This window comes from Streptomyces spiroverticillatus (genome assembly GCA_014650415.1).
Taxonomy (GTDB): domain Bacteria; phylum Actinomycetota; class Actinomycetes; order Streptomycetales; family Streptomycetaceae; genus Streptomyces; species Streptomyces spiroverticillatus.
In genome coordinates this window covers 1-50,980 of the sequence record BMUX01000032.1, presented here as the reverse complement: position 1 = coordinate 50,980, position 50,980 = coordinate 1, and the positions used below count along the sequence as shown (strand labels likewise).

44 protein-coding genes, 4 pseudogenes and 1 riboswitch are annotated in these 50,980 nt (G+C 70.9%); of the genes and pseudogenes, 18 read left to right on the top strand and 30 right to left on the bottom strand.

Going from position 1 to position 50,980, the window contains the following annotated elements; translation table 11 throughout:
* Positions 1-287 precede the first annotated feature (287 nt).
* Positions 288-500 (bottom strand): annotated as a pseudogene (locus IE269_RS43940) (transposase family protein); the annotation flags it as partial.
* Between the two features lie 357 nt (positions 501-857).
* Here IE269_RS43940 and IE269_RS40600 point away from each other — a divergent pair.
* Positions 858-1,226, top strand: a complete 369-nt coding sequence (locus IE269_RS40600) for a peptidase inhibitor family I36 protein (RefSeq protein WP_189828373.1) — start codon at positions 858-860, stop codon at positions 1,224-1,226.
* 512 nt (positions 1,227-1,738) lie between these two features.
* On the opposite strand, the gene IE269_RS40595 is transcribed toward IE269_RS40600, so the two are convergent.
* Entirely contained in the window at positions 1,739-2,431 is a 693-nt protein-coding gene (locus IE269_RS40595; protein ID WP_189828372.1) for an NAD(P)H oxidoreductase, read from the bottom strand.
* Between the two features lie 182 nt (positions 2,432-2,613).
* Here IE269_RS40595 and IE269_RS43935 point away from each other — a divergent pair.
* A pseudogene (locus tag IE269_RS43935) lies at positions 2,614-3,564 on the top strand (AraC family transcriptional regulator).
* Between the two features lie 746 nt (positions 3,565-4,310).
* Here IE269_RS43935 and IE269_RS40585 read toward each other — a convergent pair.
* Complete coding sequence (locus IE269_RS40585) at positions 4,311-5,891, bottom strand: aspartate:alanine exchanger family transporter (RefSeq protein WP_189828371.1); 1,581 nt, start codon at positions 5,889-5,891, stop codon at positions 4,311-4,313.
* A 535-nt stretch (positions 5,892-6,426) separates the two neighbouring features.
* On the opposite strand from IE269_RS40585, the gene IE269_RS40580 reads away from it, so the two are divergent.
* The 3 genes from IE269_RS40580 (at position 6,427) to IE269_RS40570 (ending at position 10,126) form a co-directional block, all read left to right on the top strand.
* Positions 6,427-6,687 carry a hypothetical protein gene (locus IE269_RS40580; protein ID WP_189828370.1) on the top strand — a complete coding sequence of 87 codons (261 nt, stop codon included), beginning with the start codon at positions 6,427-6,429 and terminating at the stop codon, positions 6,685-6,687.
* Positions 6,684-8,306 carry a carboxylesterase/lipase family protein gene (locus tag IE269_RS40575; RefSeq protein ID WP_189828369.1) on the top strand — a complete coding sequence of 541 codons (1,623 nt, stop codon included), beginning with the start codon at positions 6,684-6,686 and terminating at the stop codon, positions 8,304-8,306. Before IE269_RS40580 ends, IE269_RS40575 begins: the two co-directional genes overlap by 4 nt.
* A 296-nt stretch (positions 8,307-8,602) precedes the next feature.
* Entirely contained in the window at positions 8,603-10,126 is a 1,524-nt protein-coding gene (locus IE269_RS40570) for an FAD-dependent monooxygenase (protein ID WP_189828368.1), read from the top strand.
* Between the two features lie 195 nt (positions 10,127-10,321).
* Here the strand turns inward: IE269_RS40570 and IE269_RS43605 are convergent, their stop codons facing one another.
* The 11 genes and pseudogenes from IE269_RS43605 to IE269_RS40520 all read right to left on the bottom strand — a co-directional run bounded on the left by IE269_RS43605 (position 10,322) and on the right by IE269_RS40520 (position 21,438).
* Positions 10,322-11,047, bottom strand: a complete 726-nt coding sequence (locus IE269_RS43605) for an MFS transporter (protein ID WP_229898594.1) — start codon at positions 11,045-11,047, stop codon at positions 10,322-10,324.
* A 76-nt stretch (positions 11,048-11,123) separates the two neighbouring features.
* Positions 11,124-11,849, bottom strand: a pseudogene (locus IE269_RS43600) (MFS transporter); the annotation flags it as partial.
* A gap of 126 nt (positions 11,850-11,975) precedes the next feature.
* On the bottom strand, positions 11,976-12,383 hold the full coding sequence (locus IE269_RS40560) for a winged helix-turn-helix transcriptional regulator (RefSeq protein ID WP_189828367.1): 408 nt from the start codon (positions 12,381-12,383) through the stop codon (positions 11,976-11,978).
* A gap of 49 nt (positions 12,384-12,432) precedes the next feature.
* A complete protein-coding gene (locus tag IE269_RS40555; RefSeq protein ID WP_189828366.1) occupies positions 12,433-13,074 on the bottom strand; it encodes an SGNH/GDSL hydrolase family protein in 642 nt (213 codons plus the stop codon).
* Between the two features lie 16 nt (positions 13,075-13,090).
* Positions 13,091-13,921, bottom strand: coding sequence for a sugar phosphate isomerase/epimerase family protein (locus tag IE269_RS40550; RefSeq protein ID WP_189828365.1), 831 nt, complete (start codon positions 13,919-13,921; stop codon positions 13,091-13,093).
* A gap of 90 nt (positions 13,922-14,011) precedes the next feature.
* Positions 14,012-15,448: a polysaccharide lyase 6 family protein gene (locus tag IE269_RS40545; protein WP_189828364.1), complete on the bottom strand. Its 1,437-nt coding sequence runs from the start codon at positions 15,446-15,448 to the stop codon at positions 14,012-14,014.
* Between the two features lie 66 nt (positions 15,449-15,514).
* Complete coding sequence (locus tag IE269_RS40540; RefSeq protein WP_189828363.1) at positions 15,515-16,942, bottom strand: polysaccharide lyase 6 family protein; 1,428 nt, start codon at positions 16,940-16,942, stop codon at positions 15,515-15,517.
* A gap of 34 nt (positions 16,943-16,976) precedes the next feature.
* Positions 16,977-18,266 carry an alpha-L-fucosidase gene (locus IE269_RS40535; RefSeq protein ID WP_189828362.1) on the bottom strand — a complete coding sequence of 430 codons (1,290 nt, stop codon included), beginning with the start codon at positions 18,264-18,266 and terminating at the stop codon, positions 16,977-16,979.
* Between the two features lie 48 nt (positions 18,267-18,314).
* Complete coding sequence (locus IE269_RS40530) at positions 18,315-19,241, bottom strand: carbohydrate ABC transporter permease (RefSeq protein WP_189828361.1); 927 nt, start codon at positions 19,239-19,241, stop codon at positions 18,315-18,317.
* Positions 19,238-20,194, bottom strand: a complete 957-nt coding sequence (locus IE269_RS40525) for a carbohydrate ABC transporter permease (RefSeq protein ID WP_189828360.1) — start codon at positions 20,192-20,194, stop codon at positions 19,238-19,240. The genes IE269_RS40530 and IE269_RS40525 overlap by 4 nt, the downstream gene beginning before the upstream one ends.
* Positions 20,191-21,438, bottom strand: coding sequence for a sugar ABC transporter substrate-binding protein (locus tag IE269_RS40520; RefSeq protein ID WP_229898587.1), 1,248 nt, complete (start codon positions 21,436-21,438; stop codon positions 20,191-20,193). Before IE269_RS40520 ends, IE269_RS40525 begins: the two co-directional genes overlap by 4 nt.
* 394 nt (positions 21,439-21,832) lie before the next feature.
* On the opposite strand from IE269_RS40520, the gene IE269_RS40515 reads away from it, so the two are divergent.
* Entirely contained in the window at positions 21,833-22,843 is a 1,011-nt protein-coding gene (locus IE269_RS40515) for a hydroxyacid dehydrogenase (RefSeq protein WP_189828358.1), read from the top strand.
* On the opposite strand, the gene IE269_RS40510 is transcribed toward IE269_RS40515, so the two are convergent.
* From IE269_RS40510 to IE269_RS40500, 3 genes are read right to left on the bottom strand one after another with little or no spacing between them, the layout of a single operon-like run.
* Positions 22,782-24,005 carry a hypothetical protein gene (locus IE269_RS40510; protein ID WP_229898588.1) on the bottom strand — a complete coding sequence of 408 codons (1,224 nt, stop codon included), beginning with the start codon at positions 24,003-24,005 and terminating at the stop codon, positions 22,782-22,784. The two genes, IE269_RS40515 and IE269_RS40510, sit on opposite strands and share 62 nt — an antisense overlap.
* Positions 24,006-24,009: 4 nt before the next feature.
* Positions 24,010-25,266, bottom strand: a complete 1,257-nt coding sequence (locus tag IE269_RS40505; protein WP_189828357.1) for a glucarate dehydratase family protein — start codon at positions 25,264-25,266, stop codon at positions 24,010-24,012.
* Positions 25,263-26,210 carry a 5-dehydro-4-deoxyglucarate dehydratase gene (locus IE269_RS40500; protein WP_189828356.1) on the bottom strand — a complete coding sequence of 316 codons (948 nt, stop codon included), beginning with the start codon at positions 26,208-26,210 and terminating at the stop codon, positions 25,263-25,265. The genes IE269_RS40505 and IE269_RS40500 overlap by 4 nt, the downstream gene beginning before the upstream one ends.
* Positions 26,211-26,433: 223 nt before the next feature.
* On the opposite strand from IE269_RS40500, the gene IE269_RS40495 reads away from it, so the two are divergent.
* The 4 genes from IE269_RS40495 to IE269_RS40480 all read left to right on the top strand — a co-directional run bounded on the left by IE269_RS40495 (position 26,434) and on the right by IE269_RS40480 (position 29,458).
* Complete coding sequence (locus IE269_RS40495; protein WP_189828355.1) at positions 26,434-27,237, top strand: IclR family transcriptional regulator; 804 nt, start codon at positions 26,434-26,436, stop codon at positions 27,235-27,237.
* Between the two features lie 56 nt (positions 27,238-27,293).
* On the top strand, positions 27,294-28,115 hold the full coding sequence (locus IE269_RS40490) for an NAD-dependent epimerase/dehydratase family protein (protein WP_189828354.1): 822 nt from the start codon (positions 27,294-27,296) through the stop codon (positions 28,113-28,115).
* Between the two features lie 108 nt (positions 28,116-28,223).
* Positions 28,224-28,643, top strand: coding sequence for a hypothetical protein (locus tag IE269_RS40485; protein ID WP_189828353.1), 420 nt, complete (start codon positions 28,224-28,226; stop codon positions 28,641-28,643).
* Between the two features lie 44 nt (positions 28,644-28,687).
* Entirely contained in the window at positions 28,688-29,458 is a 771-nt protein-coding gene (locus IE269_RS40480; RefSeq protein ID WP_189828352.1) for an isocitrate lyase/PEP mutase family protein, read from the top strand.
* Positions 29,459-29,562: 104 nt separating this feature from the next.
* Here the strand turns inward: IE269_RS40480 and IE269_RS40475 are convergent, their stop codons facing one another.
* Positions 29,563-30,336, bottom strand: a complete 774-nt coding sequence (locus IE269_RS40475) for a glycosyltransferase family 2 protein (protein ID WP_189828351.1) — start codon at positions 30,334-30,336, stop codon at positions 29,563-29,565.
* 151 nt (positions 30,337-30,487) lie between these two features.
* Positions 30,488-30,616, top strand: a riboswitch (TPP riboswitch).
* Here IE269_RS40475 and thiM point away from each other — a divergent pair.
* The 5 genes from thiM to IE269_RS40450 all read left to right on the top strand — a co-directional run bounded on the left by thiM (position 30,610) and on the right by IE269_RS40450 (position 35,100).
* Positions 30,610-31,440: a hydroxyethylthiazole kinase gene (gene thiM / locus IE269_RS40470; RefSeq protein WP_189828350.1), complete on the top strand. Its 831-nt coding sequence runs from the start codon at positions 30,610-30,612 to the stop codon at positions 31,438-31,440. Its footprint overlaps the riboswitch before it by 7 nt.
* A 171-nt stretch (positions 31,441-31,611) precedes the next feature.
* Entirely contained in the window at positions 31,612-32,217 is a 606-nt protein-coding gene (thiE, locus tag IE269_RS40465; protein WP_229898589.1) for a thiamine phosphate synthase, read from the top strand.
* Positions 32,214-33,026 (top strand): bifunctional hydroxymethylpyrimidine kinase/phosphomethylpyrimidine kinase, encoded by an 813-nt coding sequence (gene thiD, locus IE269_RS40460; RefSeq protein WP_189828348.1) that lies wholly within the window; start codon positions 32,214-32,216, stop codon positions 33,024-33,026. Before thiE ends, thiD begins: the two co-directional genes overlap by 4 nt.
* 5 nt (positions 33,027-33,031) lie before the next feature.
* Positions 33,032-33,745 (top strand): thiaminase II, encoded by a 714-nt coding sequence (tenA, locus tag IE269_RS40455; protein ID WP_229898590.1) that lies wholly within the window; start codon positions 33,032-33,034, stop codon positions 33,743-33,745.
* Positions 33,742-35,100, top strand: a complete 1,359-nt coding sequence (locus IE269_RS40450; protein WP_189828347.1) for a purine-cytosine permease family protein — start codon at positions 33,742-33,744, stop codon at positions 35,098-35,100. The genes tenA and IE269_RS40450 overlap by 4 nt, the downstream gene beginning before the upstream one ends.
* On the opposite strand, the gene IE269_RS40445 is transcribed toward IE269_RS40450, so the two are convergent.
* The 3 genes from IE269_RS40445 to IE269_RS40435 form a co-directional block, all read right to left on the bottom strand.
* A complete protein-coding gene (locus IE269_RS40445; RefSeq protein WP_189828346.1) occupies positions 35,097-36,314 on the bottom strand; it encodes an MFS transporter in 1,218 nt (405 codons plus the stop codon). The genes IE269_RS40450 and IE269_RS40445 overlap by 4 nt on opposite strands.
* A gap of 292 nt (positions 36,315-36,606) precedes the next feature.
* Complete coding sequence (locus IE269_RS40440) at positions 36,607-36,933, bottom strand: hypothetical protein (protein ID WP_189828345.1); 327 nt, start codon at positions 36,931-36,933, stop codon at positions 36,607-36,609.
* A 243-nt stretch (positions 36,934-37,176) separates the two neighbouring features.
* Entirely contained in the window at positions 37,177-38,295 is a 1,119-nt protein-coding gene (locus IE269_RS40435; protein WP_189828344.1) for a serine hydrolase domain-containing protein, read from the bottom strand.
* 212 nt (positions 38,296-38,507) lie between these two features.
* On the opposite strand from IE269_RS40435, the gene IE269_RS40430 reads away from it, so the two are divergent.
* Positions 38,508-39,173, top strand: a complete 666-nt coding sequence (locus IE269_RS40430) for a TetR/AcrR family transcriptional regulator (protein ID WP_189828343.1) — start codon at positions 38,508-38,510, stop codon at positions 39,171-39,173.
* 13 nt (positions 39,174-39,186) lie between these two features.
* Here IE269_RS40430 and IE269_RS40425 read toward each other — a convergent pair whose 3' ends face one another.
* The 9 genes from IE269_RS40425 to IE269_RS40385 all read right to left on the bottom strand — a co-directional run bounded on the left by IE269_RS40425 (position 39,187) and on the right by IE269_RS40385 (position 49,704).
* On the bottom strand, positions 39,187-40,035 hold the full coding sequence (locus IE269_RS40425; protein ID WP_189828342.1) for an alpha/beta fold hydrolase: 849 nt from the start codon (positions 40,033-40,035) through the stop codon (positions 39,187-39,189).
* Entirely contained in the window at positions 40,032-41,573 is a 1,542-nt protein-coding gene (locus tag IE269_RS40420; protein ID WP_229898591.1) for a flavin-containing monooxygenase, read from the bottom strand. Before IE269_RS40420 ends, IE269_RS40425 begins: the two co-directional genes overlap by 4 nt.
* A complete protein-coding gene (locus IE269_RS40415) occupies positions 41,570-42,079 on the bottom strand; it encodes a nitroreductase family deazaflavin-dependent oxidoreductase (RefSeq protein ID WP_189828341.1) in 510 nt (169 codons plus the stop codon). Before IE269_RS40415 ends, IE269_RS40420 begins: the two co-directional genes overlap by 4 nt.
* Positions 42,076-43,506: a carotenoid oxygenase family protein gene (locus IE269_RS40410; RefSeq protein WP_189828340.1), complete on the bottom strand. Its 1,431-nt coding sequence runs from the start codon at positions 43,504-43,506 to the stop codon at positions 42,076-42,078. The genes IE269_RS40415 and IE269_RS40410 overlap by 4 nt, the downstream gene beginning before the upstream one ends.
* A complete protein-coding gene (locus IE269_RS40405) occupies positions 43,503-44,282 on the bottom strand; it encodes a lycopene cyclase domain-containing protein (RefSeq protein ID WP_189828339.1) in 780 nt (259 codons plus the stop codon). The genes IE269_RS40410 and IE269_RS40405 overlap by 4 nt, the downstream gene beginning before the upstream one ends.
* Complete coding sequence (locus IE269_RS40400; protein ID WP_229898592.1) at positions 44,279-45,265, bottom strand: phytoene/squalene synthase family protein; 987 nt, start codon at positions 45,263-45,265, stop codon at positions 44,279-44,281. Before IE269_RS40400 ends, IE269_RS40405 begins: the two co-directional genes overlap by 4 nt.
* Positions 45,262-46,788 carry a phytoene desaturase family protein gene (crtI, locus tag IE269_RS40395; protein ID WP_189828338.1) on the bottom strand — a complete coding sequence of 509 codons (1,527 nt, stop codon included), beginning with the start codon at positions 46,786-46,788 and terminating at the stop codon, positions 45,262-45,264. The genes IE269_RS40400 and crtI overlap by 4 nt, the downstream gene beginning before the upstream one ends.
* Positions 46,789-46,840: 52 nt before the next feature.
* Positions 46,841-47,935 carry a polyprenyl synthetase family protein gene (locus tag IE269_RS40390; RefSeq protein ID WP_189828337.1) on the bottom strand — a complete coding sequence of 365 codons (1,095 nt, stop codon included), beginning with the start codon at positions 47,933-47,935 and terminating at the stop codon, positions 46,841-46,843.
* Positions 47,936-48,492: 557 nt separating this feature from the next.
* Entirely contained in the window at positions 48,493-49,704 is a 1,212-nt protein-coding gene (locus IE269_RS40385; protein WP_189828336.1) for a pyridoxal phosphate-dependent aminotransferase, read from the bottom strand.
* Positions 49,705-49,831: 127 nt separating this feature from the next.
* On the opposite strand from IE269_RS40385, the gene IE269_RS40380 reads away from it, so the two are divergent.
* Entirely contained in the window at positions 49,832-50,473 is a 642-nt protein-coding gene (locus tag IE269_RS40380; RefSeq protein ID WP_189828335.1) for a winged helix-turn-helix transcriptional regulator, read from the top strand.
* 257 nt (positions 50,474-50,730) lie between these two features.
* Positions 50,731-50,980: pseudogene (locus IE269_RS40375) on the top strand (DUF4097 family beta strand repeat-containing protein); the annotation flags it as partial.

The following is a 50,980-nucleotide window of genomic DNA, read 5'->3' as shown; positions in this document are numbered from 1 at the left end:
GTTCAAGTGGACCAAGACCGCCGACCAGATCATCGACCGTATCTGCCGCTACTGCACACGCATCTCCGGACCGGCTCACTAGCTCACCCCACCCAGGCGTTGTTCATCAGCCCAGTTCGGCGCAGTGAACAATCCCTGTGCCGGAATGGGTGGATATTGCCGCAAGGGTGCCTGCCGAACGGGTCGATGAGGAACCGCAGTTCATACCGTGGCGCTTGTGTTTCCCGGAGTGCAGTGGGGTGTCGGTGGCGATGCGGTCCATCGACAGCAGAGTCCTCGCGCACGCAGCGGGAGACAGCCGCGAGGCCGATGCCGAAGCCAGAGGCGAGCTGGGCGTAGGTGTCACCGCACCACAGGTAGGCCAGGGCGAATAGAGCCTGCCGGTCGGCGGGCAGGCGTCGCCATCGGGTACCGAACATCCGCCTGCGGAGGCTGAGTTGGCCCGTCGGATGCCGCAGGGTACGGCTCGACAGGTCGGTCGTGGGCGGGTAGACGGGCACACGAAACTCCTGGCGGCACAGTGAATCTTGGCCATGACACCGCCCACCAGGAGCCTCACCGATCTGCAGAGTCGTCCAACTCACAGCCGGACCGGCCGGGTTGGACATGGCTCACCTCACCCGACCGAACAACCTCCTCCGCACACACGAACAGCCCCACCACCGCGCACCACTCGAACCTCACCAGCTCGGTGGGCGTGGGGGTGGTGGCGGCGAAGCCCGGCCGGAAGGGTGCCCGCGTGGCCCGGCACCCGGGGGCGGTCGGCTGCTCTGCCGCCCGTTAATCACGCTAGGTATGCAGACGGTTACTCCTGGGCATTGATGCTGCTGCACGTCCCACTGGAAGAGGAGCTATCCATGTTTCGTCGTTCGCTCGCTCTCGCTTCGGTCGCCATGACCGTCGCCCTCGGCCTGGCCCCGTCCGCCGCGGCTGAAGCCCCCGCCGCACGGGCCTATTCGTGCTCGCCCGGGTACTTCTGCATCTACAGCGACTGGAACGGCGGCGGGACGCGCTGTCAATGGTCGCAGGAGAGCAAGACCAACACAGCCGACGACTGCTCGTTCATCCAGCGCGGACAGAACGTGCGCTCGGTGCGCAACAACACCGACCACCGCGTGCAGTACTACACCCGCACCAACCACAAGTCGCGGGTCGGCTCCACCCTTTCCGGGCACGAGGGGAACCTTCAGGGCGACTACCAGATCCGCTCGTTCAAGAAGCAGTAGCCACACGTCTGCGGCCGGGGAGCGACGGTCCCCGGCCGCAGGCCCCCCGGCGACGGGGGCGCCCCGCTTGCGTAGAGCGTCCGCGTCCGGCGGCGGCTGCTTCTCCCGCCCCGCAGGCGCAGCGACGAGAAGTACCGCATGACGTGCACGACGCTACGAAGGATCGCGAGGGCCGGGGCGGTGCGGGCGGGCATCCCCAGCGCCACCGCGCAGGTGCGCGATGCGCACGGCGTAGGGGCGAAGCCCGCAAACGGCGTCCGCACCCCCGCCCCAGCAGCCGCGCCGACTCGAAGCTGTGCACGCGCAGCCCGACCTGGTCGCGACGTCACCGGGATGAACGGCCCGCAGGGATAAGCCTGATGACGATGCGTACGGGCTGCGGCACCACCCTCCGGGGCGGGCCCCCGGGGGCAACGAGGCGGAGTAGCCGAAGCGGGGGGCACGGGGGCTTCTCCCGGTCGTGGCCGATCCCGGTTCGTGGCCGCCTTCCCGACCGCCTCTGCCCCCGGCGGTCAGGCCACCACGAGTTCTTCGGCGGCGAACTTCTCCACGAACTCCCGCGTGCGCCGGTCGAGATCGGCGTACTGCGCCTCCCGCTCGGCACCCGAGACCGCCGCACCGACCAAGAGGTTGCCCTCGGCGTCGACGCGCTGCGGGCGCTCCTCCACGTCGGTGAGCAGGGCGACGGCGGACCGGGCGAAGCCGCAGTAATAGGCGATGCCCTCGCTCAGGTTGGTTTCGAGGGTGGCCTGCATGTCCGGCACGAGGGGATCGTCGCCGGTGGCTCCGGCCAGCCCCAGCCACAGGATGCGCTTGCCGGCGAGGCGGGGCGTGCTGCGACCGTAGGCGAACCCGTAGTTCCACACGCGGTCGATCCAGCCCTTGAGGAGGGCGGGCACGCTCTGCCAGTACACCGGGAACACGGCGACGACGACGTCGGCGTCGAGGAGGCGCCGCATATGGGCCTGCACTTCGTCCGAGTACGGCTTCTCCCTGTTGCCCCAGTCCGGCTGGTCCGTCGTGTTCATCCGCGGGTCGAACCCCTCGGCGTGCAGATCCAGCAGGTCGATGCGGTAGCCGGCGGCTTCGAGGCGCGCGGCGGCACGGCGGGCCGTGTGGGCGGTGAGGGAATCGGGGCGGTGGTGTGCGACCACCACGAGGGCTGTTCTGGTGGGGGTGCGGGGGTGGGCGGCGGGCTGCGTCATGGTGTCTCCCGGTGGGTCTCGTTCGGTCTCAGTGGGTCTCGGTCGGCTCGGCCGGTCTTGGTGGGGCCCGGTCCGTCTTGGTGGGGCCCGGCCGGTGCGGTGAGACCAGTACAGCCGCAGCGACGTGGATGATCCATGGGAGAAACCCTCCCGAACATAGGAGATCGTCTACGATCCCTGGTGTGGATCCTTTGAGTTCGCTCCTGAGCGGCATCCGGGCCGAGGGTTCGGTGGTCAGCCACGCCGTCCTGTCCGCACCCTGGGCCATCCGCTTCGCCGACGCCGCGCCGCTCACCATGATCAGCGTGCTGCGCGGCGGGGGTACCCTGCTGCTGCCCGACGGCACCGAACGCGCAGTCGGCGCGGGCGACACGGCGATCGTGAACGGTTCCGCGCCGTTCCACCTCGCGGACCGGCCCGCCTCCGTGCACGGCACGCATGACGCGTACGAGATCGCCTGCTTCGGCACGGATGCCGAGTGCGCCGTCCAGGATCTCGGCGGAATCCACTGGGGCGCCGACTCCGAGGAGGCAACCGCGCTGATCGTGGGCGCCTACCGCGCCTCGGGCCACCGCCACGAACGGCTCCTGCGTTCCCTGCCGCCCGTCCTCGTGGTCCAGGAGGACGTCGAGGTCTGCCGCTGGCTGGAGACGGCCGCCGCCGATGCCGCCCAACTCTAGGCCGGTTCCCAGGCATTGATGGACCGTCTCCTGGACTGGGCCCTGGTGTGCTCCCTGCGCAGTTGGTTCGACCGGGCGGGCGCCGACGCGCCCCACTGGTACCGGGGCCTGGCCGACCCCGTCCTGGGTCCCGCGCTCCAGGCCTTCCACGACCGGCCCGCAGAGGCGTGGACGGTGGCGTCGCTCGCCTCCCGGTCCGGCGTGTCCCGGGCGCTGTTCGCCAAGCGCTTCACCCGTCTGATGGGCCGCCCGCCCCTCGCCTACCTCACCGAGCACCGCATGGACGAGGCCCAGAGTCTGCTGACCGACACCAACCTCAGCATCGCCCAGGTCGGCAGGTCGGCCGGCTATGCGGACGCCTTCGGCTTCAGCGCCGCGTTCAAGCGCCACAAGGGGCTGAGTCCCAGTTCGTACCGTGCCATGACGGCCCGAGCAGCCGCCCCGGGATCGTAGTCCGGTCGTCCCGCCGCCCCCTGATGAGGGAGTCGTGGGACGGCTGGGCGGGCGGCGTTGGGGGTGGTGTGGGAGGTTCCCGTACGCGGCGGTGCACGGGGAGGCCTCTTCGGCCGCCCTCACGGACGTGAGGGTGTTGCGTCGGATTCCTGCGCGGTGGGTGACCAGTTCGGGGTCCGTCAACTTCGGCGTCCTGCCCAGCCACCGGGTATCTGCGCGCGCCAGGAGGTACCGGCTCCGGTGAGGCGAAGAAACCGGCAGTGGTCCGCGGCAGGCCGCCGAAGATCTCCCGTACGACGGCCAGGGCTGCCTTGGCAAGATCGGGGACGAGGTCGCGCGGCTGTCCGGCGGCCTGGGCCAAGTCCCATCCGTGGACCAGCATCTCGATCACCAGATGCTCGACCAGGCGCCACCCCGGCGCGGGCCCGTACCGCTGGTCGAGCATGCCGGGCACACTGAAGGCTGCCGGCGCAGCTATGGAAGCGGTTCGGAACGCCTCGACGTGACTCCTGCCGAAGTGGTCGGCGGCCGTGTCGGAACGAGGCTCCCTCGGCCAAGTCTGTCCACAGCAGGTTCTCCCAGACCAGGTGGTTGAGCAGGATGCGGAGATCCCCGTCGGCAGTGGAACAGTGGGGCGGATCCCATCCGTCGGACCCTGCCCCTCACCCCGGCGGGCAAACGGCAGCTCCCTGCGCGATAAGACCAATCACTCGACGCCTGATCCACCTGCTATTCGGAACTCCCGTCTACAGCCCGATGATCAGCTGGATGCAGACGATCTTCACGAGGATTCCGAGAGCGAACAGGGTGGAGTAACCCGCGTTGATCCGGCTGTCGGTTGCCCTGCCGTTGGCGTACGCGAGGATCGCGGGGTTTCCCACGTACCCGGACAGCAGGCCCATGGTGCGCTCTCTGCTCTGTCCGAGCCATTTGGCGCCGAGCACCATCAGGAAGTAGCTGACGAAGGCGCCGAGGGTCAGGACCGCGACCAGTTTGAGGCCGAAGACCGAGAAGGCGTTCTCGCGGAAAGAGTGTCCCGATGTCAGTCCCACGACCGCGAGGAACAGCAGGAGCCCCACCTGCCGCAGGGTCAGGTTCGCCCGCGTCGGCAGTGTCCAGACCAGGGGTCCCGTACGACGTCGCCAGCCGAGGAACATGCCCATCACGAGCGGGCCCGCACCGGCGCCCAGGGCGAGGGTGGTGGTGCCCAGGGTGAGCGAGGGGATGCCGATCAGGAATCCCAGCGCCAGGCCCACCCCCAGGCTGACCGCGCTCACCTCGCTGACGCTGCTCTCCTTGTCGCCCAGGTGGCGGGTGATGGCGTCGGCCCGGCCGTGCGGCATGACCACCCGGAGCCGGTCGTCCAGTTGGAGTACGAGGTCGTCGTGGGCGAGCATGTCGAAGTCACCGCGCCTGACCCTGCTGACGAGGGCTCCGTAGCGCGGGCCCAGCCCGAGTTCGGCGACGGTGCGGCCTGCGAGGTCCGGGTCGGTGAGCAGGATGCGCCGGTAGTCGACAGTGCTGCGGTCGTCCAGGAGGTCCAGCGGTGCAAGTTCGCCCAGGTAGGCGGTGGCGCTACGCACGTCGCTCTCCCCGCCGACCAGTACGACCAGGTCTCCGGCGGCGAGCACGTCCAGGGCGTGGGCGATGCGCGGCTCGCCGTCGGCGGGACGGTATTCGCTGGCCAGTACGCGATGGGTGGCGACGCCGGGAACGTCGTCCCATCGGACGTCCTTGGTCACTTGGACCGTACGGGTGACGAGTTCGGCGGGGAGGCCGGAACCGGGGTCCCGGCGGGCCTTCCAGTGCCGTCGGCCCGCGAGTACCGCGATGAACAGGATCGTGACGACGACCGCGAGCGGATAGCCGATCGCGTATCCGACGGCGGGCTGGGCCGGGTTCTCCGAGGCCGCCTGGGCTGCCGCCAGGCCGGGTGTGGTGGTGCCGATGCCCGCGTATCCGCCGGCGAGATAGGGGCCGCTGATGCCGAACCACTGGTGCCCCACGAAACCCACCACGCCCGCCGTGATCACGAGGGCGGCGATCGCCGCCGCCATCACCGCGAGCTGGCCGCGCAGCTCCCTGAAGAACGCGGGCCCCGCCTCCAGGCCCACCGTATAGACGTAGAGGGCGAGCCCGAGGGCGGAGACGCCGGTGGGGACGGCGGGACCGATGTCCTTGTCCAGGGCTCCGACCAGCAGGCCCACGAAGAGGACACCCGCCGCGCCGAGCTTCACGGGGCCGAAGCGGCACAGGCCGAGCAGGGAGCCGAGCGCGACGACCGAGAACACGGCCACCCAGGGCTGGTCCGCGAAAAATTGCCCCACGGTGAGTCCCCTTGGTGGTGCGGATGGCCGTTGTGTCACGGTCCGGTGCAGTCGGCTCGTGGGCACGTGCGCGCCCACCGTCATGTGGGCAAAGTCGTCTGCCCACGTGGCTCCATCGTCGGCGAGGTGGGGCGGCCCTGCCAGCCGAGGGCCGATACGTCACCGGCCTTTGGGGCGGATGGAACGGGGCGCCAAAGCGGTCGAAGTCGCACAGCCCTCTGGCGACGTTCTCCTGGGCGGCGGCTTGCACGGGGGCACGCTTTCGTGGCCCTCTCGGACCGTCAACTCCGCTGCTGTCTGTACCAGTCGGCGGCTGTCCGTCGTGGCGGTCGGCCTGCGGGATGCGGTTCTCCCGCCTTGCAGCTCGACCGCTTCGCAATGCGATCGCATTGCATACTGGCCGTCGCGGTTATTACCATGCACTCGCATTGCAAAAGCGGCAGGGCGGTGCGGGCGCTGTCGCGCGCCCGCTCGGCGCAGACCGCACTCCGCTTGGGTTCCCCACGCCTTCCTCACGACCGAAAGGCCGCATCACATGAAGTCCCTCAGAAGGGTCAGCCGGTACGACGTTTTGCAGGTCCTCGGGCTGATCCTGCTCGCACTCGGCGTGCAGGGCGCCATCCGGCAACTCGCCGACTACAGCGACCTCGGCCTGCTGCGCTGGCTCCCCGGTGGCTACGAGGCCGCGCTGACCGGGCATGTCGTCGCCGCTGTGGCCGGTCTGGCCCTCGCCGCCTGGGCCACCAAGCGCAGCAAGGCCACCACCAGCGCCGAAGCGGCCGGGCGGCAGCGATGAGGCGGAGGCCGGCGTGGCGGCTCGCCGGACTCGGGGTCGCGGCAGCCCTGCTGCCGGTGGACATGACCGGCAGCACCGCCACGGCTGCCGCCTCCACATCCCCCGCGCAGGACACCACCGCGTCCGCCCCCGTCGTCCGCACCACCGCCGGCGCGGTCCGGGGGACGGCCACGGGTGACGGATTACGTCGCTTCCAGGGCATCCCGTTCGCCGCCCCGCCCGTCGACGCACTGCGCTGGCGGCCACCGCAGCCGGTCCCCTCCTGGCGAGGCGTGCGGGATGCCACCCGCCCCGGTCCGGTCTGTGTCCAGCCGGATGCACCGGAGATACCGCGCGGCCTGCCGCAGAGCGAAGACTGCCTGACGGTGAACGTCACCACCCCGAGCCGCCCGCCCGCGCACGGCAGGCCCCGGCCCGTCCTCGTATGGGTGCCGGGTGGCGGGTTCGTCACCGGCGCGGGCTCCCTGGACGACCCGGCCCGGCCGGCGAGGGCCGGCGACATGGTCGTCGTGACGCTCAACTACCGGCTCGGCGCCTTCGGCTTCTTCGCCCACCCCGAGCTCGGCACCGAAGGCAACTTCGGCCTCCAGGACCAGCTCGCCGCACTGCGCTGGGTGCGCGCCAACATCGCCCGCTTCGGCGGCGACCCCGACCTCGTCACTCTCGGCGGCGTGTCCGCGGGCGCCATGAGTACCTGCACCCTGATGGCGGCACCGGCCGCGCGCGGCCTGTTCCGGCAGGCGATCGTGCAGAGCGGATCGTGTCTGACGGAATTCCCGGCCGGCGCGTTCGGCCCCGGTTCGGGGCCCGTCAACGGCTGGCAGCCCCTCACGGCCGTCCAACGCACCGGCCGCGCCCTGGGCGATCGCCTCGCCTGCGCCGACCTCGCCTGCCTGCGCCGCCTTCCCGCCCGTCGACTCGTCGCGCATCAGGCGGAGTTCAGCCTCGTCGCGTACGGAACGGAGCTAGTGCCCCGGCATCCCGCCGAGGTCTTCGCCGCCGGGCGGCAGACACCCGTACCGCTCCTTCAGGGAACGACCCGCGACGAGCACATCGAGTTCGCCCTGAGCGTCTATCCGGACGGCCTGACCAGCACCCAGTACCGCGATCTGCTGCGCACCGCCTTCGGCCCCGACACGGCCCGGCGCGTCGAACGCCGTTATCCCGTACGGGACTTCCCCTCCCCCACGGCCGCCGCCGAGCGCGTGTTCAGCGACAGCTCCTGGACCTGTCCGTCCTGGCGGGCCGCCCGCGGGCACGCCCGTACGGCACCCACGTACACGTATCTCTTCAACGACCCGGCCGCCGTCCCGCTCAGCGGCCGGCCACTGCCGGAGAACGTCAGGCCCGCAGTCGCGCACGGCGCCGACGTCCCCTACATCTTCGACACCCCCGGCACCCCGCCGCTCACGCTCGAGCAGCAGCGGCTCGCCGACCGGATCGTCGGCTATTGGGCGCGCTTCGTCCGCACCGGCGAACCGAACGGACCGAACGCGACATCCTGGCCGCGCACCACCGGGCACGGCGCGTCGTACGCGCTCGATCTGACCCCCGGTCCGCGCGGCCCGCGTCCCACGAACCTGGACGTCAGTCACCGGTGCGGATTCTGGCGGCGCTGACCGCCTGCCGAGCGCCCGGATCGCCCTCGCGCTGGGTGTACTCGAGTGATGCGGGCGTGCGGCGCGAGTGCGTGCCAGGCGTCGTGGATCCGCGAAGATCGGGAAGCCTGGAAGTTCCCGGCGCACGAGCGGTCCCTACTCTGCGCTCTCCGGGTTGGGCCGGGGCGTACGGCGTGCTGTCGAGGTGGGGTCGGTGCCCTGTCGGTGGTTGTCGGAGCCGTGTCGGCGGGGGTTGGCACCTTTCGGAGTGTCAAGGCCGGGTGGTTGCCCGGCGGTGCTTCGGAAGGGGATGTCTCATGTACGACGTGGTGATCGTGGGCGCGGGCCCGGTCGGTCTCTTCCTCGCCTGCGAGCTCGGGCTCGCGGGTTGCTCCGTACAGGTGCTGGAGATGGAGCCGGAGCCGGACTCGCGGTGGCAGGCGCAGCCGCTCGACAAGCGCGGCCTGTTCGGCTTCTCGACCGGAGCCTTCTACCGGCGCGGTCTGCTCGACGCGCTGCGGGAGACCTCTGCCGGCATGACGGGACACGGGGCACCGGTCGTGGCCGGGGCCGACGGGACGTCAGGCCCGCCCGCCGTGGGCCACTTCGCAGGCGTGATGCTCGATCCGGCCAAGGTCGACCTGGCCGCTCTGCCGTACCGACTGCCCAGCCCGGCCCCCGACTCCCTGATGATCAGGCTTCCGGAGGTCGAGGCTCTGCTCGCCGAGCGGGCGGTCAAGCTCGGCGTCGAGATTCAGCGGGGCGCCCCGGTGGACGCGGTAGTCCAGCACGACGAGCACGTGGTCGTCTCTGCGGGCGCGGATGCCGTCGAGGCGCGCTGGGTCGTCGGCTGCGACGGAGGTCGCAGTGCCGTGCGACGTCTCGCCGGAATCGAATTCACCGGCACGGAGCCGGAGTTCACCGGATACGTGATGGTCGCCACGCTCGCCGGCCCGGAGAAGCTGCACCCTGGGATGCACGCGACGCCGACCGGCCTGTACCTCCGCATGGGCGTCGACGGAGCCCTCGGGATGATGGACTTCGACGGCGGCGCGTTCGACCGGTCGCGGCAGCCGACCCGTGATCATCTCCAGACGGTGCTGCGCCGTGTGTCGGGCACCGACGTGACCCTGACCGACGTCCAGCAGGTCTCGACCTTCACCGACCGGGCCAAGCAGGCGACGACGTACCGCAAGGGCCGGATCCTCCTCGCGGGCGACGCGGCGCACATCCACTCGCCCCTCGGCGGGCAGGGCCTGAACACCGGTATCGGCGACGCCATGAACCTGGGCTGGAAACTCGCGGCGACCGTGCGGGGGCACGCGCCGGACGGCCTCCTCGACACGTACGACGAAGAACGCCGCCCCGTCGGCGCGCAGGTGCTCGACTGGTCGCGGGCGCAGGTGGCGGTCATGCGGCCGGACCGCGGCACGTGGGCAGCCCGCGGTGTGTTCCGCGACTTGCTCGAGACACGGGACGGGACGACGTACGTCTTCGAGAAGATGTCGGGATCGTCGATGCGCTACGACCTCGGCGACGCGCATCCGCTGGTGGGCCGCAACGCGCCCGACTTCCTGCTGGAAGACGGAACCTCGCTGGGCAAGTTGATGCGGGACGGACTGGGCGTCGTCCTCGACTTCACCGCCGAGCGCCGCTTGGCGGGACCGGCGGCGGCCTGGCGGGACAGGGTGCGGTACGCGGCCGGAACCCCGGTCGACGGTCTCGGGCTGGAGGCCGTACTGGTCCGTCCTGACGGCACCGTGGCATGGGCGCAGGGCGGCGATGCCGGTGCCGGATTCGAGGAGGCGGCCTCCCGCTGGTTCGGCCGTCCGACGGCCTGACGGGTGCCGCAGCCTTGCGGGCGAGTGGGTGCCGTGGCGTTGGCCGCAGCGATCACCTTCGGTGTGCTCCAGCGCGGGTGCGTGGCGCAGGCCGGGGTGTCGGGGAAGGTGTCCGGGCAGTTGGTCTTCGTATCGAGCGCCGCCGTCCGGCGGGCAGACGCCGCGCCTGGCGTCTTTGTCGACGGGCTCGGGCTGCTAGCTGCGCAACCGGACTGCCACAAGGTCACTGCCTTCCAGGCGTCCTGCGGCAGCGTGGGCGTCTGCTTCCGTCAGCGTGCTGAAGGATGCGAGGAGGACCTCGGAGGCATCCTTCAACTGTTCGGGGAGCTTCGCTGCGCTCTCCAGGGCGGCGGGCAGGTTGTCGGTCGCCGGTTCGCGGACGGCGGCCGGCACTGCGGTCGGAACCTCCTCGGTCATGTGGCTTTGGTAGACCAGGTTGAGCACGCTGCCGAGCACCGCGATACCGAGTGCGCCGCCCAGTTCCTGGGTGGTCTCTCCGACAGCGGCGGCCGACCCCGCCCGCTCCGGCGGTGCTGCGTCGACGATCATTCCGATGCCGAGGGAGGACACCGGCATCAGTCCGGCGAAGAGCAGCGACGCGCCCGTGACGACCGTCGCGATGCCCGAGCCCGCTCCCATCTGCGTGAGTACGGCGAAGCCGACGGCGGCGATCGTCAGTCCCGTCCCGAAGACGTAGGCCTTGCCCACCTGGGCCGCCACTCCTTGGGCGACGAACATCGCGAGCGTGCCGCTGACGACCATCGGCAGGCTCCACACCGCGGATTCCAGGGGCTGAAGACCCAGCACCATCTGGATGTACTGGGCGACGAGGAACTGGCTGCCCAGCATGAACACCACGGTCAGTGTCAGCGTGCCGAGCGAGACGCTGAAGCCGCGGTCGGCGAACAGCTCCACGTCCAACAGCGGGTCGGTGAGGCGGTGTTGGCGTATGACGAACAGGGCGCCCGATGACCAGGCCGAGCACGACGGCGAGTACCGAGAGCCAGCCGAAGCCCTCCTTGGCGAACTCCTTCACCCCGAACACGACCAGCAGGATGGCCGCCAGCGACATGGCGGCGCTGGTCAGGTCGAGTCGCCCGGCGTCGGGGTTGCGGACCTCCGGCAGTACCAGCGGTCCTGCCACCAGCAGGAACACCATGACGGGTACGGCCACCAGGAACACCGAGCCCCACCAGAAGACTTCGAGCAGGACGCCGCCGACCAGCGGACCGACCGCGCCGCCCAGCATGAAGCTCGTCATCCACACGGTGATGGCGAAGCTGCGCTGCTCGGCGTCGCGGAACATGGCGCTGATCAGCGAGAGCGTCGAGGGGCCGAGGACCGAGCCGGCGAGGCCGAGGAGCGCCCGGGCCACGATGAGGGTCTCTGCGGTGGGGGCGTAGGCGGCCAGGATCGAGGCGAGGCCGAAGGCCACTGCGCCGATCAGCAGCATCCGGCGCCGGCCGATGCGGTCGCCGAGCGTGCCCATGGTGATCATCGCGCCGGCGATGACGAATCCGTAGACGTCGGTGATCCAGAGCAGTTCGGCTCCAGATGGCTCGAGGTCCTTGCTCAGAGTCGGTGACGCGAGATGGAGCACGCTCATGTCCATGATCACGAGCATGGCGGGCAGTGCCAGTGCCGCGAGCCCGATCCATTCGCGTGCTCCGGCGCCGGGGGGTGTTTTCGGTGTCCAGCGGGATCTCCCTTCCGGGCCGCGCAGCCCGACGGACTTACCGTAGGTTCTGAGCTTTCGAAAAGTACGGGCTTACCCAGCGGTGAGCCCGGGACCTCGGGGGAAGCTCCCGCCCAGCGGCGCGGTTCAGGTCAGGTCCTTGCCGGCGAAGTGTCAGGAAGCGTCCTGCGCTCCCCAGTCGTGGCGCTCACGGGCCTCGACGATGTCGCCGATCCGGTGGGTGATCCACTGCACCAGTCCGTCCAGGGTCGCCGCCAGTTCCCGGCCCAGAGGGGTGAGCGTGTACGTCACCTGGGGAGGCACCGTGGGTTCGACGTCGCGCGCGATCAGGCCGTCCCGTACGAACACCCGGAGATTCTGGGACAGCATCTTCTCGCTGATGCCGCCGATCCGGTTCCGCAGTACGTAGAAGCGCATCGGGCCCTCCTGGAGGGAGGCGAGGATCAGCACCCCCCAGCGGCTGCTGACGTGGTTCAGCACCGTCCGGGCGGGGCAGTCCGCCGTGAACGCATCGCTCATCGCGAGGGTCTTGCCGTCCGTGACCTCAGGTTTCCCAGCCATGCCCGGAGCTTACTTCCAGGCATGCCCTTACGAAAGGAAAGTCCTTTCGTCAGGCCCTCATGGATCCCGCGCCGGCCTCGGCAAGCCATGCGTCTGCGATCAGTCGGTGGCCAAGGGGGCTCGGGTGGACGCCGTCCGGGGCCAGGTCGGCGGGCTCGCGTTCCTGTGCCGCGCTGAGCAGGACGTGGTCTGCGCGCACCACCTGGGCGCCGTTGTCGTGTGCGGCCCGCAGGACGGCGTCGGTTCGGGGCAGCAGGTCGTCGAACCAGCGTTCCTGGTCCGGGGTGACGGGCAGCAGGAAGGGGGTGATGACGACGAGCCGTGCGGCGAAGGTGCGGGTGGCGCAGGCCAGCAGGCGGTTGAGGCAGGCTTCGAAGTCGTGGACCGGGCTGGGGAGTCCGCGGTCGTAGCGCCGCCAGGTGTCGTTGATGCCGATCTTGACCGTGAGCACGGTGGGCCGCAGCGCGGTGACGTCGGTGCTCCAGCGGGATTCGAGGTCGTACACGCGGTTGCCGTTGAGCCCCTTGTTGATCACTCGGGGGCCGGATCCGTTGCTCGTGCGGCTGCGCAGGGTCTGCGCGATCTCGTGGACGTAGCCGTTGCCGAGCGAGGTGGCATCCGTCCGGTCGCGGCCTGCGTCGGTGATGGAGTCACCGATGAACAGGAGCGTGTCGTCTGCGTTGATCTGCATGTCTGTCGTCCTGGGGTCACGGGCCGGGTCGGGTGGAGTGGTGTGCTGCGGCTCGTCGCAGTGTCGCGGCTTCCCGGTTCAGTACGGCGGGGTCGTCGTCGGGCACGAATTCCAGCAGTGCCTCGACGCCCCGGCAATTGCGCAGGCCGAGAGCTGCCGACCACAGGCTTTCGCGTTCGGCCAGCGGCCGTCTGCTGTTGCCCGGCCACCAGGAGAAGACGTGCACGGCGGCGACCCGGTCGCCGAGCTCGGTCAGCCCGGCCAGCGCCTCCTCGTCGGGGACGTCGAGGGGTGGCTGCCAGTAGGTGCGGACGTTGTCGGCGTCCACCTCGTCCAGCAGTCGTACGGTCGAGGCGACGGTGTCGGTGAGTGTCCCGCCGTGGAATTCCGTCGCCAGTTCCAGTCCGTGGTCCGCGGCGATCCGGCTCGCCTCCCGCAGGCGGGCCACGGTCGTGCGCCGCTCGTCCGGCGGGGCGGCCGCCGAGCCGGTTCGGCCCGCCCAGACTCGTATCCGAGGTGCCCCGAGGAGGGCCGCGGCCCGTGCGACGGCCGGGAATTCGGCCGGTTCGCCCGCCGTGGCGCGGAAGTAGGAGCCGTACGAGCAGCAGGTGAGCCCGTAGCGGTCGGTGGCCTCGCGGACCGCGCGGAGCGTGTCGGGCTCCCCCGGCGGTGCGTGCACGTCCGCGCCCCACTCGATCACCTCCAGGCCGGCGGACCCGGCGTACCGTGCGACCTCGGCGGCGGGGAGGCGGCGGAAGGTGACCGAGCACAGGCCGAGCCTGGTGACGTCGGCGGCGGGGCCGGACGGGGAACGGCTCGGGGGGCCGTGTTGCTTCTGCTCGGTCACTGCTCTGCCTTCCTGCGGAGGGTCTGGCGTGGTTCGCCCGGGGACGGGAGGGCGGTTCGCGGCGGCTGCGGCCCATCCCCGGGCGCGGGGTCACGAGGCGTTCGGGCCCACGTCGGCGGTGGTAAGGGGGTGCCGCAGAGCGGGAGTTGTGGCGTACTCGTCGGCGCCGATGTCGCGGGTGCTGCCGCGCTGGTCGCCGTCGATGTCGTCGGTCACTCCCGGGTTCACCGGCGAGGCGGCGCCGATCGCGGGGCTGGCTGACGAGAGCCGCAGAACGCCGTCCGGGCCCTGGACCAGTTTGGGGTCGGCCCGGGTGAAGCCGCTGGTGGGGATGTTGCCGTTGGCGGCACTTCCCCACAGCATGTTGGTCCGCCAGGTAAAACCGGAGTGGTCGTACAGGGTGACGAGGCTTCCGGAGTTGCCGACCAGCAGGTTGTCGGCGATGGTCACGTCGCGCGGCTCGTGCGTGCGGTCCGACTTGTTCTCGCCCTCCAGGTGTTTGGCGTTGTTCAGCAGGGAGTTGTGCGCGATCACGGCGCGGTCGACGGCGTCGTTCCCCCTCCGCTCGGTTTCTGTCTCATCCGGGTTGTGGTCACGGGTGGATCCGCTGCCGATCACCAACGCTGTTTTCGTCAGCCCGCTGAGGTAGTTGTTGACGATCACGTGGTCGTTTCCGTAGAGGCGTATTCCTTCCTGGCCGCCGATGAGGTAATTGCCTTCCACCCGGTTGCGGTTGCCGTGGCGCAGGACGATTCCGCCCCGGCTGTTGCGGATGGTGTTGTAGCGGACGGTGTTGTTCGAGGACTTCACCGAGATGGCCTCGGGGTCGCCGTTCGCGCGCTCGAACAGGTTGTGTTCCACGATCGCCTTGGCCGGGGAAAGCGCCCGACCGCTGAATCCGATCCGGACCGACTCTCCGCCGTTCGTCCCCGCATAACTGTGGTCGGAGAAGAGGTTCTTGAAGATGTGGACGTCCTGGGCCATGTCGGTCGAGCCGGGGCCGTCGACGATGAGGAAGATTCCGGGGGTGGTCTTGTTGTGGAAGTGATTCCTGTCGATCTTCGAGTTGTTCGCCTGCACGACGACCCAGTCCTTGTCGCCGGTGTCCGCGAACTGGAAGTCGTTGCGGGTCAGCCGGACCGACGAGCAGTTCGGCGGGATCTTCATCTGGGTGCTCTGGCGGAAGGCGAAGCCGCTGAGGGTGATGTTGCTCGAATTGCTGAGGACGAAGCTGTTGCTGCCGCGCAGCACGACCCCGCCGCGGGACTTCGCGACGATGGTGATCGGCGCGTCGCTGGTGCCGTGCTTGCCGGAGATGGTGATCGCGCTCCCCGACGGCACGGTGTAGGTGCCGTCGGCGACGACGATGCGGTCGCCGGGTGCGGCGCCGTTGATCGCGCTCTGGAGCTTGGCCAGGGAGTCGACGGGTATGTCCGCCGCCGTTGCGCTTTTGGCGAGTGTGGTGGTGAGGGGGACGGCGGTGAGCGCTGCCACCGCTGTGCTTCTGAGGAACGTGCGTCGTTGCATGGCGTCTCCTGTGGGGGGTGGGGGCGTACGGGCAGGGCTCGGGGCCCGGGGTGCGCGCGGGTGTGCTCAGCGGGCCCGGGGGCCCACGTCCGCGCGCGTCAGCGGGCCGCGCCTCGGTGTCCACCGGGAGTATTCGTCCGCGCCCACGTCCCGGTGGCGGCCGCGCGGCTGTCCGTCGATGTCGTGGGTGATGCGTGGCCGGCGGAGCGTTCCGGCGTTGATGGCCGGGCTGTTGGCGGCCGGGCGGAGGATGCCGGCCCGGTCCGGCACGAGCTTCGGGTCGATGCGGGTGCCGCCGGCGGCGGGGATGTTGCCGTCGGGGGCGGCACCCCACAGGAGGTTGCCGGACCAGGTGAAACGTACGGTGTTCGCCATCGCGACCAGCTCGCCCGTGTCCGCGACGAACAGGTTGTCGGCGATCGTGACGTCGCGTGGTTCGTGCGGGCGGTGGCTCTCGCCGGAGAGCGTGCCCTGGTTGTTGACCAGGGTGTTGTACGCGATGAGGACGCGGTCGGGGGCGTCGTTGCCGCGGCGTGCCTCGGGGGTCTCGCCCGGCAGGTGGTCGCGCTCGGAACCGCTGCCGATGACCAGGGCGCGGCCCTTCAGCCCGGCGAGGTGGTTGTTGACGATCACGTGGTCGTCGCCGTAGATCCGGACCCCTTCGGTGCCGTTGAGCAGGTAGTTGCCCTCGACCCGGTTGCGGTTGCCGTGCCGCAGGACGATCCCGCCGACGCTGTCGCGGACGGTGTTGTACCGGATGGTGTTGTCCGAGGACTTCACCGAGATCGCTTCGGGGTCGCCGTTCGCCCGCTCGAACAGGTTGTACTCCACGACCGCGTGGGCGCTGGAGAGCGCCCGGGGGCTGACGCCGAGGCGGATCGGCTCTCCGCCGTTGGAGCCGGTGAAGCTGTGGTCGGAGAAGTGGTTGCGGTGGACGTGGACGCGCTGGGCCATCTCCGCCTCGCCGGCGCCCTCGATGCCGAGGTAGATGCCGAGCGTGCTCTTGCCGTGGAAGTGGTTGTGGTCGATCTCGCTGTCGTCCGCGCGCACCATCAGCCAGTGCAGGCCCTCGATGTCGGCCAGTTGGAAGTCGTTGCGGGTGAGTCTGATGTGCGAGCAGTCCGGGGGGAGGTCCAGGGTGCTGCGCTGGCGGAAGGAGAAGCCGCTGAGGGTGATGTGGGCGGAGCCCTGGAGGACGAAGCTCTGCTCGCCGTTCAGTACGACGCCGCCGGGGGTCCGGGCGGCGATGGTGATGGGGGCGTGTCTGGTGCCCCGCTTGTTGCGGATGGTGAGGGGGCGGCCCGTGGGGACGGTGTACGTGCCGTCGGCCAGGACGATCCGGCTGCCCGGGCGTGCCCGGTCGATCGCGGCCTGGAGCGCCTCCAGCGAATCGACGGTCGCCGCGCTCGTGGCCGGGGCCGCGCTCGCGAGCTGCGGTCCGGCGGCCAGGGCCAGCCCGGTCGCGGTGCCTATGAGGAACGTGCGTCGTTGCATGGTGCCTCCGTGGGGTGGTGGGGCCGGGCCGGGTTCAGCCGTCGGCCCGTTCGGCAGAGGTGTCCAGAAACAGCTCAATGACGGGTACGGGTGTGTCGGGGCGCCGGACCGGGATCTGGAGGGTGAGCGTCCCGGCGGGCTGTCCGCCCATCTCGGTGTTGACCGCGGGCCGGTCGGGGTCGATGCGGATCCGTACGATCTCGGACGCGTCGTTGAGCAGTTGGGCGTAGCGCACCTTGCCTGCGAGGCCGGGCAGGTGCAGGTGGCGCAGCGGCCAGGCGAACAGGTGGACGTACAGCCGGTCGCCGCGTTGGGTGTAGCGGCATTCGGCGGGGGCGGTGTACGGGGAGGGGCCGCAGCCGCGTACCGACCTTTCGTGCAGCGCCGTCCACCGGCCGATCTCGGCGAGTGCCCCGGTGTCGCGCGGGTCGAGGTCGCCGCGGCCGGTGGGGCCCACGTTGAGCAGCAGGTTGCCGCCCTTGGACACGCCGTCGACGAGCATGCGGATCAGGAGGTCGGCGCTCTTGTGGTCGAGGTTGTCGCGGTCGTAGCCCCAACTGCCGTTGAGGGTCTGGCAGGCCTCCCACAGGACGGGGCGGCCGTCCTGGGTCATCGGGCCCGAGGGCTGGTACTGCTCGGGGGTGACGAAGTCGCCGGGCAGCCCTGTCCGGTCGTTCACGAGGATGTGCGGCTGGAGTTCGCGGACCGTCTTCAGGAGCGCCGGGGAGTCCCAGTCGTCGGCTCCCTTGCCGCCCCACCAACTGCGTCCGGCGTAGGAGAAGTCGAAGAAGAGGTAGTCGATCTGCCCGTACGAGGTGAGCAGTTCGCGGACCTGGGCGTGCAGGTAGCGCCGGTAGTCGCGGATGTCCCGGTCCTTGTGCGCGGCCTTGAACTCCTCGTCGTCGCGCTGCGGGTGGGTGCCGTCCACGGGGAAGGACGGGTGGTGCCAGTCGATCAGCGAGTAGTAGAGGCCGACCCCCAGGCCTTCGGCGCGGCAGGCCTCGACGAACGGGCCGACGAGGTCGCGGCCGTAGGGGGTGTTGGTGACCTTGTACTCGGTGAGGGCGCTGTCCCAGAGGCAGAAGCCGTCGTGGTGCTTGGCGGTCAGCACGACGTACCGCATTCCCGCCGCCTTGGCCGACCTGGCCCACTGGACGGGGTCGTAGCGGTCGGGGTCGAAGTGGTCGAAGTAGACCTGGTACTGCTCGTCGGTCAGCTTCTCGCGGCTCTTGACCCATTCGTGCCGGGCGGCGAGGGAGTAGAGGCCCCAGTGGACGAACATGCCGAACCGGGCGGTGGTGAACCAGGAAGTGTGCGGGGGCATGCGGAATCGCTCCTTGTGGTTACGGGTACCGGGCCGGGCCCGGCGGGGTCAGCCCTTGAGCGCGCCGGAGGACAGGCCGCTGACGAAGGAGCGCTGGAAGAGCAGGAAGACGATCACGGAGGGCAGCAGGGCCAGCAGGGCTGCGGCCATCACCACGCCGGGGGTGACGTCGGGGTCGATCCGCAGGGTGCGCAGTGCCAGCGGGAGCGTGTACGACGAGGCGTCGACGGAGACCAGGAGAGGCAGCAGGTACTGGTCCCAGATCATGGTGAAGCCGAAGACCCCGATGACGCCCAGGGCGGGCTTGCACATCGGCAGGATGATCTGGAAGAAGATGCGCAGGTCGCCGGCGCCGTCGATGCGGGCGGCCTCCTCCAGTTCGCGGGGCACGTCCCGCATGAACTCGGTCATCACCAGGATGGAGAACCCCCAGGCGCCCAGCGGGACGATCATTCCGGCCAGGGTGCCGATGAGGTTGAAGTGCAGGACCGGCAGGTCGGAGAGGATCAGGGACAGCGGCAGGGCCAGGATCTCCTCGGGCAGCATCAGCGTCGCCAGGATGGCGACGAGCACCAGCGTCATGCCGCGGAAGACCTTCCTGGCCAGCGCGTATCCGGCCAGGACGGACACCGCGACCTGGAGCAGCAGCCCGAAGCCGACCACGAAGAACGAGTTGAGCAGGTACGTGAGGACGCCCTGGTCGAAGGCGATGCCGAAGTTGTCCAGCGTGATGCCCGAGGGGACGACGCTCAGCTGTGTCGGGTCCTTGACGTGGCCGAAGGCGCTGACGAGGAGGGCCAGCAGGGGCCCGGCGAAGACGATCAGGACCAGCAGGTGGACGACGGCCTTCAGGATGCGCCCGCCGGCGCTGCGGCTCTCGGACAGGCCGAGCGCGGTCTCGGTCGGCGCGGTCGTGGACCGTACGGACCTGGACCGTACGGACCTGGCGGGCGTGGTCTTGGTGGGGACGGTCATTTGCTTTCCCTCCGCCGCAGCAGTTGGACGACGACGGTCAGGATCAGCGTCGCGACGAACAGCAGGACGGCGCCCGCCGCGCCCACGCCGAGCCGGTTCTGCTCCAGGCCGAGCTTGTAGATGAGGGTCATGACGACCTCGGTGGAGCCGTTGGGCCCTCCGTTGGTGAGCAGGAACACCTCGGTGAACACCCGCAGTCCACGGATCGCGGCGAGGATGAAGAGGATGGAGAACACCGAGCGCAGTCCGGGCACCGTCACGTACCGCACCCGCTGCCACCGGGAGGCGCCGTCGACCTTGGCGGCCTCGTACAGGCCGCGGTCCACGCCCGTCAGACCGGCGAGGAAGATCATCATGTCGTAGGGGGCGCCCCGCCAGATGCCGGTGACCATGATGGAGGCCATCGACGAGTCGGGGTCGTTGATGAAGCCCGAGGGCCCGAATCCCACCAGGCCGAGGATCGAGTTGAGCATCCCGTCCTCGGTCGGGTGGTACATGATCCGCCACAGTTCGGCGACGACCGCGATGGGCACCACCACCGGGAGGAACGCCGCGGAGCGTACGAAGCCGAGGCGGCGGCTCTGCCCTTCCATCAACAGCGCGAGGGCCAGGCCGAGCGCCATCGAACCGGCGGTCTGCCCGGCGGCGAGGACGACGGTGTGCCATGCGGCCTCGCGGAAGCCGAGGGACTGCAGGACGGTGGCGTAGTTCTCGGTGCCGACCCACTTGTTCCCCAGGTAGGGCTGAACGTCCTGGAAGGACATGGTCAGTGCGCTGACCATGGGGATGAACTTGAAGTACAGGAAGAGCAGCAGGGCGGGGGCGAGGAACAACCATGGCGTCCACCAGCGGCCCGACCTGCGGCCCCTTTTCCGGCTGCCGTCGGCCCCCGCTGGGCGGGTGGCGGGGCCGGCCGCCGGGAGGGCGGCCGGATCGGCCTGGTCGAGGCTCATGACGCGGCTATCCCCTGCTCCTTGAGGATGCCGGCGAGCTGCTTGTCGAGCTCGGTCAGCTTGGTCCGCAGGTCCAGGCCGCAGTCGGCCATCAGCGCGTTCACGGTGTCCGCCGTCGCCTGCCGGACCGGGGTCCAGTTCGGGATGGAGGGTGCGTAGCGGCCGGAGGTCCGGTACGCCTCGGCGTAGGTCTGCCAGCGGGGGTCGGGGCGGACCTGGGTGATGTCGACCGTCTTGTTGACGGGGAGCTGGACGACGAAGCCGGTGTCGCCCGCCATGCCGACCTTCTGGCCCTCGGCGGAGATGGCGAAGTCGACGAAGGCGTCCTGGCCGGCCCGGTTCTCGGAGCCCGCCATCAGGTAGACGGAGCCTCCCTCGGCGAGGACCGTGGCGTCCTTCGGGCCCTTGGGCATCGGCACGACCTCGTACTTGTCCTTGCCGAGGGACTCGTCGAAGCGCGGCAGCAGGTAGGGGCCGACGACGAACATGCCGGTCTTGCCCGCCTCGAAGGTCTCGTTCGTCGGCGGGGTGTCCATGGTCACGGAGCCCGGCTGGACGGACTTGTCCTTGCAGCCGAGGTCGCGGAACCACTGCATGGCCTCGACGGATTCCTTGCTGGTCATCGCCGGTTTGTACGTTCCCTTGCCGGCCTCGGTGATGAAGTCGCCGCCCGCGGCCCACAGGAAGTTGGAGAAGTACCAGGAGGCGTAGCCGCGCTTGGTGGAGAGCGGGGCGGCAAGGCCGGAGGTGTTCTGCTTGCCGTCGCCGTCGGGGTCCTGGGTGGTGAAGGCCTTGGCCATCGCGGCGAAGTCATCCCAGGTCTTCGGGGTGTCGAGCTTCAGTTTTGCGCGCCAGTCCTTGCGGATGAGCAGTGCGGACGCCTGTGCCGAATAGGGCAGTGCGTACTGTTTCCCGTCCAGGCTCTTGCCGGATTCCAGGCCCCGGTCGATGAGATCCTTGCTGTTCTTGATCCGGCCCAGGTCGATTTCCCGGAGTAGGCCCTGGCTGTTCATCGCCCCGAGCTGGGTGACGTCGTTCATGACGAGGTCGGGGAGTTTCTTCTGTGCGGCCCGCTGCTGCAGTTTGGTCTCGAAGTCGTCGAAGATGGCGGTGACTTTGACCTTGTGGCCGGTGGCCTTCTCGAAGGCCTGGGTGAGCTTGAGTGTGCCCTGCTCCCCCGGTCCGCCCGGTTTCGTCCTGGTCCACAGCTCCAGCGTGGCCTTGGGGTCCTGCTTGGCATCCACTCCCGCAGGACCGGATGTACAGCTGGTGAGGACCAATGCCGAGGCGAGACAACCCGCACCGATCCATCGCGATCTCTGCATGACAACTCCTGTTTTACGGCTGCACAGTTGGCCTGGAAAGCGCTTGCTCGGACGGTAACGGGGTCCGAATCCGGGGTCAATACTCCGATGAATACGAAGGGTTTTTTCCGTCCGGTCAGAATTTCTGGGGACGCACTTTCCCGTGCACGCATTCCTGACGCCGCCTTGGCGGGCCTGCGTCCCTTCCGAGCACAGGAACCGGATTTCTCGACTTCGGGCGACGACAGCCCAAAGATCCGATGTATTGTCCCTGCGAGCCGCTGCACCGGAGCGGCCGCCGTCCGCCCGTGAACAGGCAGAGGAGACACCCGACATGAACGAAACGGCCACCAAGCCGACCGCCCTGTTGGTCATGGAGGAAGCACGCCGGGACGACGTCTACCCGCCCGAGGTGCTGGCCGGGCTCGACCGGCTGGTGGACTGGCAGGGGCCGCCCCTCACCCGGCAGCGGCTCGACGAGGACCCCTCCGTGCTGCGCGAGGTCGACGTCCTGCTGACAGGCTGGGGTGCACCCGTACTCGACGCCGCCCTGCTCGGGCAGGCCCCCCGCCTGCGGGCCGTTCTCGTCGCGGCGGGGTCCGTGCGGCACATCACCACGCCCGCCTTCTGGGAGCGCGGCATACCGATCGTCTCCGCTGCCGCCGCCAACGCCGTCCCGGTGGCGGAGTTCACCCTCGCCCACGTCCTCCTCGGGCTGAAGCAGGTGCACCGCGTCGCACGGGACGTGGCCGGCAGCCGCCGCTTCCCGCACAATGTCGCGGTGCCGGGCGCCTACCGGTCGCGGGTGGGGCTGTTGGGGCTCGGGCACATCGGCCGCCTGGTCGCGGCCCACCTCGGCCGGTTCGACGTCGACGTCTTCGCCACCGACCCCCTCGCCTCCCCCGAGTCCGCACGGCAGGCGGGCGTCACGCTCCTCGGCGTCGAGGAGCTCTTCGCCACCTGCCACGTCGTCAGCCTCCACGCACCGCTGCTGCCCGAGACGCGCGGCACGGTCGGGGCGCGGCTGCTGAACTCCCTGATGCCGGGCGCGACCCTGATCAACACCGCGCGCGGTGCCCTCGTCGACGAGGACGCCGCAGCGCAGGTGCTGCGCGCCAGGCCCGACCTCACCGCCGTACTCGATGTCACCCACCCCGAGCCTCCGGCCCACGATTCGCCACTCTTCGACCTTCCCAACGTCGTCCTGACGCCCCATCTCGGCGGCGCCATGGGTGCCGAACGCACCCGGCTCGGACTGCTCGTGCTCGACGAACTCCGGCGGTTCACCCAGGGCCTGCCGCTCCAGCACGCCGTCGACCCGACTCGTGCGGCGTCCCTGGCCTGATCCGGTACGGCGCGGCAGCGTGCGCCGCCTTCACGGCGGCGCGCAGGTCGGGCCGGCGGCCGGGGCCGGCCAGTCCCAGGTGGTAGAGGTGCAGTTCGGCGGCCCCGGCTCCGGCCAGTTCCGTGACGTACGCAGCCATGTCCGGAACCGGGGCCGCCGCCACCGCGCTGACGTAACTGCCGACGTCCACGCCGGGCGGAAGCTCCCGCCGGGCCTGCGCGACGGCGTCCGAACTCGCCCGGCCGGGTGCCCAGTTCGGCAGCACCAAAGCATCGGCCCCGGCGGCCGCGGCCGGGGTCAGGCCCGGAAGCGCCCCGGTCGCCCAGGGGTCGAGCGCGCCGTGCAGGACGACTCTGATGCCGGGCCCGACCGCGGCGAGCACGCCGTCGCGGAGCCGGTCGGTGCCCCGCTGCCGGGTGTCCAGGATCAACGCCCTTAGCTCGACAGGCAGTTCGTCGCCGGTGGCGGTGAGATCGGCGCTGTCCAGCAGGCGGCGGATCTCCGTCCGCAGGAGGTGGCGTACGTCGTCCGGGCGCGCACCGGACGCGGCCCACTCCTCGGCGCACGCCGTGCAGCAGCACACCGACAGCAGCCGCTCGACGGCCGGGGACCAGACCCCGTCGGTCTTCTCGTGCTGGTGCTGGTGGACGGCGCCGAGCTGGCCGCAGGCTTCGAGGACCACCGAGGCGAGGTGGAGTCCCGCGACGCTTTCAGCGGTCAGCCTCGCCGCGTAGGTGCGGACCTCCGGCTGCGACGGGCACAGCGACCACGGGTAGCTCTCGCCGAAGCAGTTGCGTACGGCGTACTGCGGAAACTCGGTGCCCAGCCGGGAGTTGTGGGTGAGCACGATCCACGCGGCGGCGGGCACCCCGGCCGCGTTCAGCACACGGACGGCGTCGCCCGCACTGTCGGGGATGCGGACCCAGTCCGGGGCGGCCGGGCGCAGCGCGGCATCGCGCCAGGCCTCCTCCCGTACCGGACGGTAGAGAGCCGCGTGCCGGGCGAGCACCGAAGTGCCGGCGGTCGACCAGGGGGTGGCGGCGCGGGCACTGTGGTACGAGACGGCGACGGCCACCTCGTCGACCCCCAGCTCCCGTACGCGCTCCACGAAGCCGGGGGCGTCCAGGACGTCCCACGGGTAGGCGTATCCGACTGCGCGCACCGTCTCACCACCGTGCCGTGTGCGGCTGGAAGGAAGGGACGAAGCGGCGCATGTACGTCACGTCGTCCCGCTTGGTCTGGCCGCACCGGAGGTAGTCCTCGTGCGCCCTGGCCAGCGCGTCCGGGTCCAGCTCGACACCGAGGCCCGGCCCGTCGGGCACGGCGACCGCCCCGTCGCGGAACTCCAGCGCACCGGGGGCGACGACGTCGGTCTCGCGCCACGGCCAGTGCGTGTCGCAGGCGTACGTCAGGTGCGGGGTCGCGGCGGCGACGTGCACCATCGCGGCGAGGCTGATCCCGAGGTGGCTGTTGGAGTGCATGGAGAGGCCGACGCCGAAGGCCTCGCAGGTCTTCGACAGGGCCTGGGTGTCGCGCAGGCCGCCCCAGAAGTGGTGGTCGGAGAGGACGACGCCGACGGCTCCGGCCCGGAAGGCCGGCGCGAGGTCCTCGAAGCGCACCACGCACATGTTGGTGGCCAGCGGCATGCTCGCCTGTTCGGCGACCTTCGCCATGCCGTCGATGCCGGGGGTCGGGTCCTCCAGGTACTCCAGGACGCCGTCCAGCTCCCGTGCGACGCGCAGGGAAGTCTCCACCGTCCAGGCCGCGTTGGGGTCGATGCGCAGGGGGTGGCCGGGGAAGGCCTCGGCCAGGGCGTGGATGCCGTCCGTCTCCTGGCCGGGGTCGAGCGCGCCGCCCTTGAGCTTGATCGACCGGAAGCCGTACTGGTCGATCATGCGCTTCGCCTCGCCGACCAGGGCCTCCGGGGTGAGCACCTCGCCCCAGACGTCCTGGGTGCCGTCGGCGTGGGCCCCGTACTTGTAGAAGAGGTACGCGGAGAAGTCGACCTTCTCGCGTGCGCGCCCGCCGAGCAGGTCGACCACCGGACGGCCCAGGAAGTGTCCCTGGGCGTCCAGGCAGGCGACCTCGAACAGGGCGTAGACGCTGGCGATCGTCTTGCTCACCGAGAAGCCCCCGGTGAGGCCGTGCTCGTCGGCGAACACCGCCCCGCCCAGGACCCGGGTCACGGTGCGGCGCAGGCCGGGCAGGTCGAAGACGTCGTGCCCGGCCAGTTCCGGCAGCACTGTGCGCACCTGGTCGAGGAAGGCGAGGTCGCCGTAGGACTCGCCGAGGCCGACCACGCCGTCCTCGCAGCGCAGTTCGACCACGCCGCGCAGCGCGAACGGTTCGTGCACGCCCATCGCGTTGAGCAGCGGCGGGTCCCGGAACGCGACCGGGGTCAGGACGACGTCGACTATCTTCACCGGTGGTCTCCGTCCAGTGCGGCGAGCAGCGCGTAGCCGTTCTTGACGATCTTCTGAAGGCGGTCGATCTGCTCCGCCGAGGGTTCGACGAGCGGTGGCCGTACGGGCCCGACCCTGTCCCCTCGCAGCCGTGCGGCGCTCTTCACCAGCGAGACGGCGAATCCCGGGGTTTCGTCCCGCAGCGCCACCAGCGGCAGGTAGAAGCCCGCCAGCAGCGCCTCCACGACCCGGTCGTCCCCGGCGGCGAGTGCGCCGTGGAAGCGGATCGCGATCTCGGGTGCGAAGCAGTGGACGGCCGACGAGTAGCGGGCCACCCCGATCGCCTTGTACGCGCGGGCCGAGACCTCGGCCGTCGGCAGGCCGTTGAAGAACAGGAAACCGTCGGCCCGGGGCGAGTCCGCGCTGCGGATGGTGGTGACGATCCGCGTCATCAGCTCGACGTCGCCGACGCCGTCCTTGAGGCCGGCCACGGACGGGATGTCGAGCAGTTCCAGCGCGGAGCCCGGGGTGAACGCGCCGTTGGAGCGGTGGTAGACGACGACGGGGACGGTGGTGTCGTGCACGGCGTGACGCACGTGGTCGACGAGGCCCGACGGCGGTCCCGACACCAGGTAGGGCGGCAGCAGCAGGACGCCGTCCGCGCCGCCTTCCTGGGCGGCCGCGACACCGGCCCTCGCCGTGGCCGCGCCGCCTCCCGCACCCACCCAGACCGGTACCCGGCCGGCGACCACCTCGCGCGCCCTGCGCAGGAGCGCGGTGTGCTCGTCGGGCGCCAGGGCGCTGAACTCGCCGGTCCCGCAGGCGATGAAGAGGGCTCCGGCACCGGCGGCCACGTGCCCCTCGACCGTTTCGGCGAACGCGTCCAGGTCGAGGCCGAAGTCGGCGGTGAAGGGGGTGAGGGGGAACGCGAGCAGGCCGTCCAGCTCGATCGGGGGCTGTGCCATCAACGTGTCACTCTCTCGTTCTCTCGGTAGCCGTGCTCGAAGTGCCCTGCTCGCAGGGCGTGTTCGACGGGTGCGCTCGAAGTGGGTGCTCGAAGTACCGTCAGGCTGTTCATGGTTGTGAACGAAGTCTGCGTGTGTGATAGACGTTCAGGTCTACGAATGCTGTCCCGGGACGCTAATGTGGCGTGCCGTAGGTGTCAACGGGTGGACGGAGGCGTGCTTCATGCCGCAGAAGGCGACAACCCCGGTGAGCGACAAGGCCGTTGAACCGGCGGGGGTGAAATCGGCGCGCCGCGCCATCGACCTGGTGGAGACCTTCGCGGCCAACGGCGTCTGGCTGTCGCTGGCCGACCTGCAGGCGCGTACCGGGTTCCCCCGGTCGAGCCTGCACGGACTGCTGCGCACGCTGCTCGACGCCGGGTGGCTGGAAGCGGACTCGCACACCGGGCGCTATCGGCTCGGGGTACGGGCGCTGATCTGCGGCACGGCATACCTCGACCGTGACCCCGTGATCCCGTACGCGACCGAGGCGCTCGAACGCGTACGGGAGAAGACCGGGTTCACCGCGCACTACGCCCGCCGCAACGGCGCCGAGGTGGTGTACCTGGAGACCCGGGAGTCGGCCAGGTCCACCCACCTGGTGTCACGCGTCGGCCGGACCCTGCCCGCGCACGCCACCGCCCTCGGGAAGGCGCTGCTCGCCGAGCTGACGCACGAGGAGATCGAAGCCGTGCTGCGCGACCCGCTGACCGCGCTGACCCCGAACACCATCACCTCGGTCGAAGCCCTCCACGCCGAGTGCGCCCTGACCCGCGAACGCGGTTACGGCTCCGAGTTCGAGGAGGGCGGTCTCGGCGTGCGGTGCGTGGCCTCGGTGATCCCGTACCGGATCCCCGCCACCGACGCGATGAGCTGTTCCATGCCGGTCGACCAGGTCACCGACGACGACGTGGAGCGCGTCGGCGAACTGCTCGCCGAGGCCACCGCCGAGCTCGGACGGCGCCTGCGCCGCGCGGGAATTCGCTGAGCCGCCCCCGTGTGGCCGCACATGCCCTGTCCGTACGGAGAGAAATGAGCACTGCGATGGCAGTCCAGCGCGTCCTGATCACCGGATCGGCCGGCCTGGTCGGCGGCCTCATGCGCCTGCGCCTGCGCCGCGACGGCCGGATCCTGCGCCTGCTCGACCTTGCCGAACAGCCGCCCGCCGAGCCCGGCGAAGCCGTCGAGCTGGTGCACGCCTCGGTCACCGACCCGGCCGCGACGGCCGCCGCGTGCGCGGGTGTCGACGCGGTGATCCACCTCGGCGGGCACAGCCGCGAGACCTCGTGGGAGCAGATCCTCGACGTCAACATCCACGGCACCCGCACGGTCCTGGAGGCCGCCCGCGCGGCCGGTGTTCCGCGCGTGGTCCTGGCTTCCAGCAACCACGCCGTGGGTTTCCGGCGGACCGACGAAGCGGGCGCATCGGGTCTGCCCGCCGACTCCACGGCCCGCCCGGACACGTACTACGGCGTCAGCAAGGCGGCCGTGGAGGCGCTCGGCAGCCTCTACCACGCACGGTTCGGCATGGACGTCATCGTCGTCCGCATCGGCTCCTGCTTCCCGAGCCCGGTGGACCTGGGACCGCGCGGGCTGGCCACCTGGCTCTCCCCCGACGACGCTGCGCGCCTGTTCGAGGCCTGTCTGGCCGCGCCGTCGCCCGGCTACCGCGTGATCTGGGGCGTCTCCGACAACACGCGCCGCATCTACTCCCTGGCCGAGGCAGAGGCTCTTGGCTATACGTCCCTGGACGACGCCGAATCCTTCGCGGACCTCATCGACGCCCCGGCCCCCACCGGCCCCGCCGCGCACTACGTCGGCGGCCCCTTCGTCACCATCCCCCTGGGCGAACCCGACCCGCTCTGATGCACCGGGGCCACGGGCTGCAACCACCCGGCCGGTCCGGTCGTCCTTCCGTGAACCGACTCCTGCGGCCGGTCCACAGCGACGGCAACCCCGGAGGACCTGATCAGCGTGCCCGTGACCACCTCTCCTCCCCCGCAGACACCTCCCCGCCGCAGGTCCTGGGTGCTGCCGGCGCTGCTGGGTGCGGTGGCCGGTGTCGTACTGACCGTCTCGCTGATCACGGCGCTGCGGTGGCCGCAGGACGAAGTGGTCCACCGCAGCACTCCCCCGCCCTCGCTCGTCTACCCGGACAAGGCGCCGCACCACCTGTTGGTGGTCCGCCGCAGCTCCCTGTGCGGTGCCGACGCCTACCGGCTGGTCATCGGACGGGGGTCCACGCCCGCGTACGGGCACTGGCTCGACCTCGACGCCGCCCTCGGGCAGGCGGGCGTCCGCTCGACCGTGTGGACCCAGGACGGTGTGCGGATCCGCTTTCCCCAGGGTCACGAACTCTTCGTCCCCGCGCGGTCGTTCCTCTACGGCAGGTAGCCGGAGCAGCACCCTGCGCGGGTCCACCAGGTAGCGTCTGCGGCATGGACTTTCATCGCACCGTTGAACGGGCCCAGCGCCTCGCCCAATTGCACGCCGACCACAAGCCGCTCGTCCTCCCCACCGTCTGGGACTCCTGGTCCGCGCGGGTCGCGGCGGACGCAGGTTTCCCCGCACTGACGATCGGCAGCCACCCGCTCGCCGACTCCCGGGGAGCCGAGGACCACGAGGGGCAGACCTTCGAGGAGGTGCTCGCCGCCGTACGGCCGATCGTCGCGGCGGTCGACGTCCCCGTCTCCGTCGACCTGGAGGCCGGGTACGGACAGGAACCGGCGGACCTGATCGCCGGGCTCACCGAGATCGGCGCGGTCGGCCTCAACCTGGAGGACACCGTCCACTCGGACGGCGGCCGCGTCCGCACCACGCAGGAGCACGCGACCTTCATCGCGGGCCTGCGCGCGGCGGCCGACAAGGCGGGCATCCCGGTCTGGGTGAACGGGCGCACCGACCTCTTCATGCACGCGGACGACGCCTCCGCCGTCCTCGACGAGGCAATCGAGCGGCTGAAGGCCCTGGAGCAGGCGGGCGCCGACAGCGTCTACCCCGTGGGCATCCAGGACAACGACGCGCTGCTCACCGCCGTGACCAGCGCCGTCACCGTGCCCGTCAACTCCACGGCCCACCCCGTCAAGCACGACCTGGAGCGCTTCCGCCGCCTCGGCGTCGGCCGGATCACCTACGGTCCCCTGCTCCAGTTCGCCCTGACGGACGCCATGAAGAGCGCCCTCGCACCGTGGGCGCCGCAGCAGGGCTGACGTATCGGGAGCGTCGAACGGAGCCGGTCGCGGCGTCGACGTGGAGGAGCGCGGTCAGCTCCTCCACGTCGGGCCCGGGCGGAGGCCCGCCACGGCGGCGGAGGTCAGATGCGCGAGTTGCGTACCGACTGCCACACCGCGCCCGCCAGCGCCCGGGTCGCCCGGGGCACCGACAGGTGCTCGTGCTCGCGGTAGAGGGACCAGTTGTACTGGACCAGAGAGAGCTTGTTGGAGGAGAGCGAGCCGGCCTGCTGGGCCCGGTAGACCGCCAGCGGCTCGGCGAGGCCCCGGGCGTCGGCGCCGTCCCGCATGATGCTCAGCCACAGGGCGTAGTCCTGGCGCTTGCGCATGTCGGGCATCAGCCGCGTGCCCAGGACGCTGCGGTCGTACATGGCGGTGAGGGCCCCGATGTGGTCCTGGACCAGCATGTCGCGGTACGTCACGTGCGAGCGTGCACGGATCACCCGGCCGTTGGGGACCCAGTCGGTGCTCTCGCCGGCGTGCTCGGCGTCCATCTTGAAGTACGAGGTGAAGGTGAGGGGGGCGGTGCCCTCCTTCGCGAAGGCGAGCTGCTTCTCGGTCTTCTCCGGCAGCCACATGTCGTCGCTGTCGAGGAAGGCGATGTAGTCGCCGCGGGCCCGCTCCATCGCCAGGTTGCGGGCCCGGCCCGCACCGCCCTGTTCGGGTGCCGTCTTCGGCAGGACCCGCTCGTCCTGCGCGGCGAACTCGCGCAGCAGGTCCATCGAGTCGTCGGTGGACCGGTCGTCGGTGACCAGCAGCTCCAGGTCGCTGTGGGTCTGCGTGAGGACCGATCTCACGGCTGCACCCAACGTGGCCGCCGAGTTGTAGACGGGCATGATGACGGACACCAGGGGCACAGAGCTTCTCCTTGCAGACCAGAAACGACCGGTCTATTCAAACATCGCCGCCGGGCAGAAGCCGACCTGCACGGAGTCGTCGCGGGTCCGGGTTGTCGCCGTGCGCGACACCCGTGTACGAACACCCGTTCCCGAAGGGGGTACATTGCGTACCGACCACCGCGGGAGCTCGGGAGCAGCCGGGCTGAGAGGGCGGACGGGAGCGACGACTCCCCTCTTCGCCGACCGCATGAACCTGGACCGGGTAATGCCGGCGTAGGAAGGGTGTTGACGATGGGTGCTGCCTTCGTGTCTGCCCGGCAGGGTGCCGGTGTTTCGCCCGGTGCCGTGGCGGAGGTCTTTGCGGGGCTGCGGGGAGCCGTACCGCTGGTGCACTGTCTGACCAATGTGGTGGTGTCGCAGTTCACCGCGAACATGCTGCTCGCGGCGGGGGCCGCGCCCGCGATGGTGCACAGCGCGGAGGAGGCCGGGGCGCTGGCCCGGGTGGCCGGGGGTGTGCTGGTCAACCTGGGGACCGTGACGTCGCTGACGGCGGAGGCCATGCGGGTCGCGGTGAAGGCGGCGGCCGGGGCCGGGCGGCCGTGGGTGCTCGATCCGGTGGGGGTCGGGCCGCTGCCCTGGCGCACCGGGCTTGCCCATGAGCTGCTGGAGAGTGCGCCGCCGGCGGTTGTCCGGGGCAATCCTTCGGAGATCCTGGCGCTGGACGGCGGGTCCGGTGGGCGCGGTGTCGACAGTACGGATGCCCCAGAGGCGGCGCTGGCTGCGGCTACCGCGCTGGCGCGGCGTTACGGCTGTGTCGTGGCGGTCAGTGGTCCGGTGGACGTGCTCACGGACGGGGAGCGTGTGGTGCGCCTGGCCAATGGGCACCCGTTGCTGCCGCTGGTGACGGGGACGGGGTGCGCGCTGGGCGCGCTCGTGGCTGCTTGTGCTGCCGTTACGGATGATGCGCTGTTGGCCGCTGCTGCCGCGACCAGTGTGCTGAATGTGGCTGCGGAGGATGCGGCCGACGGCTGTGCGGGGCCGGGCTCGTTTGCGGTCGCGTTGATCGACGGGTTGTACGCACTCGGGCCGGATCGGCTCGCCGAGGCCGTCAACGTGCGCTGAGCGCCGGGGTGTTGCCGGGTCTCCGGCGGCACCGCCTTGCCTGTTCCTGTCGGTGAACGGCCCTGGCGGGCCGTCCCCTTCTTCTTCGTGTGCTTCCGCTGCCCTTTTGCGGGCCGGAAGACCTTCAAGGATTTCTCCATGCGACCTCCTCTTGATCTGTCCCTGTATCTCGTGACCGACACCCGGCTCTGCGGCGACCGCGGTGTTGCCGCCACCGTGGCAGCCGCCGTGCGGGGCGGGGTGACCGCTGTCCAGTTGCGGGATCCCGGCGCGGATGCTCGTGCGCTCTTCTCGCTGGGGCGGGCGATTCAGGGTGAACTCCACGGCACCGGCGTCCCGTTGATCGTCAATGACCGGCTGGATGTGGCGGTCTGGCTCGGGGCCGACGGGGTGCATCTCGGGCAGCGGGACGTCTCCCCCGAGGTTGCGCGGCGACTGCTCGGTCCGGATGCGTACGTCGGGTTGTCCGTCAGCCGTGCCGAACAGCTTGCGGGCGTGACGGACGCTGTCGATCACCTCGGGGTCGGGCCCGTGTTTCCGCAGACCACCAAGCCCGACGCGGACGAGCCGATCGGGTTGGACGGCCTGGCTCGGATCGTCCGGGAGAGTCCGTTGCCCTGCGTGGCCATCGGCGGGATCGGCGTGGCCGAGGTCGCCGGGGTCATGGGGAGCGGTGCGGCGGGGGTTGCCGTCGTCAGCGCGGTGTGCGGGCGGCCCGATCCCGAGGCTGCGGCCCGTTCTCTTGTTCATGTCCTGCGTCAGGAGGCTTCCGCATGACTCACCCGCCCGTCGCTCTCACCATCGCCGCCAGTGATCCTTCGGGTGGCGCCGGCATCCAGGCCGACCTGAAGGCGTTCTCCGCCAACGGGGCTTATGGCACTGCGGTGTTGACGGCCCTGACCGCTCAGAACACTCAGGGGGTCACCGGTATTCATGCCGTCCCTCCGGCGTTCGTGCGGGAGCAGATCGACACGCTGTTCGCCGATGTGGAGGTGGACGCGGTCAAGATCGGGATGCTGGCCGATGCCGGTATCGCCGCCGCTGTCGCGGAGGCGCTGGAGCGGCACCGGCCTCGGTATGTCGTCCTCGACCCTGTGATGGTGTCGACCAGCGGTCACCGACTGCTGGAGGCCGATGCGGTGGCGGTGGTGCGGGAGCGTCTGCTGCCTCTCGCCGATCTCATCACTCCCAACCTTCCCGAAGCCGGGGATCTCCTCGGCGTCGCTGCCGCGCAGGACCGCGGTGAGGCCGTCGAGCAGGCTCGTGCGCTGCTGGAGACCGGTGCCCGGCGCGTCCTGTTGAAGGGCGGGCACCACACGCACGACGCCGAGTCCGTCGACGTACTTGTCGGCGAGGGCACGGGAGTTGTCGAGTTGTCCGCGCCTCGTGTCGACACGCGCAACACCCACGGCACCGGCTGCACCCTCTCCGCCGCGATCGCCGCCCTCCGTCCGCAGTGCGACGACTGGCACACCGCTGTGCGCGCCGCGAAGGACTACCTCACCGGGGCCCTGCGTGCCGCCGACACCCTGCGGGTCGGCCGCGGCAACGGGCCCGTTCACCACTTCCACCAGCACTGGAGCTGATCACCATGACCCTGAACTTCTGCGACGAGCTGTGGGCGGCCACGGCCGAGATACGTGCCGGCATCGACAAGCTGCCGTTCGTCACCGGTCTCGGCGACGGCACCCTGGACCGGGACAAGTTCGTCTACTACCTGGCCCAGGACGCCCATTACCTGCGGGACTACGCCCGTGCGCTGGCCAGCGCCGCCGCGAAGGCGGACCGGCCGCAGGACATCGCGTTCTTCGCGAAGTCCGCCCATGACGCCGTGGTCGTCGAGAGTTCCCTGCACGAGACCAATGTCGTCGACGTGGACGCCTGGACGCCCTCCCCCACCTGCACCGGGTACACCTCCTACCTCCTCAACGTGGCCCACACGCAGGGGTACGCGGAGCTCGCCGCCGCCGTCCTGCCCTGCTTCTGGATCTACGCCGAGGTGGGGCGGGCACTGCTGGAGCAGGCCGGAGACCTCACCGAGCACCCGTACGGCGACTGGATCGGGACGTACGCCGACGAGGAGTTCGAGGCCTCCACCGAGCACGCCCGGCAGATCGTCAACCGGCTCGCGGCACAGGCTGATCCGGCCACCCGCGACCGCATGCGTACCGCCTTCACGACCGCCTCCACCTGGGAGTGGATGTTCTGGGACGCCGCCTGGCGGGTGGAGTCCTGGCCCTTCGAGGCCGCTTCCGCCCAGCCCTTCGAGGCCGCTTCGGCCCAGGCTTCGGAGCCCGCGAAGTGACGACCACCGCCGAACCCGGCGCCCCGGCGAACGAGGCGCCGCTCACCCTCGACCAGCCCACGCCCAAAGTCCTGACCGGCTGGGACCAGGGCACCTTCTGGGCCAACCTGGGCGTGAGCCTGCTCGGCTTCAGCGGGATGCTGGTCGTCCTCGACCCGCTGGGCACCGGCAAGCCCACCCTGTCGTTCGCCGCCGCCGTCACCGCGTCGGTCGTCGGCACCCTGATCGGCACCGCCGCGCTCGGGCTGGCCGCCATCACCGGGGCGCGCACCGGAGCGCCGTCGATGGTGCTGCTGCGCGGGCTGTTCGGTGCGAAGGCGTCCTATCTGCCGACCGTCCTCAACGTGCTGCAGATGGTCGGTTGGGCCGTCTTCGAACTCGTCGTCATTTCAACGGGGTTGAAGATCCTGGCCCGTCAGGTGTTCGGGGATCCCGGGCCCGGGTGGCTGTACGTGCTTGTCGCGGGCGCGGTGACGACGGCGCTCACGCTCCGTCCGCTGGGCGCGCTGCGCATCATCCGCCGGTACGTCACCATTGCCGTCGTCCTGGCCATCCTCTACCTGGGCTGGGACCTGGCCGGGCGCGGTGTCCCGATGGAGGGCGGCTCCTGGAAGGACTTCTGGTTCGCGACCGACAGCGTGATCGCCGTGTCGATCTCCTGGCTGCCACTGGTCGCCGACTACTCGCGGCACTCCCGCAGCGAGAAGGAGGCGTTCGGCGGTCTGGTCATCGGCCAGACCCTCGCGGGCATCGCGGGCTCGGTCCTCGGTGTGGCCGCCCTCGCCATGATCGCGTTCGACAGTACGGACCCGTACAAGGTCTTCGACCCCTTCACCGCCACCAGCGTCGGCGTGATCTGCTTCGGTGTGCTGGTGCTGCGCGAGGTCGACCAGTCCTTCGCCAACGTGTACTCGACGGCCGTCTCCGCCCAGAACCTGCTGCCTCGGGCGGACCGCCGCGTCCTGTGCCTGATCAGCGGCGGTCTGGCCACCGGGCTGGCGCTGCTGGTGAACATGGACAGCTTCGCCAGCTTCCTGTACCTGATCGGCGCGGTGTTCATCCCGATGTTCGCGGTCCTGGTGGTGGACTTCTTCGTGCTCGGCGGTCACCGCAGCTGGGACGTCTCCGAGCAGGCCCCCACCCGCTGGGTGATGCTGCTGCCCTGGGCGCTCGGCTTCGCCGCCTATCAGCTGATCGCGCCCACGGGCATCGCGGGCTGGTCCGACTTCTGGGCCTGGTTGCAGGGGCTCGTCGGGCTCACCGTGCAGCCCTGGATGAGTGCTTCCCTGCTGTCGTTCGCGGTGGCCGCGCTGACCACTCTGGCGGTGGGCCGCAAGCGTCCCGCCGCCGGTTAGCGGCTGCCGGGCCAGGTGCGGCCCCGGGCGTAGTGGGTCCAGGCGGCCGCGGCCGCGCAGGTGGCGGTGAGGGCGCCCAGGGTCATGGCGGTGGACAGGGAGGTGTGGTCCACCACGACTCCGCCCGTCAGTGCTCCCAGGGAGAGGGTTGCCTGGAAGGAGGCGGTGAAGAGGACCGCCGCCGCTTCGGGGGCGTGCGGCGCCGCCTTGGCGAACCAGGTCTGGGACGAGACCGGTACGGCTCCGTAGGCGACGCCCCACAGGACGAGGAGGGCCGTGGCGCCGGCCGTGGAGCGCCCCAGGACCGGCAGCAGCAGGGTGGCCGCTGCGATCAGCGCGGCTGCCAGGCCGAAGGTGGTGCGGGGGCGGCGGGCGGCCAGGGCTCCTCCCAGGAAGTTTCCGGCGATGCCTGCCGCTCCGTAGATCAGGAGGGAGAGGGTGATGCGGCCGGGGGTCGCGTGGGTGACCTGCTCCAGGAACGGGGTCACATAGGTGTACGTGCCGAAGTGGGCCAGTACGACGAGGAAGGTGAGGAGCAGGGCGTAGCGGGTGTGCGTGGTGCGGCACAGGGTGCGCAGGGTGCTGAGCCGGGTGGGCTCCGGGGGCGGGAGCTTCGGCAGGAGCAGGAGCAGCATGAGGAGCACGGCCAGGGACAGGACGGCCATGGCGGTGAACACCGCGCGCCAGCCCGCCAGTTCGCCGAGGAGGGTTCCGGCGGGGACGCCGAGTACGGAGCCCAGGGGTACGGCGGAGAAGACGATCGCGGTGGCCCGGCCGACGGAGGGGGCGGGGACCAGGCGTGCGGCCAGCCCGGCGCCGATCGACCAGAACCCGCCGATGGTGATGCCCACCAGGATGCGGGAGAGCAGGACGAGGCTGTAGTGGGGTGCGGCGGCGGCCAGGAGGTTGGCCGCGCCCAGCAGGGCCATGAACGTACAGAGCATCAGGCGGCGGTCGATCCGTGCGGTCGCCGCGGTGACCAGGGGTGCGGAGAGCGCGGCGAGGAAGCCGGGCATGGTCATCGTCAGTCCGGCCGTGCCGTCGGAGACCGTGAAGTCGGCTCCGATCGACGTCAGGAGGCCGATCGGCAGGATTTCGGTCGTGACGATCGAGAAGAGTCCCAGCGTGACCGCGACGACGGCCGCCCAGCCGAGTGCGGGTGAGCGGCTCGGGGGCAGGGGCATTCCGGAGTGGGTCGTGGTCGTCGTCGTCATGAATTCCCTTGTGCCGTGGGTCGGTTGCTGGTGGGAGCAGTCCAGCAGGCACCGGTCACAGGGGGCTGGCGGGTCTGCGACGTCATCGCTGTGATTGAGGGTGAGGTCGCGGATCTGCCGGTCAGTGTGAGGCACCGGGGATGAGTTCCGGTCGGCGCGCGCGTCGCTCGCGGCGCGTGTGCCGCGGATTGCGCAGGTCAGTGGATGAAGGCCTCCGGGCGGCGTCCGTCGGCGGCGCCGCCCGGAGAGGGGTGGGAGGTTCAGCGCTTCAGCGGCGCGGGGGCCTTCGGGGTCAGTCGCATCGGCCGCACAGGTGTCCGTGCCGCTCCGTGGGGCGGGGCGTGGTCACTCCGGGTACGGGGGACCAGCGGCCGCGGTGGGACCGGCGGGGCGGCGGGCCGTACGGCGAATGCCAGGCCGGGCGGTCCGTGCGGGACGGCCAGACGTGCGCGGTGCGGTGGCCGGTGAGACGGTCGTGCAGCTGGGGTGCGGAGCGGATGATCAGCCGGTCCGGCGCGGTCGGCAGGGAGGCGTGAGCGCGGGCGGCCGTGCACAGCGTGAGGAGCCAGCTTGGGCCGGTGGGGGCCGGTCGGGGTGTGCGGGTCCGGGTTTGTGACATGGAGGTGCACCGGTTCTGTGAGAGGAACGCAGGGGAAAGCGGCACGGCGCGCGGGTGCGGCGTGCGACGGTTCAGCGCTCGGGGTGTCTCACAGGGTGTACAACGGCGTGTCCTTGGCCGGAGGGGCAGGGGCGGGAGCACGGTAGCCGGACGGCCGGGTGGGGTTCCAGCGATTTTGCGGGAGGTGGGCCCGAGGCCCTGCCCCCGGTGCGGGCAGGACCTCGGGGCGGGGCCTCGGGTGGATCAGCCGTACAGGGCGAGGTCGTAGAAGTCCGCGAGGGCCTTGTCGATGGGGTGCGGTTGGGGGCGGCCCGAAGGGTCGAGGGTGTTCCACCTCTGGAGGTTCATGGCGAGGGCCAGTTGGCGTCGGCCGTCGGCGCGGGTCATCGCCAGGGTGCCGCCGCCCCAGACGGAGCCGCCGTGGCCCCAGAAGGTCTCCCGGCCGGGGGCCTCGGTCGGGTACAGGCCGAGACCGTACGAGATGGTCTTGAGTTCCTGGGAGATGACCTGGGTGGTCTGCTGCATGGCGGCCAGGGAGGCAGGGGTGACGATCTCGCCGGACAGCAGGGCCGCGTAGAACCGGTTGAGGTCGGCGACGGTGGAGATCAGGTTGGCGGACGGGCCGGCGTAGGACATGTCGAAGACGCTGTAGTCGCGCGGCGGGTCGATCATGCCGAACCAGCACTCGTAGAGGCGGGAGTGCGGGCCTTCGATGTGCGGGCCGGTCGGGAACGCGGTGTCGTGGAGTCCGGCGCGCTTGATGACGTTCTCGGTGATGCACTCCTCGGCGGTGGTGCCGGTGGCGTGTTCGAGGAGGGCCGCGAGGAGGAGGTAGTTGGTGTTGGAGTAGAGGCCGGGGGTGACGCCCGGGGGGCCGAAGGCGGGGGCGCCGACGCCGAGTCGGATGAGCTCGGTGGGGTCGAAGTGGGTGTGGCGGTGCTCGTCGAAGCACTCGGGGCCGGTGCGGGCGAGGTCCGGGAAGGCCTTGAGTGAGGTGTAGACGTACGGGAGGTACTCGGCGAGGCCGCTGGTGTGGTTGATCAGCATCCGGACCGTGATCTGCTCACCGCGTAAGCCGGGGACCAGGTGCGGGAGGTAGGTGCCGATCGGGGTGTCGAGGCCGATCGTGCCGCGTTCGGCCTGTTGCAGGACGGCGGCGGTGGTGAAGGTCTTGGTGAGGCTGCCGATGCGGTGCTTCATGTCTGCGGCGACGGGGCGGCCGGTGGTGAGGTCGGCCACGCCGACGGCACCGCGCCAGACCTCGTCGCCGTGGCGGATCTCGGCGAACAAGCCTGGTACGCCTGCGCGTTGGACCTTCTCGAGGGCTTCGGTCAGAGCTGCGGAATCCAGTGGGTTCTGCATGGTGGCGTGCGTCCTTTCGTCTTCGTCCGGCGGGATCCGAGTCGGAGCGACCGGACTCCCGTCGGCGGGCAGCAAGGCACGAGCGGCAGGGCGGAGCGGCTCCCGGAGGAGCCTGAGGCATGCCCTTGTCCTCATTATGCACGCAGTGCGTGCAACGCCAAGTGCACTGCTGTGGGCGTAAGTTAGGGTGAGGGTCCGACGAGAGGAGCACGATGGCGGGGCGCAGGCGTTGGTCGACCGAGGAGATCCTGGACGCGGCCGCCGAGCTGTTGCGTACGGGCGACGCGGACGCGTTCAGCGTGCGCAAGTTGGCGGCGGTGCTCGGGACCGATTCCTCCAGCCTGTACCGGCACTTCCGCAGCAAGACCGAGCTGATGCGGGCGGTGTCCGACCGGGTGCTGCTCGCCGTCATGGACGGCTGGCAGGCCGAGCCGGGCAGTGACTGGAAGCAGCGGATCACCGCCCTGGCGCTGCGGGTGCGGGAGGGTTTCCGGGAGCAGCCTCAACTGGCCTCGGTGTGGGGGCGGTACGCGTCCAGCGGGGCCGGGTCCCGGATGGTCATGGAGGAAGTGCTCCAGGCGCTGCTGGTGTCGGGGGTGCCGGACGCGGACGTTCCGGTGTACTACCACCGGATCGTGGTCCTGTTCTCGGCGTTGATCGCCTCCGAGTCCTCGCTCGTCGCGAGTGATACGGCGGAGTACGAGCAGGGCATGGAGCTGTTCCGGGTCTCGGTGCTCGGTGCCGATCCGGAGCGTTTTCCCGCGCTGGCCCACTTCGCCCGTGACCTCCGGCCGCTCGGGGTGGACCGGCAGGCGGCGTTCGAGGAGATCCTCGCGGTGCAGCTCGCGCACATCGAGGCTGCGGGGCGGGCCGGGTAGCCGGAACCTCGGGCTATTCGGGTGGCAGCAGTCTGCGCAGGTGGTGCGCGAGGAGGTCCGGGGCTTCCAGCGGGAGGACGTGACCCGCGCCCGCCACCTCCACCAGGTGGGCGTGCGGCAGGAGCTGGGCGAGGGCACGGCTGTGAGGGCGGGGCGTGAGGCGGTCGTCGGCCCCCACGGCGATGAGGACCGGGACGCGGGTCAGTGCGGTGAGGGCGGGGCCGTCGTGCGTCGAGAGCCGGCGCAAGAGGGCGTCGAGGGTGGCCGGTGGGGTGGATCTGATCATGGCGGAGCACGCGCGGCGGGTGGGGCGGGGCGCGGTGCGTCCGTAGAGGGGCCAGCGGGTCGTGGTCATGAGGTGGAGGAGCAGCGACGACACGGGTGTACGGCTGCGGGTCAGGTGGAGGAAGAGGCGGGCGAGGGCCGGACCTGCGGGGGCTCGCAAGCCGCAGGTCGGGTCGAGGCGGCCTGCGGTGGTGCTGATCAGGGCGGCGCCTGTGACGCGGGTGCCGAAGAGGTGCGGGTGGGTGGCCGCGCAGTGCATGATCGCGATGCCGCCGGCGGAGTGGCCGACCAGGACCATCGGGCCGGGGAAGCAGTCGCTGGGGTGGGTGAGGACCCTCGCCAGGTCGTCTCCCAGTTGGGCGAGGCCGGTGGGCGGGCGGCGCCCGAAGGCGGAGTGCCCGTGGCCTCGTTGGTCGTACGCAAGGGTGTGCGCGGTGGCGGGAAGGCGCCGGACGACCGGGTCCCAGGACCGGGCGGTGGCGCCCATGCCGTGGAGGAAGAGCAGGGTCGCCGGGGCGGGGGCCGGGCAGCGGCCGCCGTGGTGGGTGGGGCAGAGAGGGTTGTGCGGAGTGGTCATGCGGGGTCACCGCCCGCAAGGGCGGAGGGGCCGTGGGTCGCCGCCGGGCCCGGGAGGGTGTGGAAGTCGGGGTGGTGGATGCGGGAGAGCAGGGTGCGGTGGGTGTGCACGGGCCAGGGCCAGACCAGGGGGGTGCCGTTCTGGTCCTGGTACCAGGAGGAACAGCCGCCGGTGAAGGCCGTGTTGGGGAGGGCGGTGGCGATGGCGGCGTTGAAGGCGTCGGTGGCTTCGCGGGTGGGGGTGGTGCGGGAGATGACGCCTCGGGCGAAGAGGTCGATCCATTGCAGGATGTAGTCGGCCTGGGTCTCGGCGGTACGGATGACGGCTTCGCCGGAGAAGGGGCTGTTGGGGCCGACGAGCAGGAAGAGGTTGGGGAAGCCGGGGAGGGCGACGGTGTTGTAGCTGCGGGGGCCTCGGGCCCATGCGTCGTCGAGGGTGCGGCCGTGGGGGCCGGTGATGTGCAGGGGGCGCATGTAGGCATCGGCCTGGAAGCCGGTGGCCCAGACGATGAGGTCGGCTTCGTGTTCGTGTCCGTCGGTGGTGAGGAGGCCGCGGGGGGTGATGCGGGCGATCGGGGTGCTGATGACGTCGACGTGGGGTTGTTGAACGGCGCGGTGGAAGCCGCTCGCGACGACGAGGCGTTTGCAGAGCGGCGGGTGGTCGGGGGTCATGCGGCGGCGCAGGCCGGTGGAGCGGATGCGGAGCAGGGCGATTCGGCAGGCGTACGTGAGGAGGGTGCGTTGCCAGCCGGGGGTGACGGCGGCCTTGCTGATGGTCGTTTCGAAGGCGAGGCGCCAGAGGGGATCGGTGAGGCGGGCGAGGGCAGGCCGGCGGCGGTGAACGGCCTTGGCCAGGGCGGAGATCCGTTTGTTCGGTTTCGGAAGGACCCATTGCGGGGTGCGCTGGAACAGCATGAGGCGCCCGGCGTGCGGGGTGAGGGCGCAGGTCAGCTGGACGCCGGTGGAGCCGGTGCCGACGATGGCGATCTTTTGGCCGGTGGTCTGCACGGTGTGGTCCCAGCGGGCGGAGTGGAAGGCGCGGCCCCGGAAGGTGTCCGCGCCGGGCAGGTCGGGGACGGTGGGGTGGACGAGGAGCCCGGTGGCGCACAGGAGGAAGTCGAAGGCGCGGGTCTCTCCGGTGGAGGTCTCCAGGGTCCAGCGGCCGTCGGTGAAGGTGGCGCGGGTGATGTGGGTGCCGGTGCGCAGGTGGGGGCGCAGGCCGTGGTCGGTGGCGGTCCGCTGGAGGTAGCGGAGGATTTCGGGGCCGGTGGAGAAGAGGGCGTTCCACTCGGGGTTGGGGGCGAAGGAGTAGCAGTAGGTGCGCGACGGGATGTCGCAGGACAGGCCCGGGTAGGTGTTGTCGCGCCACACTCCCCCGACGTCCTCGGCCTTGTCGTACAGGACGAAGTCCTCGATGCCGGCGGCTTTGAGTTTGAGGCCCATGCACAGGCCGGAGACTCCGGCGCCGATGACGGCGACGGACACCGGCACCCGGTGCGTCACGGGTGCCCGGTCCGTCACGGGCTCCGGTGGGGTCACGGCTGCTCCGTTCGCGCGGGGGTGTCGAGGGGGTGGAGGCGGAAGAGGCGCAGTTGTCTGCCGGATTGCTGCTGGTACGAGGCGTACGGCGGCCAGAAGTCGGTGACCGCCCGCCAGGTGGTGTCGCGTTCGGGGCCTTGCAGGAGGCGGGCTTCGACGGTGTGGGTGCGGCCCTGGTGCTCGACGGAGGCCCGGGGGGTCTTGAGGAGGTTGCCGGTCCAGGCGGGGTGGTGGGGCTTGCCGAAGTTGCTGCCGATGACGACCCACGGGCCGTCGGGGCCTTCGGGCAGGCAGACCAGGGGGGTCGTGCGCGGTCGGGCGCTGCGGGCACCGACGGTGGTGAGCAGGATGCCGACTTCGGGTCGGGCACCGGTCAGGAACATGCGGCGGCCCCGGGTGAGGCGGTGGACGAGCCGGTCGAGCCGGGGAGCCAGGCAGGGGGCGAGCGTACGGAACGTACGGCCGCCCATGAGGCGTTGGGCGATGCGGATGGCGGTGCTGCTCATGCCGCTCCTTGGGGTCGGGCGGGAGGGGGCGGCCAGGCCAGGGCCGGGGCGTCGGTGCGGGTGAGGTCGGCGGCGGGGAGCCAGGAGCTGTGGCAGCCGAGGGGGACGCGGGTGGGCAGTTCGACGACGGCGAGGGGTCGGGCGGTGATGTCCCGGGCGTCGAGGCAGACCAGGGTGCTGGTGGCGGTGGCCGTGTCGTACGCGAAGTGCAGGAGCCAGCCCTGGTCCTCGGCGGTGCCGTCCTCGGCGGGGACGAAGACGGCTTCCGCCGTGGCGGTGCCGGGCGGGAGCTTGCGCAGTTGGTGGGTGCGGGTGCGGAAGTCGTGCTTGAGGAGGGCATCCGGCTGGTGGGAGTCGAGGGCGTGGCGGCTGTCGGCGGTCACCGCGTAGTAGTAGCGGGGGGCCTCGCCCAGGCGTCGGGGGTCGCTGCGGGGCAACTCGTGCGGGCGGTCGGCGAGTTGCGCCTCGTGCACGCGGCCGGTGGTCAGGTCCAAGGTCCAGGTCCAGAGGTGGCCCCGCCCGGTGAGGGGGTCCTCGGTGGCACCGTCGAAGAGCCGGTCGTAACGGATGGCGGTGAGTTCGACGGTGGTGGGCGTGGGCTCGTGGGCGCCGACCGTGTGGAAGACGAACCCGGCGGGGACGTCGAACCAGCGCAGCGTGCCGGGGGTGCCGGGGCGGGGCAGGACGCCGATGCGGTTCTGGTGGGCCGCGTCCCAGCGGTACGGGAAGACGCCTCGGACGGCGGCGGTGCGCGAGAAGCGGACCGGGGCGTCGAAGAACAGGACGTGGTGCGGGGCGAGGGCGATGTCGTGGAGCATCGGCCGCCCGTCGAGCGGGATGCGGGCGGTGTGCAGGAGGGTGCTGTCGGCGGCGAGGACCAGGTATTCGGCCCAGGTGCGCAGGGGTGAGTACGCCACGACGTGCAGGTCGCCGGTGGCGGGGTCGAGCTTGGGGTGGGCGGAGAAGCCGCGGGGCAGCCGGCCGGCGAGGTCCGTGTACTCGACCGTGTCGAGGTGGCTGTTCAGGCGGGCGGGGAGGCAGCCGGTCTCGACGAGGGCCAGGAGCAGGCCGTTGTGGGCGATGAGGTTGGTGTGGACGGTGTCGACGGGGAAGTGCCGGGGGCCGGGCGGCCGCCTCTCCCCCAGCGTGCGGCTGGCGCGCCGGGAGCGGATCCAGCGGTTGCGGAACCACTCGGCACGGCCGCCCCGGACGCGTACGCCGCAGACGAGGCCGTCCTGGGTGAACCACGGGTAGCGGTCGACGGCCGTGTGGCGGGGCGGGAGCAGCGGGGTGGGGCCGATCTGGGTGAACAGGCCGTCGAGTTGGGGAGGGATCTCGCCGACGTGCGGGAGGTGGTGGGCGGTGCTCTCGTGGTGCACCGGGGTGAAGGCGCCCTGGAGGAAGGGGCTGGTGGGAGGGGTTGTCATGGGGCCACCTGGTGGCGCGGGGAGCGGGCCTCAGCGGTGGGCAGGCGGAGGCGGTGCCGGATGCGGGGGTGGGTGGCGAGGACGAGGCCGTTGGTGACGAGGAGGCTGGTGAGAAGGAAGAAGAGGGCTTCTTCGAGGGGCAGTCCGAGGAGGGTGGGGCCGTAGGTGCGGGTGGTGGAGATCTGCCAGATGCCGAGGGCGATGGCGATGCGGTCGGCGATCCAGAGGCAGGCGGCGACGGGGAGGAGGCTGGTCAGGCGGATGGGGCGGCAGGCGTGGAGGACGTCGGCGCCGACGTAGCTCTGTACGGCGAGGAGGGGCGCGAACCACAGGAGCATGGAGCCGAGGTAGGTGCCGGAGGGGCCGTGGAGGGCCATCGCCGCGCCCGCTGAGGCGGCCAGCAGCCAGACGTTTCCCCAACTGACCCGCAGACAGCGGGTGTTGAGGGTGACGTCCGGGGTGCCGGTGGCGATGCGGCTCAGCGTCCAGAGGCCGACGATGAGGGTCTGGGCGGCCATGAAGACGTACTCCTCCAGCGGGACGCGGAAGACGGTGGCCAGCACCCGGCCCTCGGGGTACGACCAGACGCCGCGGTGGATGATCCAGCTGTCCCACGGGGTGGTCCAGACCCAGGCGGCGGCCCACAGGAGGGCGAGGACGGTCAGGCCGGTGCGCCAGGGGCGGTCGGGGTGCGCGCGGCGGGTGCGGTGGGCGTGGAGGGCGGCGAGCAGCAGGAGCGGGGCGATGAAGAGGGCAAGGAACTGGAGGTACGTCATGCCGGGCTCCCCCGCAGTCGGCGGGCGCGGGTGTAGGCGGGCAGCGCGACCTTGAGGCGGGTGGGCAGCGGGACGTGGACACGGCGGTCGAGGATCTCGTAGTCGGCGTCCTCGACGGCTTCCAGGATGCCGCTGTAGAGGGTGTGGGCGGTTTCGACGCAGGGGCGGCTGCTGGGGTGGAGCATGCGGATGCCGCCGACGGCGTAGGCGTAGAGCTTGCGGTTGCGGTCGATCTCGTGGCGCAGGAGGTCGCGTACGGCCCGGTTGGTGCGGGTGCGGGCGAGGTCGGTGCGGGTGACGCCGTACAGGGCGAGGTCCTCGGCGGGGAGGTAGACGCGGCCGCGGGCGAGGTCCTCGGCGATGTCGCGGATGAAGTTGCTGAGCTGGAAGGCTTCGCCCATGGCTTGGGCGCGGGGGTGGGCCTCGGGGCAGAGGGGTTCGAGCAGGGGCACCATCTGGAGGCCGATGACGGCTGCCGAGCCGTACATGTAGCGGTTGAGGTCCTCGAAGGTCGGATAGTCGGTGACGGTCAGGTCGGCGCGCATGGAGGCGAGGAAGGCGGTGACGTGCTCCAGGGGGATGTCCCAGCGGCGCACGGTGTCGCGCAGGGCCAGGGTGGCGGGGTCGGCGGGGGCGTCGGTGGTGAGGGCCGCGAGGGCGGCGGCGGACCAGTGGGTGAAGTGGTCGGTGCGGGTGGCTTCGGGTTCGTTGTCGACGATCTCGTCGGCGTGGCGGGCGAAGCCGTAGAGGGCGTGGACGTAGGGGCGTTTGGCCGGGGGCAGGAGGAGGGTGGCGAGGTAGTAGGTGCGGCCGTGGCGGGCGTGCAGGCGGCGGCAGTGGGCGTAGGCGGCGCGGAGGCGGGGGTCGTGGAGGCCGGCGGCGTCGAGGATGTGCCGGTCGGTGGCGTTCAGGTTGTACCGGGCGGGGGTGTTGCGGATGCTCTGGTCGGGGGCGTTTTGGACGTACGCGTGTGGGGCGTTCACCGGGTGACTCCTGCCGGGGTGTGCGGGCGGGTGCGGGTGGGGCCGGTGATGCGCTGGGCGGCGAGGCGGCCGCTGATGAGGGCCATGGGGATGCCGACGCCGGGGTGGGTGCCGGCTCCGGCGAGCACGATGTTCTCGCCGACGAGGTTGCGGGTGCGGAAGGGGCCGGTCTGGAAGAAGGTGTGGGCGGCGCTGAAGGGGGTGCCTGCGGGGCAGCCGCGCTCGGCCCAGTCGCGGGGGGTGAGGAGGTGTTCTGCCTGGGGGCGGGCGGCGAGTTCGTGGTAGCCGTGGGCGTCCAGGGTGGTGAGGATCTGCTCGCGGTAGCGGGGGGTGTCGCGTTCCCAGTCGATGCTGCCGGTGGTCAGGTTGGGGGTGGGGAAGAGGACGTAGTGGCTGTGGTGGCCTGCGGGGGCCAGGGTGGGGTCGGTGCGGGTGGGGGTGCTGACCAGGAACGAGGGGTCGCTCATGGGGCGGCCGCCGTGGATGATCTCGTCGAAGCCGCGTCGCCAGCTGCGGGCGAAGTGGATGGTGTGGTGGGCCTCGGGGCGCAGCGCATCGGTGTTGTCGTCCTTGGCGCCGGCCAGCAGCAGGACGCAGGACGGGGAGTGCCGCAGCCGGCCGACCCGGACCGGGCTGCGGCCGAGGAGTTCGGGGAAGGCCAGGGAGGGGTCGGTCGTGATCACGACCGCGTCGGCGGGGATGCGGTCGCCGGAGGTGGTGAGTACGGCGCGGGCGCGTCCGTGCAGGGTGGTCTCGACGCGTTCGACGGGGGTGTCGTAGCGGAGGGTGACGCCGTGCCGCCGGGCGGCGTCGGCCAGCGCGAGGGGCAGGGCGTGCATGCCGCCCTTGGGGAAGAACACCCCGGCGACGGTGTCCATGTAGCTGATGATCGCGTAGAGGGCGCGGGCCTGGTGGGGGGCGACTCCGGCGTACAGGGCCTGGAAGGAGAAGAGGCGGACGGTGCGGGGGTCGTTGAGGTACTGGCGGATCTTGCCCTCCATGCCGCGGAAGGCGCCGAGGGCGGCGAGTCTGCCCAGTGCGGGCAGGGACAGGTCCAGGGGGCTGTCGATGTTGCGGTCGACGAAGTGGTCGAACTCCGCGGTGTAGAGCTCCTGGAGGAAGGCGTGCAGGCGCCGGTATCCGGCGGCTTCGCGGGCTCCGCAGACCCGGGCGATCTCCTGGGCCATGGCCGCCGGGTCGGTGTGGACGTCGAGGCTGCTTCCGTCGTGGTAGCGGGCCCGGTAGGCGGGGTGGACGGGCAGGAGTTCCAGGTGGTCCTCCATCCTCTCGCCGACCGCCGCGAAGGTCTCGCGGATGAGGTCGGGCATGGTCAGGACGGTGGGTCCGTTGTCGAAGGTGTAGCCGTCGCGGGTGAACACCCCGGCCTTTCCGCCGGGTCGGGAGCCTTGTTCGAGGACGGTCACCGTGCGTCCGGTGGTGGCCAGGTGCAGGGCGGTGGACAGTCCGGCGAGGCCCGCGCCGACGATGACGACGCGGTCGGCACAGCCGTGTACGGTGCGCATGCTCATCGTGCTTCTCCCGGTTCGGTGGTGGTCGCGGCGGGACGGTCGGGCTTCACCGGGTCCTCCGGGTGGCGGAGTCGGCGAGGTGGCGGAGGCGTGCGAGGGCGTCCGGGGTCAGGGACGTACAGGCGTCCAGGCAGGTGAGGACGTGGCGGCGGCGCTGGTCGATCATGGCTTCGACCCGGGTGCGGGCGTGGCAGACGGTGAGGATGTGGCGGATCTGCTGGGCTTCGCCCTCGGTGAGGTCGGGTTTGCCCCACAGGGCGTGCAGGCGGCGTTGGTGGGTGGGGGCGGCGGCGCGCAGGGCGAGTGCCATGAGGACGGTGCGTTTGCCTTCGCGCAGATCGTCGAGGCGGGACTTTCCGGTGACGGCCGGGTCGCCGAAGACGCCCAGCAGGTCGTCGCGGAGCTGGAAGGCCTCGCCGAGCGGGAGGGCGTAGTCGGTGAGGTCCCGGAGCTGCTGCTCGGTGGCTCCGCCGAGGATCGCGCCGAGGTGGAGGGGGCGTTCGATCGTGTACTTGGCGGTCTTGTGGCGGATGACGCGCAGGGCCGCGGCGAGGTCGCGGCCGTCCTGGCGGGCGGCGGCCACGTCCAGGTACTGGCCGCCCATGACCTCGGTGCGCATGGCGTTCACGAGGGGGCGTACGTCCTGGAGCTGCTGGGGGGTGAGGCCGCTGGAGTGCAGGATCTGGTCGGACCAGGCGAAGGCCAGGTCGCCGACGAGGATGGCCCGGCAGATCCCGTCGTGGCCGGTGGACGGCGGGTACCGGTGGGAGGCCGCCGGTCTCGGGTGCCGGTCGGGGCCGGGGTCCGGGCCGAGGCTGTGGTGCAGGGTGGGGACGCCGCGGCGGGTGGCGGACTGGTCCATCACGTCGTCGTGGATGAGGGCGAAGGCGTGGAAGAGTTCGAGGGAGGCGGCCGCGCGCAGGACGGGCGGGGTGGGGTCCCGGCCGGTGACGGCGCTGTAGCCGAGGCAGCACAGGGTGGGGCGGAGCCGTTTGCCGCCGTTCAGGACGAAGTCGTGCAACAGGCGGGTGGCGCGGACGAGTTCGGGGTCGGTGAAGTGGGGGGCGCTGAGGAAACCGTGCAGGATCTTCTCGATGCTGCTGTGCTGGGTGGTGGGGGGCCGGGGGGCGGTGGCGGTCATCTCGGCTCCGTTCCGGCCGGGGCCGGTGGGACGGGAGGGGGGGTGACGGAGGTACGACACGGCCTGCGTCGCCGAATCGCCCGGAGGCCCGGACGCACGGCTGCCTGGACGTCTGGACGCACGGCAGCCTCGCCGTACGGAATCCGCGCCTCGCCGAAGCCTTGCGGCTTCGCGAAAGCAACCGGTTCGGCTCCCTTAAGAGTTGCCTCTCACTCCCGCCTCAAGGGAGCGCAACCAGCACCAACCGGCGCACCACCCCCGAGCGCACGGCGCACCCGCCGCGCACCGTGCGCAACACCCGTGCGCTCCAGGGGCGGATGACACCGGGCACGAGCTGACACATCGTCAGCTCACCTGCCACCCAGGGACTCACGAGCCCCATCCGCCCCACCCGCATCCGATCACAGGCGAAAGCCTGCCGCTCAGAAATCGCCATCCGCCCCGACAGCACGGGACGAATACCCTTCAATCCATCCCCTCCGGAGGGAATGATTCAAGCCGTCTCGCATGATTCCGGACACGCGGTCGCCCCCGTGCGCCCCCGGCCGGCCGCCGGATCACTGCCGGTATCCGCTCAGGAACCTCCCGATCCGGCTGATCGCCGTGTCGAGATCGTCGGCGTACGGCAGGGTCAGGATGCGGAAGTGGTCGGGGCGGGGCCAGTTGAAGCCGGTGCCCTGGACGACCTGGATCTTCTCCTGGAGGAGCAGGTCCAGGACGAACTTCTCGTCGTCGTGGATCGGGTGCACCTTGGGGTCGATGCGCGGGAACGCGTACAGCGCGCCCTTCGGTTTCACGCAGGAGACGCCGGGGATCTCGTTGAGCTTCTCCCAGGCGCGGTCCCGCTGTTCGAGGAGCCTGCCGCCGGGCCGGGTGAGGTCCTGGATGGACTGGCGTCCGCCCAGGGCTGCCTGGATGGCGTACTGGGCGGGGGCGTTGGCGCACAGCCGCATGGAGGCGAGCATGGTCAGCCCCTCCAGGTAACTGCGGGCATGCTGCTTGGGCCCCGTGACGACCAGCCAGCCGGAGCGGAAACCCGCGACCCGGTAGGTCTTGGAGAGGCCGCAGAAGGTGAGGACGACCAGGTCGGGGGCGAGGGCGGCGGCCGAGTGGTGCACGGCGTCGTCGTACAGGATCTGGTCGTAGATCTCGTCGGCGAAGACCATCAGCTGGTGGCGGCGGGCGAGGTCGAGGATGCCCTCGACGATTTCCTTGGGGTAGACGGCGCCGGTGGGGTTGTTGGGGTTGATGATGACGACGGCCCGGGTGCGGTCGGTGATCTTGGCGGCCATGTCGTCGAGGTCGGGGTACCAGTCGGACGACTCGTCGCAGAGGTAGTGCACCGCCTTGCCGCCGGCGAGGGTGGTGACGGCCGTCCAGAGCGGGAAGTCGGGGGCCGGGATGAGGACTTCGTCGCCGTCTTCGAGGAGGGCGGTCACCGCCATGGAGACCAGCTCCGAGACGCCGTTGCCGAGGAAGACGTCGTCCACGTCCACGTCGTGCAGGCCGAGCGCCTGGTAGCGCTGGACGACCGCGCGCCGGGCGGAGAGCACACCGCGCGAGTCGGTGTAGCCGTGCGCCTTGGGGAGCATCCGGATCATGTCCTGGACGATCTCCTCGGGCGCCTCGAAGCCGAACAGTGCCGGGTTGCCGGTGTTGAGGCGCAGCACGCTGTGGCCCGCCTCCTCCAGCGCGTTGGCCTGTTCGATCACCGGGCCGCGGATCTCGTAGCAGACCTCGCTGAGCTTGCTCGACTGGCGGAACTCCATGCCGTGCCCTCCTTGGTTCCCGGGCCCGGGATCCCGGGTCCCCCTGGCCTCGTCCGTCTCGACCGTGACACTTGGTTTTACCAAGTACGAGCTTGGAAAGTCCAACAAGTTGTCTAGACTTCGCCGCATGCCGCCACGTCAGCAACGCCGCCGAAGCTACGACCAGTACTGCGCCTCCGCCCGCGCCCTGGACGCGGTCGGGGACCGCTGGACCCTGCTGATCGTCCGTGAACTCCTCGCCGGGCCACGCCGCTACACCGATCTGCACGCCGACCTGCCGGGCGTCTCCACGGACGTGCTCGCCGCCCGGCTGAAGGACATGGAGGCGCAGGGGATCACCGTACGCCGCAAGCTGCCGCCGCCGGGTGCGGTCATGGTGTACGAACTCACGCCGCGCGGCGCCGAGTTGCTGCCGGTGCTGGTCGCGCTGGCCGAGTGGGGTGCGCCGGAGCTGGCGGAGCGCCGCCCGACCGACGCGGTGCGCGCGCACTGGTTCGCACTGCCGCTGCTGCGCCGGCTGCCCGCCGTTGCGGGTCCGGGTGTCGTGGAAGTGGCCCTGGACGAGGGCGTGTTCCACGTGCGGGTCGGAGACGAGGGGTCTCCGTACGGTGACGGGCCCGCCGAAGCACCGGACGCCCGCCTCGTGCTCGACGCGGAGACCTGTCGCGCGATCGGTACGGGGGTGCTCAGCCTGGAGCAGGGCGTCAAGGCGGGCCGGGTCGAGGTGGTCGGCGAGGGGCCGATGGCCGCCGCACTGCGAGGAGCATGAGAGGCAGGGGCGAGTTCCGGGGCCGCAGCCCCTCCTGACAGTACGTCATAGCGTTCACCTCCATTCCATTGCAATGAACGAGGTGGGCGCGATTGCGTTATGCGGCAGGACGTTGCAACGAAATCGTGGCCCTGGCCTGCGATAACAAGGTTTGCGTGCAACGAAGTTGTTGCCGGGATGGTGAAGGCAACGTAGCGTTCAGGTCATCGGAAAGAGCGAGCCGGGCACCAACACCGGCCCCCACCAAAGGACTTGACATGCAGACCTTCGCCACCGCCACCGCCGTCACCGCCCACCTCGACCTCCCCGCCGGCAGCATCCGCCTCATCGCCGCCGACCGCACCGACACCACCGTCGAGGTCCGCCCCGCCGACCCCACCAAGAGCCGCGACACCAAGGCCGCCGAAGCCACCACCGTCACCTACGCGGACGGCGTCCTGCGCATCACCGCCCCCCAGGCCAAGAACTCCCTCAGCCACCCGGGCGCCATCGAGGTCACCGTCCAGC

What these genes read in the sequence shown, in the direction of transcription:
- IE269_RS40600 (WP_189828373.1), top strand. Translation starts at nt 858, where the DNA reads ATGTTTCGTCGTTCGCTCGCTCTCGCTTCGGTCGCCATGACCGTCGCC.
- IE269_RS40595 (WP_189828372.1), bottom strand. Translation starts at nt 2,431, where the DNA reads ATGACGCAGCCCGCCGCCCACCCCCGCACCCCCACCAGAACAGCCCTC.
- IE269_RS40580 (WP_189828370.1), top strand. Translation starts at nt 6,427, where the DNA reads ATGAAGTCCCTCAGAAGGGTCAGCCGGTACGACGTTTTGCAGGTCCTC.
- IE269_RS40575 (WP_189828369.1), top strand. Translation starts at nt 6,684, where the DNA reads ATGAGGCGGAGGCCGGCGTGGCGGCTCGCCGGACTCGGGGTCGCGGCA.
- IE269_RS40570 (WP_189828368.1), top strand. Translation starts at nt 8,603, where the DNA reads ATGTACGACGTGGTGATCGTGGGCGCGGGCCCGGTCGGTCTCTTCCTC.
- IE269_RS40560 (WP_189828367.1), bottom strand. Translation starts at nt 12,383, where the DNA reads ATGGCTGGGAAACCTGAGGTCACGGACGGCAAGACCCTCGCGATGAGC.
- IE269_RS40555 (WP_189828366.1), bottom strand. Translation starts at nt 13,074, where the DNA reads ATGCAGATCAACGCAGACGACACGCTCCTGTTCATCGGTGACTCCATC.
- IE269_RS40545 (WP_189828364.1), bottom strand. Translation starts at nt 15,448, where the DNA reads ATGCAACGACGCACGTTCCTCAGAAGCACAGCGGTGGCAGCGCTCACC.
- IE269_RS40540 (WP_189828363.1), bottom strand. Translation starts at nt 16,942, where the DNA reads ATGCAACGACGCACGTTCCTCATAGGCACCGCGACCGGGCTGGCCCTG.
- IE269_RS40535 (WP_189828362.1), bottom strand. Translation starts at nt 18,266, where the DNA reads ATGCCCCCGCACACTTCCTGGTTCACCACCGCCCGGTTCGGCATGTTC.
- IE269_RS40530 (WP_189828361.1), bottom strand. Translation starts at nt 19,241, where the DNA reads ATGACCGTCCCCACCAAGACCACGCCCGCCAGGTCCGTACGGTCCAGG.
- IE269_RS40525 (WP_189828360.1), bottom strand. Translation starts at nt 20,194, where the DNA reads ATGAGCCTCGACCAGGCCGATCCGGCCGCCCTCCCGGCGGCCGGCCCC.
- IE269_RS40515 (WP_189828358.1), top strand. Translation starts at nt 21,833, where the DNA reads ATGAACGAAACGGCCACCAAGCCGACCGCCCTGTTGGTCATGGAGGAA.
- IE269_RS40500 (WP_189828356.1), bottom strand. Translation starts at nt 26,210, where the DNA reads ATGGCACAGCCCCCGATCGAGCTGGACGGCCTGCTCGCGTTCCCCCTC.
- IE269_RS40495 (WP_189828355.1), top strand. Translation starts at nt 26,434, where the DNA reads ATGCCGCAGAAGGCGACAACCCCGGTGAGCGACAAGGCCGTTGAACCG.
- IE269_RS40490 (WP_189828354.1), top strand. Translation starts at nt 27,294, where the DNA reads ATGGCAGTCCAGCGCGTCCTGATCACCGGATCGGCCGGCCTGGTCGGC.
- IE269_RS40480 (WP_189828352.1), top strand. Translation starts at nt 28,688, where the DNA reads ATGGACTTTCATCGCACCGTTGAACGGGCCCAGCGCCTCGCCCAATTG.
- thiM (WP_189828350.1), top strand. Translation starts at nt 30,610, where the DNA reads ATGGGTGCTGCCTTCGTGTCTGCCCGGCAGGGTGCCGGTGTTTCGCCC.
- thiD (WP_189828348.1), top strand. Translation starts at nt 32,214, where the DNA reads ATGACTCACCCGCCCGTCGCTCTCACCATCGCCGCCAGTGATCCTTCG.
- tenA (WP_229898590.1), top strand. Translation starts at nt 33,032, where the DNA reads ATGACCCTGAACTTCTGCGACGAGCTGTGGGCGGCCACGGCCGAGATA.
- IE269_RS40445 (WP_189828346.1), bottom strand. Translation starts at nt 36,314, where the DNA reads ATGACGACGACGACCACGACCCACTCCGGAATGCCCCTGCCCCCGAGC.
- IE269_RS40440 (WP_189828345.1), bottom strand. Translation starts at nt 36,933, where the DNA reads ATGTCACAAACCCGGACCCGCACACCCCGACCGGCCCCCACCGGCCCA.
- IE269_RS40435 (WP_189828344.1), bottom strand. Translation starts at nt 38,295, where the DNA reads ATGCAGAACCCACTGGATTCCGCAGCTCTGACCGAAGCCCTCGAGAAG.
- IE269_RS40430 (WP_189828343.1), top strand. Translation starts at nt 38,508, where the DNA reads ATGGCGGGGCGCAGGCGTTGGTCGACCGAGGAGATCCTGGACGCGGCC.
- IE269_RS40425 (WP_189828342.1), bottom strand. Translation starts at nt 40,035, where the DNA reads ATGACCACTCCGCACAACCCTCTCTGCCCCACCCACCACGGCGGCCGC.
- IE269_RS40415 (WP_189828341.1), bottom strand. Translation starts at nt 42,079, where the DNA reads ATGAGCAGCACCGCCATCCGCATCGCCCAACGCCTCATGGGCGGCCGT.
- IE269_RS40410 (WP_189828340.1), bottom strand. Translation starts at nt 43,506, where the DNA reads ATGACAACCCCTCCCACCAGCCCCTTCCTCCAGGGCGCCTTCACCCCG.
- IE269_RS40405 (WP_189828339.1), bottom strand. Translation starts at nt 44,282, where the DNA reads ATGACGTACCTCCAGTTCCTTGCCCTCTTCATCGCCCCGCTCCTGCTG.
- crtI (WP_189828338.1), bottom strand. Translation starts at nt 46,788, where the DNA reads ATGCGCACCGTACACGGCTGTGCCGACCGCGTCGTCATCGTCGGCGCG.
- IE269_RS40390 (WP_189828337.1), bottom strand. Translation starts at nt 47,935, where the DNA reads ATGACCGCCACCGCCCCCCGGCCCCCCACCACCCAGCACAGCAGCATC.
- IE269_RS40385 (WP_189828336.1), bottom strand. Translation starts at nt 49,704, where the DNA reads ATGGAGTTCCGCCAGTCGAGCAAGCTCAGCGAGGTCTGCTACGAGATC.
- IE269_RS40380 (WP_189828335.1), top strand. Translation starts at nt 49,832, where the DNA reads ATGCCGCCACGTCAGCAACGCCGCCGAAGCTACGACCAGTACTGCGCC.